This window comes from Streptomyces sp. NPDC050743, assembly GCF_044456925.1.
GTDB lineage: Bacteria > Actinomycetota > Actinomycetes > Streptomycetales > Streptomycetaceae > Streptomyces.
Genome location: NZ_JBITGJ010000001.1, coordinates 395,894 through 452,423 on the forward strand (window position 1 = coordinate 395,894; position 56,530 = coordinate 452,423).

The 56,530-nt window shown below is 72.2% G+C and carries 50 protein-coding genes and 1 pseudogene (1 of these 51 only partly in view); 23 read left to right on the plus strand and 28 right to left on the minus strand.

The window, feature by feature from the left end:
* Window positions 1-152: 152 nt before the first annotated feature.
* The 9 genes from ACIBJF_RS01880 to ACIBJF_RS01920 form a co-directional block, all read right to left on the minus strand.
* Complete coding sequence (locus tag ACIBJF_RS01880) at window positions 153-1,493, minus strand: ABC transporter ATP-binding protein (protein ID WP_399171677.1); 1,341 nt, start codon at window positions 1,491-1,493, stop codon at window positions 153-155.
* 138 nt (window positions 1,494-1,631) lie between these two features.
* On the minus strand, window positions 1,632-2,312 hold the full coding sequence (locus ACIBJF_RS01885) for a class F sortase (RefSeq protein WP_399171678.1): 681 nt from the start codon (window positions 2,310-2,312) through the stop codon (window positions 1,632-1,634).
* Window positions 2,299-2,958 carry a hypothetical protein gene (locus tag ACIBJF_RS01890; protein WP_399171679.1) on the minus strand — a complete coding sequence of 220 codons (660 nt, stop codon included), beginning with the start codon at window positions 2,956-2,958 and terminating at the stop codon, window positions 2,299-2,301. The genes ACIBJF_RS01885 and ACIBJF_RS01890 overlap by 14 nt, the downstream gene beginning before the upstream one ends.
* Before the next feature lie 100 nt (window positions 2,959-3,058).
* The gene (locus tag ACIBJF_RS01895) at window positions 3,059-4,294 is read right to left on the minus strand and encodes an MFS transporter (RefSeq protein WP_399171680.1); all 1,236 of its coding nucleotides are present in this window, start codon (window positions 4,292-4,294) and stop codon (window positions 3,059-3,061) included.
* Between the two features lie 21 nt (window positions 4,295-4,315).
* Entirely contained in the window at window positions 4,316-5,701 is a 1,386-nt protein-coding gene (locus ACIBJF_RS01900) for a CitMHS family transporter (protein WP_399171681.1), read from the minus strand.
* Between the two features lie 126 nt (window positions 5,702-5,827).
* On the minus strand, window positions 5,828-8,059 hold the full coding sequence (locus ACIBJF_RS01905; RefSeq protein ID WP_399171682.1) for a molybdopterin oxidoreductase family protein: 2,232 nt from the start codon (window positions 8,057-8,059) through the stop codon (window positions 5,828-5,830).
* 123 nt (window positions 8,060-8,182) lie between these two features.
* On the minus strand, window positions 8,183-8,800 hold the full coding sequence (locus ACIBJF_RS01910) for a TetR family transcriptional regulator (protein WP_399171683.1): 618 nt from the start codon (window positions 8,798-8,800) through the stop codon (window positions 8,183-8,185).
* Between the two features lie 64 nt (window positions 8,801-8,864).
* Window positions 8,865-9,422 carry a hypothetical protein gene (locus ACIBJF_RS01915; protein WP_399171684.1) on the minus strand — a complete coding sequence of 186 codons (558 nt, stop codon included), beginning with the start codon at window positions 9,420-9,422 and terminating at the stop codon, window positions 8,865-8,867.
* Window positions 9,423-9,553: 131 nt separating this feature from the next.
* On the minus strand, window positions 9,554-10,756 hold the full coding sequence (locus ACIBJF_RS01920) for a PP2C family protein-serine/threonine phosphatase (protein WP_399171685.1): 1,203 nt from the start codon (window positions 10,754-10,756) through the stop codon (window positions 9,554-9,556).
* A gap of 177 nt (window positions 10,757-10,933) precedes the next feature.
* Here ACIBJF_RS01920 and hmgA point away from each other — a divergent pair, with 177 nt between their 5' ends.
* From hmgA to ACIBJF_RS01935, 3 genes are read left to right on the plus strand one after another with little or no spacing between them, the layout of a single operon-like run.
* Window positions 10,934-12,268, plus strand: coding sequence for a homogentisate 1,2-dioxygenase (hmgA, locus tag ACIBJF_RS01925; protein WP_399171686.1), 1,335 nt, complete (start codon window positions 10,934-10,936; stop codon window positions 12,266-12,268).
* A 45-nt stretch (window positions 12,269-12,313) separates the two neighbouring features.
* Complete coding sequence (locus ACIBJF_RS01930) at window positions 12,314-13,063, plus strand: GntR family transcriptional regulator (RefSeq protein WP_399171687.1); 750 nt, start codon at window positions 12,314-12,316, stop codon at window positions 13,061-13,063.
* A gap of 25 nt (window positions 13,064-13,088) precedes the next feature.
* On the plus strand, window positions 13,089-14,243 hold the full coding sequence (locus ACIBJF_RS01935; protein WP_399171688.1) for a type ISP restriction/modification enzyme: 1,155 nt from the start codon (window positions 13,089-13,091) through the stop codon (window positions 14,241-14,243).
* Here ACIBJF_RS01935 and ACIBJF_RS01940 read toward each other — a convergent pair.
* Window positions 14,240-14,767, minus strand: coding sequence for a nucleotidyltransferase domain-containing protein (locus ACIBJF_RS01940; protein ID WP_399171689.1), 528 nt, complete (start codon window positions 14,765-14,767; stop codon window positions 14,240-14,242). The genes ACIBJF_RS01935 and ACIBJF_RS01940 overlap by 4 nt on opposite strands.
* Complete coding sequence (locus tag ACIBJF_RS01945) at window positions 14,764-15,486, minus strand: TetR/AcrR family transcriptional regulator C-terminal domain-containing protein (protein ID WP_399171690.1); 723 nt, start codon at window positions 15,484-15,486, stop codon at window positions 14,764-14,766. The genes ACIBJF_RS01940 and ACIBJF_RS01945 overlap by 4 nt, the downstream gene beginning before the upstream one ends.
* Window positions 15,487-15,549: 63 nt before the next feature.
* Here ACIBJF_RS01945 and ACIBJF_RS01950 point away from each other — a divergent pair, with 63 nt between their 5' ends.
* From ACIBJF_RS01950 to ACIBJF_RS01960, 3 genes are read left to right on the plus strand one after another with little or no spacing between them, the layout of a single operon-like run.
* Window positions 15,550-16,506 (plus strand): ATP-binding cassette domain-containing protein, encoded by a 957-nt coding sequence (locus ACIBJF_RS01950; protein ID WP_399171692.1) that lies wholly within the window; start codon window positions 15,550-15,552, stop codon window positions 16,504-16,506.
* The gene (locus ACIBJF_RS01955; protein WP_399171694.1) at window positions 16,503-17,291 is read left to right on the plus strand and encodes an ABC transporter permease; all 789 of its coding nucleotides are present in this window, start codon (window positions 16,503-16,505) and stop codon (window positions 17,289-17,291) included. Before ACIBJF_RS01950 ends, ACIBJF_RS01955 begins: the two co-directional genes overlap by 4 nt.
* Window positions 17,292-17,345: 54 nt before the next feature.
* Window positions 17,346-18,554 (plus strand): CaiB/BaiF CoA transferase family protein, encoded by a 1,209-nt coding sequence (locus ACIBJF_RS01960; protein WP_399171695.1) that lies wholly within the window; start codon window positions 17,346-17,348, stop codon window positions 18,552-18,554.
* 13 nt (window positions 18,555-18,567) lie between these two features.
* Here the strand turns inward: ACIBJF_RS01960 and ACIBJF_RS01965 are convergent, their stop codons facing one another.
* The 3 genes from ACIBJF_RS01965 to ACIBJF_RS01975 all read right to left on the minus strand — a co-directional run bounded on the left by ACIBJF_RS01965 (window position 18,568) and on the right by ACIBJF_RS01975 (window position 20,321).
* Entirely contained in the window at window positions 18,568-18,843 is a 276-nt protein-coding gene (locus tag ACIBJF_RS01965; protein ID WP_399171696.1) for a hypothetical protein, read from the minus strand.
* Window positions 18,844-18,969: 126 nt separating this feature from the next.
* Window positions 18,970-19,782, minus strand: coding sequence for an anti-sigma factor domain-containing protein (locus ACIBJF_RS01970; protein ID WP_399171699.1), 813 nt, complete (start codon window positions 19,780-19,782; stop codon window positions 18,970-18,972).
* The gene (locus tag ACIBJF_RS01975) at window positions 19,779-20,321 is read right to left on the minus strand and encodes a sigma-70 family RNA polymerase sigma factor (protein ID WP_399171700.1); all 543 of its coding nucleotides are present in this window, start codon (window positions 20,319-20,321) and stop codon (window positions 19,779-19,781) included. Before ACIBJF_RS01975 ends, ACIBJF_RS01970 begins: the two co-directional genes overlap by 4 nt.
* Before the next feature lie 210 nt (window positions 20,322-20,531).
* Between ACIBJF_RS01975 and ACIBJF_RS01980 the strand changes: the two genes are divergently transcribed.
* From ACIBJF_RS01980 to ACIBJF_RS01995, 4 genes are all read left to right on the plus strand, one after another.
* Window positions 20,532-22,091 carry a DUF4331 domain-containing protein gene (locus tag ACIBJF_RS01980; RefSeq protein WP_399171701.1) on the plus strand — a complete coding sequence of 520 codons (1,560 nt, stop codon included), beginning with the start codon at window positions 20,532-20,534 and terminating at the stop codon, window positions 22,089-22,091.
* 92 nt (window positions 22,092-22,183) lie between these two features.
* Window positions 22,184-23,788, plus strand: coding sequence for a hypothetical protein (locus ACIBJF_RS01985; RefSeq protein ID WP_399171702.1), 1,605 nt, complete (start codon window positions 22,184-22,186; stop codon window positions 23,786-23,788).
* Window positions 23,785-25,296 carry a sulfite exporter TauE/SafE family protein gene (locus tag ACIBJF_RS01990; RefSeq protein ID WP_399171703.1) on the plus strand — a complete coding sequence of 504 codons (1,512 nt, stop codon included), beginning with the start codon at window positions 23,785-23,787 and terminating at the stop codon, window positions 25,294-25,296. Before ACIBJF_RS01985 ends, ACIBJF_RS01990 begins: the two co-directional genes overlap by 4 nt.
* 62 nt (window positions 25,297-25,358) lie before the next feature.
* Window positions 25,359-26,987 (plus strand): serine/threonine-protein kinase, encoded by a 1,629-nt coding sequence (locus tag ACIBJF_RS01995; RefSeq protein ID WP_399171704.1) that lies wholly within the window; start codon window positions 25,359-25,361, stop codon window positions 26,985-26,987.
* Window positions 26,988-27,005: 18 nt separating this feature from the next.
* On the opposite strand, the gene ACIBJF_RS02000 is transcribed toward ACIBJF_RS01995, so the two are convergent.
* Entirely contained in the window at window positions 27,006-27,800 is a 795-nt protein-coding gene (locus tag ACIBJF_RS02000) for an SGNH/GDSL hydrolase family protein (protein ID WP_399171705.1), read from the minus strand.
* A gap of 279 nt (window positions 27,801-28,079) precedes the next feature.
* On the opposite strand from ACIBJF_RS02000, the gene ACIBJF_RS02005 reads away from it, so the two are divergent.
* The 5 genes from ACIBJF_RS02005 to ACIBJF_RS02025 all read left to right on the plus strand — a co-directional run bounded on the left by ACIBJF_RS02005 (window position 28,080) and on the right by ACIBJF_RS02025 (window position 35,319).
* On the plus strand, window positions 28,080-28,478 hold the full coding sequence (locus tag ACIBJF_RS02005; protein ID WP_399171706.1) for a hypothetical protein: 399 nt from the start codon (window positions 28,080-28,082) through the stop codon (window positions 28,476-28,478).
* A 368-nt stretch (window positions 28,479-28,846) separates the two neighbouring features.
* Window positions 28,847-29,668 (plus strand): glycosyltransferase family 2 protein, encoded by an 822-nt coding sequence (locus ACIBJF_RS02010; RefSeq protein ID WP_399171707.1) that lies wholly within the window; start codon window positions 28,847-28,849, stop codon window positions 29,666-29,668.
* Window positions 29,665-30,687, plus strand: a complete 1,023-nt coding sequence (locus ACIBJF_RS02015; protein WP_399171708.1) for a glycosyltransferase — start codon at window positions 29,665-29,667, stop codon at window positions 30,685-30,687. The genes ACIBJF_RS02010 and ACIBJF_RS02015 overlap by 4 nt, the downstream gene beginning before the upstream one ends.
* Entirely contained in the window at window positions 30,684-31,484 is an 801-nt protein-coding gene (locus tag ACIBJF_RS02020) for a polysaccharide deacetylase family protein (protein ID WP_399171709.1), read from the plus strand. The genes ACIBJF_RS02015 and ACIBJF_RS02020 overlap by 4 nt, the downstream gene beginning before the upstream one ends.
* Window positions 31,477-35,319, plus strand: coding sequence for a polysaccharide biosynthesis C-terminal domain-containing protein (locus tag ACIBJF_RS02025; protein ID WP_399171710.1), 3,843 nt, complete (start codon window positions 31,477-31,479; stop codon window positions 35,317-35,319). Before ACIBJF_RS02020 ends, ACIBJF_RS02025 begins: the two co-directional genes overlap by 8 nt.
* Before the next feature lie 15 nt (window positions 35,320-35,334).
* On the opposite strand, the gene ACIBJF_RS02030 is transcribed toward ACIBJF_RS02025, so the two are convergent.
* A complete protein-coding gene (locus tag ACIBJF_RS02030) occupies window positions 35,335-36,753 on the minus strand; it encodes a xylan 1,4-beta-xylosidase (RefSeq protein ID WP_399171711.1) in 1,419 nt (472 codons plus the stop codon).
* A gap of 130 nt (window positions 36,754-36,883) precedes the next feature.
* Here ACIBJF_RS02030 and ACIBJF_RS02035 point away from each other — a divergent pair, with 130 nt between their 5' ends.
* Window positions 36,884-37,993: a DUF5925 domain-containing protein gene (locus ACIBJF_RS02035; RefSeq protein WP_399171712.1), complete on the plus strand. Its 1,110-nt coding sequence runs from the start codon at window positions 36,884-36,886 to the stop codon at window positions 37,991-37,993.
* A 15-nt stretch (window positions 37,994-38,008) separates the two neighbouring features.
* Complete coding sequence (locus ACIBJF_RS02040) at window positions 38,009-38,779, plus strand: DUF72 domain-containing protein (protein WP_399171713.1); 771 nt, start codon at window positions 38,009-38,011, stop codon at window positions 38,777-38,779.
* A gap of 31 nt (window positions 38,780-38,810) precedes the next feature.
* On the opposite strand, the gene ACIBJF_RS02045 is transcribed toward ACIBJF_RS02040, so the two are convergent.
* Window positions 38,811-39,182 carry a GntR family transcriptional regulator gene (locus tag ACIBJF_RS02045; protein WP_399171714.1) on the minus strand — a complete coding sequence of 124 codons (372 nt, stop codon included), beginning with the start codon at window positions 39,180-39,182 and terminating at the stop codon, window positions 38,811-38,813.
* Between the two features lie 71 nt (window positions 39,183-39,253).
* Here ACIBJF_RS02045 and ACIBJF_RS02050 point away from each other — a divergent pair, with 71 nt between their 5' ends.
* Together ACIBJF_RS02050 and ACIBJF_RS02055 are read left to right on the plus strand one after the other, a co-directional pair.
* Window positions 39,254-40,183: a GNAT family N-acetyltransferase gene (locus tag ACIBJF_RS02050; protein WP_399171715.1), complete on the plus strand. Its 930-nt coding sequence runs from the start codon at window positions 39,254-39,256 to the stop codon at window positions 40,181-40,183.
* The gene (locus ACIBJF_RS02055) at window positions 40,164-40,664 is read left to right on the plus strand and encodes a DUF402 domain-containing protein (protein ID WP_399171716.1); all 501 of its coding nucleotides are present in this window, start codon (window positions 40,164-40,166) and stop codon (window positions 40,662-40,664) included. The genes ACIBJF_RS02050 and ACIBJF_RS02055 overlap by 20 nt, the downstream gene beginning before the upstream one ends.
* A 28-nt stretch (window positions 40,665-40,692) precedes the next feature.
* On the opposite strand, the gene ACIBJF_RS02060 is transcribed toward ACIBJF_RS02055, so the two are convergent.
* The gene (locus ACIBJF_RS02060; RefSeq protein WP_399171717.1) at window positions 40,693-41,316 is read right to left on the minus strand and encodes a class I SAM-dependent methyltransferase; all 624 of its coding nucleotides are present in this window, start codon (window positions 41,314-41,316) and stop codon (window positions 40,693-40,695) included.
* 112 nt (window positions 41,317-41,428) lie between these two features.
* On the opposite strand from ACIBJF_RS02060, the gene ACIBJF_RS02065 reads away from it, so the two are divergent.
* Window positions 41,429-41,563: a hypothetical protein gene (locus ACIBJF_RS02065; RefSeq protein WP_351803991.1), complete on the plus strand. Its 135-nt coding sequence runs from the start codon at window positions 41,429-41,431 to the stop codon at window positions 41,561-41,563.
* A 16-nt stretch (window positions 41,564-41,579) separates the two neighbouring features.
* On the opposite strand, the gene ACIBJF_RS02070 is transcribed toward ACIBJF_RS02065, so the two are convergent.
* On the minus strand, window positions 41,580-42,038 hold the full coding sequence (locus tag ACIBJF_RS02070; RefSeq protein ID WP_399171718.1) for a GNAT family N-acetyltransferase: 459 nt from the start codon (window positions 42,036-42,038) through the stop codon (window positions 41,580-41,582).
* A 64-nt stretch (window positions 42,039-42,102) separates the two neighbouring features.
* Window positions 42,103-42,438, minus strand: a complete 336-nt coding sequence (locus ACIBJF_RS02075; protein WP_399171719.1) for a hypothetical protein — start codon at window positions 42,436-42,438, stop codon at window positions 42,103-42,105.
* Between the two features lie 299 nt (window positions 42,439-42,737).
* Between ACIBJF_RS02075 and pknB the strand changes: the two are divergent.
* Window positions 42,738-44,084: pseudogene (pknB, locus tag ACIBJF_RS02080) on the plus strand (Stk1 family PASTA domain-containing Ser/Thr kinase); the annotation flags it as partial.
* A 792-nt stretch (window positions 44,085-44,876) separates the two neighbouring features.
* The gene (locus tag ACIBJF_RS02085; protein WP_399171720.1) at window positions 44,877-45,854 is read left to right on the plus strand and encodes a lytic polysaccharide monooxygenase; all 978 of its coding nucleotides are present in this window, start codon (window positions 44,877-44,879) and stop codon (window positions 45,852-45,854) included.
* 50 nt (window positions 45,855-45,904) lie between these two features.
* Here the strand turns inward: ACIBJF_RS02085 and ACIBJF_RS02090 are convergent, their stop codons facing one another.
* Together ACIBJF_RS02090 and ACIBJF_RS02095 are read right to left on the minus strand one after the other, a co-directional pair.
* Window positions 45,905-46,768 (minus strand): esterase/lipase family protein, encoded by an 864-nt coding sequence (locus tag ACIBJF_RS02090; protein WP_399171722.1) that lies wholly within the window; start codon window positions 46,766-46,768, stop codon window positions 45,905-45,907.
* A gap of 167 nt (window positions 46,769-46,935) precedes the next feature.
* Window positions 46,936-47,382: a MarR family winged helix-turn-helix transcriptional regulator gene (locus ACIBJF_RS02095; protein ID WP_399171723.1), complete on the minus strand. Its 447-nt coding sequence runs from the start codon at window positions 47,380-47,382 to the stop codon at window positions 46,936-46,938.
* A gap of 86 nt (window positions 47,383-47,468) precedes the next feature.
* On the opposite strand from ACIBJF_RS02095, the gene ACIBJF_RS02100 reads away from it, so the two are divergent.
* Window positions 47,469-47,843, plus strand: a complete 375-nt coding sequence (locus ACIBJF_RS02100) for a cupin domain-containing protein (protein ID WP_399171724.1) — start codon at window positions 47,469-47,471, stop codon at window positions 47,841-47,843.
* On the opposite strand, the gene ACIBJF_RS02105 is transcribed toward ACIBJF_RS02100, so the two are convergent.
* The 6 genes from ACIBJF_RS02105 to ACIBJF_RS02130 all read right to left on the minus strand — a co-directional run.
* A complete protein-coding gene (locus ACIBJF_RS02105) occupies window positions 47,821-48,834 on the minus strand; it encodes a DNA polymerase thumb domain-containing protein (RefSeq protein WP_399171725.1) in 1,014 nt (337 codons plus the stop codon). The genes ACIBJF_RS02100 and ACIBJF_RS02105 overlap by 23 nt on opposite strands.
* Window positions 48,831-52,301 carry a DNA polymerase III subunit alpha gene (locus tag ACIBJF_RS02110; RefSeq protein WP_399171726.1) on the minus strand — a complete coding sequence of 1,157 codons (3,471 nt, stop codon included), beginning with the start codon at window positions 52,299-52,301 and terminating at the stop codon, window positions 48,831-48,833. Before ACIBJF_RS02110 ends, ACIBJF_RS02105 begins: the two co-directional genes overlap by 4 nt.
* Window positions 52,302-52,513: 212 nt before the next feature.
* Window positions 52,514-53,596 carry a S1 family peptidase gene (locus tag ACIBJF_RS02115; RefSeq protein ID WP_399171727.1) on the minus strand — a complete coding sequence of 361 codons (1,083 nt, stop codon included), beginning with the start codon at window positions 53,594-53,596 and terminating at the stop codon, window positions 52,514-52,516.
* A 330-nt stretch (window positions 53,597-53,926) separates the two neighbouring features.
* Window positions 53,927-54,826 (minus strand): S1 family peptidase, encoded by a 900-nt coding sequence (locus ACIBJF_RS02120; RefSeq protein WP_399171730.1) that lies wholly within the window; start codon window positions 54,824-54,826, stop codon window positions 53,927-53,929.
* Between the two features lie 222 nt (window positions 54,827-55,048).
* A complete protein-coding gene (locus ACIBJF_RS02125) occupies window positions 55,049-55,831 on the minus strand; it encodes a DUF1684 domain-containing protein (RefSeq protein ID WP_399171731.1) in 783 nt (260 codons plus the stop codon).
* Window positions 55,828-56,530, minus strand: the 3' portion of a protein-coding gene (locus ACIBJF_RS02130) for an NtaA/DmoA family FMN-dependent monooxygenase (RefSeq protein ID WP_399171732.1). Its footprint extends 587 nt past the window's final position; 703 of the gene's 1,290 nt are visible here — the last part of the coding sequence; its start codon lies off the right edge, out of view; the stop codon is at window positions 55,828-55,830. Before ACIBJF_RS02130 ends, ACIBJF_RS02125 begins: the two co-directional genes overlap by 4 nt.

Here is a 56,530-nt window from a genome sequence, read left to right on the forward strand (position 1 = left end):
TCCCGCGGCCCGCCAAACCAAACCCCCCCCTTGTTTTTTTGGGGCCCCGCCCCCCCCCCCAAACCCGCCCGGGCCGCCCGGCCCCCCCCCGGCCGCCCCCCCCCGGCGATGATGTCCGGGTGCCGGTGCTCACTCGTCCCGGGTGCGGGTGCTCATTCGTCCAGGTCGGGCAGCCGGTCGGGAGACGGGCAGATGCGGTCGCCCTGCTGGTCGAAGACGAAGAGATGGGCGAGGTCGACCAGGAGCGGGACCTGCATGCCGTGGTGCAGCCGGAGGTCGGGCGTGGTGCGCACCACCAGATCGCCGGGGAGCCGGCCCTCCGCGGGCGCGGGCTCGGGCCCGCCGTCTGCCCCGTGTTCGAGCACGACCACCGGGCCGGCGCGCCGCGCGCCGGCCCGTTCCCGCAGCCGGTCCAGCGCGGTGGGGCCTTCCCTGCGTCGCCGTCGCGCCGGCCGGGCGGCGGGGCGCGGGGCCTCCAGCTCGGGTACGACGGCGGGCCGGGAGCCGGTGCTGAAGTGGACGAGGATCTCGTGCCCCTGGAATTCCACGTGCTCCACCAGCCCGGTGATCGCCACCTCCCCCGGCCGGGCGGAGCTGTGCTTGGCGATGCGCACCGCCTCCGAGCGCAGGCCGACGATCACCTCACGGCCCTGCTGCACGCGCAGCAACTGATGGTCCAGGCAGAGCGGTTCGGGCAGCCGCAGGGCCTGCTTGCCCAGGCTGATCGTCATGGCGCCGTCCAGCGGGGCGCGGACCAGGCCGCGCAGCAGGTTGATGCGCGGGGTGCCGATGAACGCGGCGGTGAAGACGTTGCGGGGCAGGGCGTAGACCTGGCGCGGGGTGCCGACCTGCTGGAGCACGCCGCCGCGCAGTACGGCGACCCGGTCGCCGAGGGACATCGCCTCGGCCTGGTCGTGCGTGACGTACACCGTGGTGACCCCGAGCTCGCGGGTGAGCTGGGATATCTCGGCGCGCAGGTGGTTGCGCAGCTTGGCGTCGAGGTTGGACAGCGGCTCGTCCATCAGAAAGGCGGAGGGGTGGCGCGAGATGGCCCGGCCCATGGCGACCCGCTGCCGCTCGCCGCCGGAGAGCTGGCTCGGGAAGCGGTCGAGCAGGTCCTCGATGCCCAGCATGCGGGCGGTGGCGCAGACACGCGGGCCCGGGTCGGCTCCGGGGTCCTCGATGCGCAGCGGGAAGCCGATGTTGTCGCGGCCGGTCATGTTCGGATAGAGGGCGAAGTTCTGGAAGACCATGGCCATGCCCCGCTCGGAGGGCTGCCAGTGGTTGGCGTACTCGCCGTCGAGCAGCAGCTCGCCCTCGTCGATGTCCTCCAGACCGGCGATCATCCGCAGCACGGTGGACTTGCCGCAGCCGGACGGGCCGAGCAGGACCAGGAACTCGCCGGGCGCGATGTCCAGCGAGAGCCCGTCGACCACGCGCGGGCCGCGTGGGTAGGACTTGCTCACGTCGTGCAGTTCGATGGCGCGTGTCATGCCTGCCGCCCCCGGGGGCTGTCCGGAGCGCCGCTGCTCCGTGGTCCGAAGACCCCGCGCGGGTCGAACGGGGCCTTTGGGTCACGGAAGTTAACGGAATGTACCCGGCCGGGGGAAGACATCGCGCGGCCCTGCCCGTCACTTGGCCGCGGTCAGGTGGGCGAAGACCACCACGTTGCTGGTGTAGCCCGTCCGCCGGCTGAAGAAGCCGCCGCAGGTGAGCACGCGGAGTTCGGGGCGCCGGGTCTGGCCGTAGACCTCCTCGTCCGGGAAGCCCGCCTTGTCGAAGACCTTCACCCGGTCCACGGTGTAGACGGCGGTACGGCCGTCGGCGCGCCTGACCTCGATGGGTTCGCCGGGTTTGACATAGGCGAGCGCGGCGAAGACGGCGGGGCCGGTCCTGGTGTCGCGGTGGCCGACGGCGACCGCGGTGCCGGTCTCGCCCGGTGTGGGCCCGCCCTCGTACCAGCCGACCAGCGTGGGTTTGTCGACTGGCGGCGTCTCCAACTGCCGTTCCCCGTTCAGCCGGACGCCCGCGACCGGGGCGTTGATCCCCAGCGAGGGGATGCGGAAGGACGTCGGCCGGGACCGGGGCAGCGGGCGGGGCGGGGGCGCGGGGCGTCCGTCGGCACGGGAGGGGCCCGGTCCGGCGGCCGCCACCCCGTCCGGGCCGCCCGCCTCGCCGGTCCGGCCGGACCCGCCGTGTGCCCCGCACCGGTTCCCGGCCGTCACCAGGACGGTCACCAGCAGGGCCGTCCTGGTGAGGCGGTAGGCGCGGGTCCGGTACCAGGGCCTGCGTCTGCGCCTACGCGGCGCCATGGGGCCGTCGGCGGTTGCGCCGGAGGTACACGGCACCGCCGACCGCGGTCAGACCCACGACGCCCGCGGCGGCCACCGGGGAGTACGCCGCGGCCGTGTCGATCAGGCCGCCGCCACCCGCGTGCACGCCGCCCCTCGGGTCGTAGTGGTCGCCCCGTCCCCACGCTCCGTCGTCCCGGTGGTCGTCCGAGATCTGACCGCCCGGGTCGTGTCTCTCCTCGTGCCTTCTGCCGTGGCAGTTGACCCGGAAGATCTTCGTCTTGGTGGCACCGGTCACGACCCAGGTGAGCGTGTACCGCCCGTCGGCCAGCCCGATGGTTTCCGTGCGACCGGCACCCCCGCCGAGCTGGAGGGTGCCGGTGGTCGTGGCCGCGGTGGGCAGCGGGGGCAGCGGCGTGATCGTGTAGCCGATGGTGGGCAGGGTGTCGAAGTTGATCGCGTCCAGCGTGAACTTGCAGACCACCGGCGCGTCGTCCGTCTCGTCGGGGTGCATGCCCACTGGCTGGATCCTGATGTCGCCGTTCTCCCCGATGGCCGCCGCCGTCGGCGCCGCCACCCATGACGCGCCCGCGATGCCGAGGGCGGCGAGGAGGACAGTGGCGCCCGCGCGGGAGCCGAAGGCACGTGGTGAGGTCAGGGTGGGCATGCACATTCCTCCGCGTCAGACGATTTTCATATAAATCGCTTGTTCGTCTGGACTGTGCTTGATGAGCATGACATCTGACGACCCGACACCCGGCGCGCCGTCAGAGACCGCTCGTGCGGCGCAATCCCGAGCGCCTCGGCCCCTGAGGCGCGGTCGGCCCCCGGCCCTCCGGGTTCCGCGGCGATCGCAGCGCCACCCCCGAGGACAGCAGCAGCAACGCCCCCAGCATGACGAACGGTGCCGCGACCCCCGCCAGCCCCGCGACGAGGCCCGCCGCGGCCGGCGCGGCCACCTGGCCGAGCCGGTTGCCGGTCAGGCGCAGCGCGAGCGCCGTGGAGCGGGCTTCATCCGGCGCCGCCTGCACCACCGTCGTCATCGACAGCGGCTGGCCGACCCCCAGACAGAAGCCCAGCCCCGTGAGCATCAGACCGAGCGCCCACACCGGCACCGGCACCGCGACTCCCGCGCACAGGACGGCCGCCAGGAAGCAGGTCAGGGTCAGGAGAGCGGGACGGCCGAGCAGCCGGAGCAGCGGGGTGAGGACCAGACGGCAGGCGATCGTGGCGCCCGCTCGCAGGCTCAGCAGGACGCCGATCACCGAGGGGGCGATGGCCCGGTGTTCGCCGACCACCGGGAGATACGCGGTGAGGATGTCCGTCGCGGACAGCACGGAGAGGCTGATCAGCATGCCCGCGGGCACTCCCCGGGCGCGCAGGATGCGGCCCACCGGCACGGGATCGCCCTGCCGCGTACGGGACTTGACGGCCGTACGGTCCTCGATGCGCCACAGCGAGGTGAAGGCGACCGCCGCGCCCGCGCCCGCCACCACGAGGGCGAGCGCGCTGCTGTGCGCCATGTCCGGCCCGCCGATCAGGGCGCCGGCGGCGACGGGGCCGATGAGCTGGCCGAGGGAGGCGCCGATGGTGAAGTGCCCGAAGTTGCGGTCCTGTTCGTGCGGCGCGGACTGGCGGGCGACGAGCGACTGGGCGCCGATGACGAAGCACAGGTGGCCGAGGCCCATCACTCCGCTCCACAGGGCCATCGCCCACAGGGAGTTCACCAGTCCGCTCAGCGCGCAGCCGCCGGAGATCAGGACCACGCCCACCGGCAGCAGGGGGGCGCAGCGGCCGTGGTCGGTGCGCCGGCCGAGCGGCACGGCGGCGAAGAGGGGCAGCAGGGCGTAGACGCCCGCGATGACGCCGACCGCCCGCTCGTCGGCGCCCAGCGCGAGGGCCCGGTAGGAGACGGCGGGCCGGGCCATCGCCACCGCCCCCTGCGCGAAGCCGAAGGCGAGGACGAGGCGGAGCAGCCAGCCGCGGTTCCCACCGGGCGCCATGGAAGATCCCTCCCTGGAGAGTCAGACGATGCCGAAGAGGAGTCCCGCCCCTAGGACCACCAGCGAGGTCAGGGCGGCCCACTTGACCACGAACCGGGTGTGGTCGCCGAACTCCACCTTGGCCATGCCGACCAGGACGTAGACGGCGGGGACGAGCGGGCTGGACATGTGCAGCGGCTGGCCGATGATCGAGGCGCGGGCGATCTCCAGGGAGGAGACGCCGTGCGCGTGGCCCGCCTCGGCGAGCACCGGCAGGATGCCGAAGTAGAAGCCGTCGTTGGACATGAAGTACGTGAGCGGGATGCTCAGCACACCGGTGACGAAGGCCATGTGCGGGCCCATCCCGGCGGGGATGTTGTCGACCAGCCACGTGGCCATGTGGTCGACCATGCCGGTGCCCTGGAGGACGCCGGTGAAAACGGCGGCGGCGAAGACCATGCCGGAGACGTTCAGGACGTTCTCGGCGTGGGCGGCGATCCGGGCCTTCTGGTCGGGCATGTGCGGGAAGTTGACGGTCAGGGCGAGCGCCGCGCCGAGCAGGAACAGCACCGGGATCGGCAGCCACTCCATGATCATGGCGGTGAGCAGGACGACCGTGAGCAGCGCGTTGAACCAGTACAGCCCGGGCCGCAGGGTGGCACGGTTCGGGTCGAGGCCCTGGAAGCCCTCGCCGCCGTCCGGCTCCTCGGGCAGGCCGTGCCCCGGACCGCCGGTACGCGCAGGGGACTTGGCGGAGCCCGCACCGACGAGGGCGGTCTCCTTCTCCTCCACCAGCACCTCGTCCAGCGTGAGCACGCCGAGCCGCTTGCGCTCGCGGCGGCCGAGGACGTAGGCGAGGCAGAACACGAACAGCAGACCGACGCCCAGCGCCGGGATCATCGGCACGAAGATGTCGCTCGCGTCGACCTTCAGCGCCGTCGCGGCACGGGCGGTCGGGCCGCCCCACGGCAGCGTGTTCATCACGCCGTTGGCCATGGCGGCCACGCCGGTCATCACGACCAGGGACATCTTCAGGCGCTTGTACAGCGGGTACATCGCCGAGACGGTGATCATGAAGGTGGTGGAGCCGTCGCCGTCCAGGGAGACGATCGCGGCGAGGACGGCCGTACCGACGACGATGCGCAGCGGGTCGGCCTTGCAGAACCTGAGGATGCCCCGCACGATCGGGTCGAAGAGGCCGACGTCGATCATCACACCGAAGTAGACGATCGCGAACATGAGCATCGCCGCGGTGGGGGCGAGGCCGGTGACGCCGTCGATGACGTAGTCGCCGAGCTTGGCGCCCTTGCCCACGAACACGCAGAACAGCGCGGGTATGAGCACGAGCGCCGCGATCGGCGACATCTTCTTCAGCATGATCAGGACCAGGAAGGTCGCGATCATGGTGAAGCCGAGGATGGTCAGCATATGAGTGGATACCTAACGTTCGCCCTTGAACATCCCACCTGGGGGTCGGCGGTGCGATGACGTTAGGTCGCGTCGACTGGCGTTAACAAGATGTTGACGCGTGAGCAATAAGCGCGAAAGTCCAGGTCACAGGCTTGCGGCGAGCTGGACGGGGACGCCGTTGAGGACCGCGTTGCCGGAGAGCGGGTCGAGCAGGGTGCCGTCGAGGAGCTGGTTGACGTTGACTCCGGGCGCGGTGGCGGCGTGGCCGAGGCGGGTGCCGGGGCGGTCGTGGCCCCAGCCGTGCGGCAGGCTCACCACCCCCGGCCGTACGGCGTCGGTGACCTCGGCCGGCGCCACCACCTCTCCCCCGGCGCCCTTCACGCGGACGTCCGCCCCGTCCCGGACGCCGAGCCGGGCCGCGTCCTCGGGGTGGATGTGCAGGGTGCAGCGGTTGGAGCCGCCGGTGAGGGCGGGCACGTTGTGCATCCAGCTGTTGTTGGAGCGCAGGTGGCGGCGGCCGACGAGGACGAGGCCTTCGGGGCGCTCGCGCAGCGCCTGGTGGAGCCGGGGCAGGTCGGCGGCGATCGGCCCGGGCAGCAGCTCCACCTTGCCGCTGCGGGTCTTCAGCGGCTGCGGCAGCCGCGGGCGCAGCGGGCCGAGGTCGATGCCGTGCGGGTGGGCGAGCAGCCTGGCCAGGGTCAGCCCGTCGGGCCGTACGCCGAAGCCGTCGCCGTACGGGCCGAGGCGGAGCATCAGGTCGAGCCGGCGCTCGGGGCCGGTCTCTCCTGTCAGTTCGGCGGCGAGTTCGCGCGGGTCACGGCCGTGCACCGGGGAGTGCTTCTCCTGGACGGCCTTGCCGAGGGTCTGGTCGATGACCATGGCGTCGACGGCGGCCGGGTCGGCGCCGTGCATGCCGGTGGCCGCGAGGATCAGCCGGGCGAGGATCTCGCTCTCGGCCATGCGGCCGGGCTCCAGCGGGACGGCGGGGCGTGAGTAGCGGACCTGGTTGCGCACGGCGAGGGTGTTGAAGGCGAAGTCGTGGTGCGGGCTCTGGGAGGGCGGGGGCGGGGGCAGTACGACGTCGGCGTGCCGGGAGGTCTCGTTCAGGTACGGGTCGACGCTGACCATGAAGTCCAGCGAGTCCAGCGCCTTGTCGAGGCGGTCGCCGTCGGGCGCGGACAGCACCGGGTTGGCGGCCACGACGATCAGGGCGCGGATCGGCTCGCCTGCGTCCGTCGCGGTGTCGATCTCCTCGGCGAGCGCGGACAGCGGCAACTCGCCCTTGGCCTCGGGCAGTTGCCGGACCCGGGAGCGCCAGCGGCCGAGCGTGAAGCCGCGGCCGGGGCCGGCCGGGCGGGGCGCCTTGTCGGTGGCGGCCTGCGGGAAGAGGGCGCCGCCGGGCCGGTCCAGGTTGCCGGTGAGGATGTTGAGGACGTCCACCAGCCAGCTGGCCAGGGTGCCGTGCGGGACGGTGCAGCTGCCGATGCGGGCGTAGACGGCGGCGGTGGGGGCGGCGGCGAGTTCGCGGGCGAGGGTGCGGATGGTCGGCGCGTCGACGTCACAGGCCTCGGCCACGGCTTCCGGGGTGAAGTCGCCTATGGCTTCCCGGAGTTCGTCGAGGCCCTGGACGTGCGGGGCGAGGTGGGCGAGGTCGGCCAGGCCCTCCGCGAAGAGGGTGTGCGCCATCGCCGCGAGCAGCAGGGCGTCGGTGCCGGGGCGGATCGCCAGGTGCCGGTCGGCGAGCCGCGCGGTGCGGGTGCGGCGCGGGTCCACCACGGTGAGGTGTCCGCCGCGGGCCTTGAGCGCCTTGAGCTTGCCGGGGAAGTCGGGCGCGGTGCACAGACTGCCGTTGGACTCCAGCGGGTTGGCGCCGATGAGGAGCAGGTGGTCGGTGTGGTCCAGGTCCGGTACGGGGATGGCGTTGGCGTCGCCGAAGAGCAGGCCGCTGGAGACGTGCTTGGGCATCTGGTCGACCGTGGAGGCGGTGAACAGGCTGCGGGTGCGCAGGCCGGCGAGGAGGACCGGCGGGTAGAGGGCGCCGGCCACGGTGTGCACGTTGGGGTTGCCGAGGACCACGCCGACGGAGTCCGGGCCGTGGCCGTCCACGACGGGGCGGAGCCCCGCGGCGACCGCGTCGAAGGCCTCCTCCCAAGTGGCCTCGCGCAGCTCGCCGTCCCGGCGCACGAGGGGGCCGCGCAGCCGGTCGGGGTCGGAGTCGACGGCCCCGAAGGAGGCCCCCTTGGGGCAGATGAAGCCCTTGCTGAAGACGTCCTCGCGGTCACCGCGGGCGCCGGTGACACGGGTGCCCTCGATGGTGAGGGTCAGCCCGCAGGTGGCCTCGCACAGGGGGCAGATTCGCAGGGCGGTGCGGGACACGGGTCCTCCCGGGGGTCGGCGGCGATGCCGGGCGAGCGCGGAACGGCTCGGGGCGAGCATACCGACCGGTATGCATGGAGGGGAGGGCTCTTCCCGTGAACGATGAGCGGTGAGCGGTGAGCGTCAGTCGAGCACGCGCCCCAGATACGCCCGCAGCAGCTCACGGGTCTCGGCGATGATCGCCTCGTCGCCGTCGGGGTCGGTGCGGAAGGCCAGGTGGACGAGGGTGTCCGCGCTCTCCACGGCGACCAGGAAGACCCGGCGCAGGTCCTCGTCGGGGGTGCGGCCGAGGTAGCCGGAGAGCAGGTCGGTGAGGCGGTCGGCGACGCGGGTGTTGGGCTCGGTGTGACGGGCGCCGACCGGTATCTGGTTGCCGAAGTCGACCAGGCAGAAGCCGGGTGCTGTGCGCTTCATCGCCAGGTACTCGTCCAGGACCGCGTCCATCGCGGCCCGCCAGTCCCCCCTGCTCGCCTTCTTCAGCCGCTCGGTGACCCGCTCGGTGTACCGCTCCAGGTTCCGCTGGGCCAGGGCGTCGGCCATCTGCCGCTTGTTGCCGAAGAACCGGTAGACGGAGCCGATGGGCACACCGGCGCGCAGGGCGACCGCGCGGGTGCTCAGGGCGTCGTAGCCGACCTCGTCGAGGAGTTCGGCGCAGGCGTCGAGGATCCTTGTCAGCCGTTCGGCGCTGCGCCGCTGTACGGGCGCGCGGCGGAGCGATGTCGCGTGGGGCACGGACTTCATGATGCCTCTCCACCGGGATCGGGTGAACCTCGCCCTCCACTACGCGGGAGAGTGGCCGGTGCACTCATGTCCCGGCGAACGGGGTCGCCGTGCCGGCCGAGGGCTCGGCCGGCGAGGTCTCCGCGCCGGACACCGTGATGTCGGCGGTGCTCTGCACCGGTTTGCCGTGCACGGCCCACACGGTGCCGTCGTCGGCGTACAGGCGGGCGGTGACGTGGTGCGTGCCGTGCGGGACGAGACCGTCGGGCAGGTGGTACGCGGGGGTACGCAGCCGGGTGATCCGGCGGCCGTCGACGAAGAGGTACACGAGCCCGCGCCCGCCGACCGCCGTGGATCCGGCACCGGGTGCGGAGCAGCGGAAGCGGTGGAACGTCAGCCGGACGTCCCAGCCGCCGCCGGAGTCCGGGGTCACCTCGACCCCGACCTCCGGCGCGTTCTTCTTGTCGACCTCGCGCAGATGCCGGCCGCTGTCGTCGGTGTCGTCCAGGACCTTGCCGACCGGCGACGGCGACACCGTGCCGGCGCGGGCGTGCCCGGTCGTGCAGGCCACCGCGCCGAGCGGCAGCAGGGCGCCCGCCGCGAGCGCGGCGAGCGTCCTGCGGGTCCACGACGTCCTCGGCATGCCCCGGAGAGTAGAACAACCCTCCGGTCCCCCGAATCCGCCTGAAGTCTGGTTCCGTCCACCCCGCGAGGTCCCCCTGGCGGAGTACGCGCGGCCGTGTACGGACGCGCGCGATCAGCGTCGGGGCGAAGTCACGGCGGGTGCCATTCGAAGAGCAGGATGCTCGCGTCGTCCCGCAGTCGGTGGCGCTGGTGGTCGAGGAGGTCGTGGATGAGCAACCGCAGCACCTCGGCGGGGCGTTGCCCGGCGGCGGAGGAGCGGATGATGAAGTCGGTGAACCGATCGAGGCCGAACTCCACCCCGTTCGCGTCGCGTGCCTCCACGACCCCGTCGGTGTACAGCAGGATCTGGTCGCCCGGTTCCAGCGTCGTCTCGTGGACCTGCCGGGCTGCCGGAGCGAGCTCGCCGGCCAGGCCGATCGGCGGCTGCGGGGGGCTGTCCAGCGCGCCGTGGACCACCCGCTCGGAACGGATCAGCAGCGGCGCGGGATGACCGCAGTTGACCCAGCGCAGCACCCCGGTGACCGCGTCGAGCCGGCACAGCACCCCGGTGCAGAAGTGGTCGGGCAGCCACTGGGCGAGCGCCTGGTCGACGGAACCGACGACGTCGGGCAGGTCGCCACCGCCGCGGCGGGTGTTCCGCGCCGCCGCCATGGCGACCGACGTGGTCAGACCGGAGGCCAGATCGTGGCCCATGGAGTCGAGGATCATGGTGTGCAGCACGTTCTTGACCACCGAGTGGTCGAAGGCGTCGCCCGCGATGTCGTAGGCCGGTTCCAGGACCGCGGTCGAGACGCACCTCCGGCTGCCGATGGTGCGGGGTGGCAGGAACGCCCGCAGCATCTCGGCGGGCAACCCCATAGTCGCGGTGCGGATGCGGGCGGCGAGCCAGTCGCTGTAGGCGCGCTTGGAGGTGACCAGCATGGCGAACAGATGGGCCAGCATCCTGCTGCGGCGCATGCGCACCTCGTCGGGCGAGGAGGTCCGCACCGCCAGCACGCCCAGCCGCTCCGCGCCGTCGACCAGAGGCACCCAGATGATCACTCCGTCGTCGGCGTCGACCACCCACGGCGAGATGGTGCGGTAGGCCCAGCCGGCCGACGAGCCGGCCACGGGCAGCGGCTCCAAGGCCTCGTCCAGTGGGATGAACAGCCGCTGTTGCAGGTCGACGAGGTAGATCAGCGCACTGTCCAGGCCGAGTGCCGAAGCGCACCGGTCCGCCAGGGCGGCCAGTTCGAACGGCAGGGCCGTCTGCGCCTCGATGATCAGCTCTTCCAGTCGGCCCTCGTCGATGACGGCGTCGGAGCCGGCGGACGCCTGCGGTGGGTCCGACACGCGATCACCCCTTCCGCGCCCAGTCTCACACCGATACCGCTCCCTCTCACGTCAGGCACGGTCGCGCCGGACAGGGTCGCGTCCTCCCGCGCGCCGGCCGAGTACGGCGGCCCTCTTGCGCCCGCCTCCACCTATTCCTACGGTGATGCATAGGAATCAGGGCGCAAGGGAGCGATCATGAGCGGGGACGTGCGGAAGACCGCCGCGGGACTGTCGTATCTGACCGGATTCGGCAACGAACACGCCTCGGAGGCGGTGCCGGGCGCGCTGCCCGAGGGCCGCAACTCACCGCAGCGGGCGCCGCTCGGGCTGTACGCGGAGCAGCTGAGCGGTACGGCGTTCACCGAGCCGCGGGCGCACAACCGCCGCTCCTGGCTCTACCGGATCCGCCCCTCGGCCGCGCACCCGCCGTTCACCCGCACCGACAACGGCGCGATCCGCACGGCCCCCTTCACCGAGACCGTGCCCGACCCCAACCGGCTGCGCTGGAACCCGCTGCCCGAGCCGCCGGCCGGCACCGACTTCCTCGCCGGCCTGTGGACGCTCGGCGGCAACGGCGACGCCACCCAGCGCACCGGCATGGCCGTGCACCTGTACCACGCCAACACCTCGATGGAGCGCGTCTTCTCCGACGCCGACGGCGAGCTGCTGATCGTCCCGGAGCGCGGCGGACTGCTCCTGCACACCGAGTTCGGCCGGCTCGCCGTGGAACCGGCACATGTGGCGCTGATTCCCCGTGGGGTGCGCTTCCGTGTGGAGCTGATGGACACTGCGTCCGATGGCGGGCAGAGCCCGACCGCCCGGGGTTATGTGTGCGAGAACTACGGCGCGCCGTTCCAGCTGCCCGAGCTCGGCCCGATCGGCGCCAACGGCCTCGCGCACGCCCGGGACTTCAGGGCACCGGTCGCGGCGTACGAGGACGTGGCCGGTCCGGTGGAGGTGGTGAACAAGTTCTGCGGCAACCTCTGGACGGCCGCCTACGACCACTCCCCGCTCGACGTGGTCGCCTGGCACGGCACCCATGTGCCGTACGTCTATGACCTGCGCCGGTTCAATGTGATCGGCACCATCTCCTACGACCACCCGGACCCGTCCATCTTCACGGTCCTGACCTCCCCGTCGGACACCCCGGGACTGGCCGGGGTCGACTTCGTCGTCTTCGCCCCGCGCTGGCTGGTGGGCGAGGACACCTTCCGGCCGCCGTACTTCCACCGGAACGTGATGAGCGAGTACATGGGCCTGGTCGAGGGCGCGTACGACGCCAAGGCGGAGGGCTTCGTGCCCGGCGGCGGCTCGCTGCACAACATGATGTCGGCGCACGGCCCGGACCGGGACACCTTCGACAAGGCCAGCGCGGCCGAACTGAAGCCGCAGAAGATCGACGACGGGCTGGCGTTCATGTTCGAGACCCGCTGGCCGGTGACCCTCACCCCGCACGCGGCGGGTGCGGACCACCTCCAGCAGCGCTACGACGACGTGTGGCAGGGACTCGAGCGCCATTTCCGCGCCTGACGCCTCTGTTGCGCCTGACGTTTCCCGACAGGTACGGATAGCCGCGTGACCTCCTTCGCCCCGGATTCGATCGTCCTGAACCGCAAGCTGCCGCTGTGGTACCAGGTGTCGCAGTCGCTGCGCGCCTCGATACTCGGCCGCTCCCCCGAGGACCCGCTCCGGCTGCCCACGGAGGAGCAGCTGGCGGAGCACTACGGCGTGAGCGTGCTGACCATGCGGCAGGCGCTGAAGGAACTGGAGGACGAGGGACTGATCAGCCGCCACCGGCGGCGCGGCACGTTCATCGAGCCCGGCGTCCGGCGGGGCGCGCCCGTCCGGCTGCTGGGCTCGGTGGACGCGATCGTGGCCCAGCAGTCCGGGATGACCACCGAGCTGCTGGACCACGGCAGCACACCGGTGCCGGCCGGTCTCACCGAGTACTTCCCGGACCTCGCCGAGGTGGCGGCGTACCACCGCCTGCGCAGCGACGAGAAGACCGGCGAGCCGACCAACCACGCCGTCAACCACGTCCGCCCCGAACTCGCCGCGCGCATCGACCCGGACGACCTGGTGCGCTGGCCGATGACGAAGGTGCTGCGGGATGTGGTGGGGGCGGACATCAGCCGTATCACGGACACGGTGGAGGCGCGGCTCGCGGACCCGGAGACCGCCCGGCTGCTCCAGGTGCCGCTGCTGAGTCCGATCCTGCACTACACGGGGGTCACGTACGACAGCGGTGGGCGGGTGCTGGATGTGGCGGTGATCCAGTACCGGGGTGACCGGTTCTCGTTCACCGTCACCTTGGACGCGACCTGATACCGGGTCGGGGACAGGCCGTACCATGCCCTGCGTGACGCACGACGACGCTCCGCTGCTGGCGGACCTCATGCCGTGGTCCGTCGCACCGCTGCGGCCCGGCCGCACCTGGCCGACGGCACCCGATCCCGGCTCCCTGAAGGCCCGCTGGGAGGCCCTGCTCAAGGCCGAGGGACCGGACCGTGAGGCCCTCTTCGAGCCGACCCGCGCCCGCACGCCGAACTCCGCGGTGGGCCAACTCCCCGGCTACTCCACCGGTACCGAGCGGCTGGCCCGTGCCGAGGGTCCCTGCGCCGAGCCGGTCCGGGTCCTGGCGGCGCCCTTCGACGAGCAGTGGCTGATCCCGGACCACCGGCTGATCGACGCCGCGCGCCCGGAGTTGTGGCGGGTGGCGGACGCCCGGCAGGTCTTCGCGGTGGAGACGGGGGACGAGCACGGCCCGCTCCTGGTGACCTCGCTGCTGCCGACCCTCCGCACGGGCCGCGTCCGCCCGCTGTACCGCCGCCCCGGCGGCGAGGAACCGAACCTCGCGCCGGGCCTCACGGCCCACCTCGCCGACCGCCTGGGCGCGTCCCCCACTCCGGTCGACGCCCTCTCCTGGATCCTGGCGGCCGCCGCCCCCGGCCTCACCGTCCCGCTCACCGACGACCCCGGCCTCTGGTCGGCCGGCGTCGAGATCGGCCGCCGCATGCTGTGGCTGATGCGCCGCGACGGCGAACGCCCCAAACTGCCGGGCGGCCGCCGCCCCTATGTCCGCGCACCCCTGCCGGCCCGGCCCCTCACCCTGCACTACGACCAGGACGAGGAGACCCTCCACGTCGACGAGGGCCGCATCTCCCCCGTCCCGCCGGAGGCCTGGGAGTACGAGGTGGCCGGGGTCCGCGTCGTGGAGTCCTGGTTCAGCACCCGCACGGCACCGGCCGAGCCGGGCACCCTGGCCGCGATCCGCCCGGCCGGCTGGCCGCAGGCCTGGACGTCGGAACTGCTGGAACTGATCACCGTCCTGACCCTGCTGGCGGAACTGCGGCCGCAGCGGGCCGAGTTGAAGGTGACGACCGCGATCACGGCGACCGACCTCCGGGAGGCGGGCGTCCTTCCGGCGCCGGAGGCGTCCCGTCGCCCGGCCTCGGTCCTGGACCATCACGAGGAGGGCCCGGAGGGCCAGTTCGTCCTGATCTAGCGGCGCTTCAGGGCGGCCTCCAGCCGTGCGATGTCCTCCGCGTCCTTGGCACGCCGAGGCCGGGAGGGGTTCCAGACGGGCATCATGCGCTTGATCTCGATCTGGGCGAGGGGACTGACGATCGGCGCCTCGACGGCACCGATGCGACCCGGCGCGGCGTCCAACAGGCCCTCCGGCCAAGGGGCTCCGGCCCAGGGCCCGCCCGCGACGACCACGCGTCCGGCCGCGTCCCGGTCCACCAGGGTGAAGCTGCTGTCCAGCCCGTCCCTGACGAAGTCGAGCTGGAGACCGGGCGGCGGCCCGGGGACCGGCGTGTGGCCGAGTCGGGTCAGCAGGGCGGCGACGGCCGCCGAGTCCTTGGACCAGGCGAACCAGTCGATGTCCCCGTGATCGCGGGTGACCTCGCCCAGGAAGAAGTCCATGGCCCAGCCGCCGCGCAGCCAGAGCGGGATGCCGTCGTGGCGCGCCGCCGCCAGCGTCTGCTGGACGAGCAGGAGTTGACGCTCGGCGCGTTCGAGGTTCACCGGCTTCCGCGCCCCGGGTCGAAGCCGTCGAGCACCCTGCCCAACGCACGCTCGAAAACGGCCTCCAGATCGATCGGCCCCGCGTCCTCCGCGAACGCCGCCGCCATCCTCGGATACGCACCGGAGGCGACCTGGCCCGCGAGATAGGCGATCCGCGCCGCGTTCTCCTCGTCCTGCGACCACGGCAGCGCCCGCACCCGTTCGGCCGTGTCGAGTTCGTTGCGGACGTACGTCGTCACGACGCCGTTCAGCATCGCGATCAGCTCCAGCTTCGTGCCGTAGGAAGCCTGAAGCGGATCCAGGCAGGCCAGGCAGTGCTCCAGGTACCGAAGAGCATGCGGGCTGAAGCCGTAGACCGGGGACATCAGCCGCGGGATCCACGGGTGCCGGTGCATCAGCGCGCGCGTCTCGCGGGCCACCCGGAGCATGTCGGCCCGCCAGTCCCCGCCCGGCTCCCACAGGACGTGTTCCGCGCTGACGGCGTCCATCATCAGCTCGTACAGGTCCTCCTTGCGGGGGACGTAGTTGTACAGCGACATCGTGCCGCAGCCCAGCTCGGCCGCGACCTGCCGCATCGACACCGCGTCGAGCCCCCGCGCGTCGGCGATCCGGACGGCGGCCGCCGCGATGTCGTCGCGGGTGTACGCCGGCTTCGGACCCCGGCCGGTGCGCTCGGGGCGCGCCCAGATCACCTCGGGGACGGCCCCTCGGACTGACATCGGTCATCACCTCGGCCACCATCCTAGTTACGTACAGCGTACGTAGTGAGATATGGTCGCGGCATGGCTACTACGTACGCTGTACTTAGTGAAGGTCTGGAGAAGCGCTTCGGCGCCGTGCACGCCCTGCGGGGACTGGATCTGGCCGTGGCCGAGGGCACGGTCTGCGGGCTGCTCGGGCCGAACGGGGCCGGCAAGACGACGGCCGTACGGCTGCTGACCACGCTGCTGCGGCCGGACGCCGGCTCGGCTCGGGTCGCCGGGCACGATCTCGTCCGGGAGGCGGACGCCGTGCGCCGCCGCATCGGCGTGACCGGGCAGTACGCCTCGGTCGACGGCGACCTCACCGGCCGGGAGAACCTCCGGCTGTTCGCCCGGCTGCACCGGGTGCGCGAGCCGGCCGCACGGGCGGACGAGCTGCTGGAGCGCTTCGGGCTGACCGAGGCCGCCGGCCGCAAGGCGTCGGCCTACTCCGGCGGCATGCGGCGCCGGCTGGACCTCGCGGCGAGTCTGGTCCGCCGCCCCGACGTGCTCTTCCTCGACGAACCGACCACCGGACTCGACCCGGCCAGCCGCGCCCGCGTCCGGCAGGCGGTGCGCGACCTGAAGGCGGACGGTACGACCGTGCTGCTGACCACCCAGTACCTGGAGGAGGCGGACCAGCTCGCCGACGACATCGCCCTGGTGGACCGGGGCCGGGTCGCGCACACCGGCTCGCCCGCCGAACTCAAGGCGCTCATCGGGTCCTACGCGGAGGCCGTGGTCGCGGACGGCGACGCCCTGCCGAAGGCCGCAGCCGTGCTGGACCGGCTCACGGGCCGCGAGCCGGCGTTCGACCGTGAGCGCAACGCCGTCGGCGCCGTCACCACCGACTCCACCCTGACCCTGCCCCGCCTGGTGCGCGAACTCGACGCGGCGGGCGTGCCGTTGCTCGATGTGAGCCTGCGCCCGCCCACCCTCGACGACGTCTTCCTCCGGCTCACCGGAGAGCCGACGCAGACCAAGGAGCTTGCCGCATGAGCGCGCTTGCGTTGACGCACGACGGACTGGCGATGACCGGCCGGCAGCTGCGCCGGGTCCGCAACAACCCGGGCCTGGCGATCCTCACCCAGATGATGCCGATCAACATGCTGCTGTTCTTCGGCTATGTGTTCGGCAGCGCGCTGGCCATGCCCGGGCGCGAGTACCGGTCGTTCCTGGTGCCGGGGCTGCTGGTCGCGACGGCGGCAGGCGGGCTGATGACCGGCATGTTCCAGGCCGCCGCGGACACCCACCGGGGCGTGATGGACCGGTTCCGCACGATGCCGGTGAGCCGGGCCGCCGTACCGCTCGGGCAGGCGGCCGCGGACCTCCTCGTGACCGGTATCGGGACCGTGCCGCTGCTGCTGGTCGGGCTCGCGGTGGGCTGGCGGATCGAGGGGTCCGCGCTCGACGCGGCCGGTGCGGTGGGTCTGCTGCTGCTCTTCCGGTTCGCCTGCACCTGCGCCGGTGTCTTCCTCGGGCTGCTCACCCGCAGCGAGGACGCGGCCGGGCAGCTCGGGGCCTCCTCCTTCGTGCTGCCGCTGCTGTCCAACGCCTACATCCCCACCGACAACCTGCCGGGCTGGCTGCGCGCCCTCGCCGAGTGGAACCCGATCAGCGCGGTGACGACCGCCCTGCGGGACCTGTTCGGCAACGCGACGGTCCCGCCGGACTCCGCCTGGCCGGTGGCCCACCCGGTCGCCGGGTCGCTGGCCTGGAGCCTGGTGCTGACCGCGGTGTTCCTGCCGCTCGCCGTACGGCGGTACGCACACGCGGAGCGCTGAGGGGCCGCCGCCGCGCTACTGACAAAGCCGCCGGTCACGGGCCATGATCCGGTCATGGAACAGCCCACGGATCAGCAGCCCCTGCCCCTGGACGGCATCACCGTCGTCGCCGTCGAACAAGCCGTGTCCGCGCCCTTCGCCACCCGGCAGCTCGCCGACCTGGGCGCCCGGGTCATCAAGGTGGAGCGGGTCGACGGCGGCGACTTCGCGCGCGGGTACGACACGGCGGCCCGCGGTCTCGCCTCACACTTCGTGTGGTGCAACCGCGGCAAGGAGTCCCTCGCGCTGGACCTGAAGGACCCACGCGGCCTTGCGGCCGTACGGCGGCTGATCGCGGACGCGGACGTGTTCGTGCAGAACCTCGCCCACGGGGCGGCGGCCCGGCTCGGCCTCGACGCGGCCACTCTCTGTGCGGCGCACCCGCGGCTGATCGCCGTGGACATCTCCGGGTACGGCTCCTCGGGCCCGTACGCGGACAAGCGGGCGTACGACATGCTCGTGCAGTGCGAGGCGGGGCTCGTGTCGGTGACCGGGACGCCGGAGCAGCCGGTGAAGGCGGGCGTCCCGGCGGCGGACATCGCGGCGGCCATGTACGCGTTCTCGGGCGTCCTGGCGGCTCTCGTCCGGCGTGGCACGACCGGGCGGGGCGGGCCGGTGGAGGTGTCGATGCTGGAGGCGCTCGCCGAGTGGCTGGGGCATCCGCTGCACCATGCGATGCACGGAGGTGAGCCCCCGGCGCGCACGGGCCTGGCGCACGCCGTCATCGCGCCGTACGACGCCTATGCGACGGCGGACGGCGGGCGCGTGCTGCTGTCGGTGCAGAACGACCGGGAGTGGCGGCGGCTGGCCGAACAGGTCATAGGGAGCCCGGAATTGGCGATGGATCCGGCATACGCGACGAACGCATCACGCGTCGCGAACCGGGAGAAGACGGACGAGCTGGTGGCGCAGGCGCTCGGCGTGCTGGACGCCGACGAGGCGCTGGCCCGGCTGGAGAAGGCCGGCATCGCCTGCGCCCGGCTGCGTGATCTGCACGAACTGGCCGGGCATCCGCAGCTGGCGGCCCGGGAGCGGTGGCGTGAGGTGGGGTCGCCGGTCGGGCCGCTGAAAGCGCTGCTGCCTCCGATCACACTGCCGGGCGGGGACGAGGCGCGGATGGGTGATGTGCCCGCGCTCGGGCAGCACACCGAGGCGCTGCTGCGTGCCGTGGGGATGACGGACGACGAGATCGCAGCGATGCGCCGGGACGGTGTGGCGGCCTGAGCGCGCGGCACCCTCAATGCCGGTGGCCGCCGAACAGCGAACGGCGCAGTCGGCGCAGCGGGGCGAAGAGCGAGAGCCGCCTCACCCGGGCACCCCGGCCCGTACGCTCGTGCGTGGTGTCACGCGACGTCAGCTCGCGCATCAGGGACGTCGCCTCGACCGTCTCCCGCTGCGGTATGGCGGGACCCGCCAGCACCGACAGATGGCGGTCGAGGCGCGAACTCGTCGCGCTGCTCCCGCAGGTGATCGCAGGGACCCTGGCCCTGCTGCGCACTGTTATCTGCTCCATGTCACTCCCCACCCGTACGAGTCCACCCGGCCCGGGCAGAGTAACCCTATCGCCCCAGGGGGGCACGCGTGTATCGCGTCCACAGGATTCACCTTCCCCGCAAGGGTGTTGACCATCCCACTTTGACTACTCTCCGAATCCGACCGATTTCAGGGTGAGTTGGACAATGGGCTGGCCAGTGGGTTGCGCTGAGCCGCCGTCAGGCTCGACGGTTACGGCGAGTGACGTCGAGGACGTGTCGAGACCCTTCGCGACCAAGGGCGTGTCGCCCGCGAAGAGCCCGAGGGAGCGCGGCTGCGCGCGGGGGCGCATGAGCCAGAGCTGCCGGACGCGGCCGGCGGGCGGGCTGCCGTACCCGCTGAGGGTGACGACGGCCTCTCCCTCCGAGGCGGAAGCGATCACTCCGACAGCGCGGCCCCGGGCGTCCTTGCTGGTGATGGCGCGGGCGTCGGGCGCGGCCAGAACGTGGGCGATCTCACGTCCCCGGGCCCGCTCCGCGTCCAGCCGGTCCTGGGTGTGCCGGGCCTGCACGGCGAAGAGCGAGGCGACGACGAGGGCCGCCGCCGCGGTGGCCGTGGCGAACGGCACGAACAGGGGGCGCCTGCGGGGCGCACGGGTGCGTCCCGGCGGGGGCTGGGCGCCCCAGACGTGCGGCGGCAGCTGGGGCGTGCGCTCCCGGGCCGGGCCGTGCTCCTGCGGGGTGGACTGCACGGCTGCCAGGACCCGCTCGCGCAGCGCGGGCGGCGCGTGGGCCGCCGTGGACCAGGCGAGGCGCACCGCGTCCTCGGCCAGCTCCCGCACCTCGGCGGCGCAGCGGTCGCAGCCCTGCAGGTGTTTCTCGAACCGGCGCCGCTCGCCCGGTTCGAGGGCGTCGAGTGCGTAGGGCGCGGCGAGGGAGTGCAGGTCCTCACGGCGCAGCAGCTTGCCGAGGATGCTCATGCGGCGCCTCCCAGGCACTCGCGGAGCCGGGTGAGCCCGTCGCGCATCCGCGTCTTGACCGTGCCGAGCGGCAGCGAGAGCCGCTCGGCCACCTCACGGTAGGTGTAGCCGTCGTAGTAGGCGAGGGTCACGGACTGGCGTTGCAGGTCCGTGAGCCGCCGTAGACAGCGGCGCACCCATTCGCGTTCCAGCCCCGCCTCGACCTCCTCGGCGACCTGGTCGAAGGCGGGCTCCCCGGCCCGCAGGGCCTCCCGCTGCTCGCGTTCGCCGGCCGCGCGGGCGCTGCGCACCCGGTCGACGGCGCGGCGATGGGCGAGGGTGAGGATCCAGGACAGCGCGCTGCCCCGGCCGGGGTCGTACCGGGCGGCCGCGCGCCATGTCTCCAACAGCACCTCCTGGGCGACCTCCTCGGACTGGGCGGGGTCGCGCACCACCCGTCGTACCAGTCCGTACACCGGCCCGGACACCAGTGCGTACAGATCCTCGAACGCCCGCTGGTCGCCGCCCGCGACGAGTACCAGCAGCTCGTCCGCCCGCATGCGGGCCCCCTCTCCGTGGCCACAGCCGGCCCTACCGCGCAATCCACGCATCCGCACGACCGCACACCTCCCGCGGGAGATACGGATCGGCGGGCGGAAAACGCGGGTCGGGAGGTGCCCAAAAGTTTTTCCCCGGCCGACCAATCCGATCGGCGGGCCCGCTCCGAAGACCCGTCCGTCAAAGGCAAGTCGGCACTGAGGACGGACGGCATGACACCTCTCTTCTCCAGGGGGCCCTTCTCAAGGAGCGGCACGGGACGCGCGGGCCTGGCCGCGCTCCTTTGCGGTGCGCTGGCGGCCGGAGGGCTCGCGGCCGCCGGCGTCGCCGTGCTGGAACCCGGGGCGGCCTCCGCCTCCTCCCACCGCGAGGCCCCGCTGATCTCGGGGACCCCGCAGTACGACAACACCGACCTGTACGCGTTCGTCAGCCCGGACAAGCCCGACACGACGACCATCGTGGCGAACTGGATCCCGTTCGAGGAGCCCGCGGGCGGACCGAACTTCTATACGTTCGCCGACGACGCGCAGTACGACATCCACGTCGACAACAACGGTGACGCACAGGGCGAGTTGCTGTTCCGCTACACCTTCAAGACTCACACGAAGAACGGCAACACGTTCCTCTACAACACCGGTCCGGTCACCAGCCTGGCCGACCCCGACCTCAACATCACGCAGACGTACGACATCGATCTGATCCGGCTGAAGAACCAGCACGTGATGTCGGACACCAAGCTCGCGGACGACGTGCCGGTGGCGCCGTCGAACGTCGGCAAGGCGTCCATGCCGGACTACGCCAAACTGCGTGCGCAGGCCGTGTACAAGACGGCGGGCGGCGCCGCGACCTTCGCCGGGCAGGCGGACGACCCGTTCTTCGCGGACCTGCGCGTCTTCGACCTGCTGTACGGCGGCAACCTCAGCGAGGTCGGCCGGGACACCCTGAAGGGCTACAACGTCAACACCATCGCCCTGCAGGTGCCGAACGACCTGATCCGCGAGTCGGCCGGGCAGCCGGTCGTCGGTATCTGGTCCACCACCCAGCGCCGCAACGCCCAGGGCTACTACAGCCAGGTCTCCCGCCTGGGCAACCCGCTGGTCAACGAAGTCGTCAACCCGCAGAAGGACAAGGACAGGTTCAACGCCTCGCAGCCCTGGTACGACGCCCAGTTCCTGAAGAACGTCACCAACCCCGAACTGCCCAGGCTCATCGAGTCGATCTACAAGATCAAGGCGCCCGGTGAGCCGCGCAACGACCTGGTCGACGTCTTCCTGAAGGGCGTGAAGGGCCTCAACCAGCCGCCGAACGTGCGCCCCGCGGAGGAACTGCGCCTGAACACCTCCATCAAGCCGGCCATGCATCCCAAGCGACTCGGCGTCCTCGACGGCGACAACGCCGGTTTCCCCAACGGGCGCCGGCTCACGGACGACGTGATCGACGAGGCGTTGCAGGTCGTCGAGGGTGAACTGGTCGGCTCGAAGAACGACTTGGGCGACGCGGTGGACAAGAACGACAAGGGCTTCGAGAAGTACTTCCCGTACGTCGCCGAGCCCACCTCGGGTTCGCGTGGCCGGCTCGCCAAGGGCACGACGGCGGGAACGGACGTCCGCAGCCAGCTGGGCGACGCCCTGCAGCCGGCCGGGTCCTCCGGCGGCTCCGGTTCCGGCAGCACGGTGCTGATCGCCGCGTCGGCGGCCTCGGGCGCGGCCGGGATCCTGCTCCTCGGCACGGCCGTCGGCTGGTGGCGCCGGCGCATCCGGCGCCCGTACTGACCCCGCCCCACCCCAGACCGGCGCGGCCCGTACCTTCCCCTCCCCCACGACGGGCCGCGCCTTCCACACGACCGACGCACGCAGGAGACGGCATGGGCCCGCGCAGACAGGACGACGACATGGACGGGCGGAAGGGCGACGCCGGGCAGGAGGCGAGCGGTGGGCGTCAGGACAGCGCCGGGCCGTTGGTGAGCGCCGCCGACAGTGATGTGCCGGACGCTGCCGGCCCGGGCTGCTCCGAGGCCGACCGCGCGCAGGCCGGTTCCCGCGAGTCCCGGGACGCGGGCCGCCAGGGGCCTCCGCCCGGCGCCGACGGGTCCCCGGCCCCCGGGGCCGACCGGCGCGTGGCCGCCGTTCGGCGGTTCGCCGCGGCGGGACGGCGCTGGCGGCCCGCCCGACTCATCGGGTGCGCGGCCCTGTTGGCCATGGCGCTGACCGGCGGGGCCATCGCCCTCGGGGCCGATCGGGGGCCCGTCACCGTGCCGGCCGCCTCCACCGCCGTGGATCCCGGTGTGCTCGGCGGCAGCGACCTGGATGCGGGCATCACGGCGCTGCAGACGCATCTGCGGACCCAGCCCAAGGACTCCGGCAGCTGGGCCACGCTGGGCCTGGCCTACGTCGAGCAGGCGCGGACCAAGGGCGATCCCTCCCGGTACCCGCAGGCGGACAAGGCGCTGCGGCGGTCCCTCGCGCTGGTCCCGGACAACGACCAGGCGCTGGCCGGCCGCGCCGCCCTCGCCGCCGCCCGGCACGACTTCGAGCACGCCCTGACCTACGCGGAGAAGGCACTGCGGCAGAACCCGTACAGCGAGCGCGCGCTGTCCTCCCGTATCGACGCCCTGGTCGAACTCGGCCGGTACGCCGAGGCCTCGAAGGCCGCCGAGACCGCCGACGCACGCAAGCCGGGCGTGCCGGTCTTCACCCGGTACGCGTATGTGCGTGAGCTGCGGGGTGACGTGGCGACCGCACGCCGGGTCCTCGAACAGGCGCTGGCGGGCGCGACCTCCCCGGGTGACATCGCGTACGTGTCCGCCCAGCTCGGCCAACTCGCCTGGAGCCAGGGCGACTACAGGACGGCGCTCACCTGCTACGCCCACGCCCTCGCCGCCGACGACACCTACCTTCCGGCGCTGGAGGGCCGGGCGCGGGCGCAAGCGGCGAGCGGGGACCGCGCGGCGGCGATCAAGGGGATGGAGACCGTGGTGGCCCGGTATCCGCTGCCCGGTCCACTGGTCGAACTGGGCGAGCTGTACGAGGCGCGGGGCGCGGCCGGCGACCGGGCCAGGGCGCGGCGGCAGTACGCCCTCGTGGACGCGTGGATCGCGCTGGCCCGGGCCAACGGCGTCAACGCCGACCTCGACACCGCGCTGGCCGCCGCCGACCACGGCGACAGGGCGGCCGCCCTGCGCGCGGCCCGCGCCGAATGGGCCCGCCGGCACACCGTGCACACCGCGGACGCGCTGGCCTGGGCGCTGCATGTGAACGGCCGGGACGCCGAGGCCCTGCCGTACGCCCGCCGGGCCACCGCCACCGGTTACCGCAACGCCGCCTTCCTGTACCACCGCGGCACGATCGAGCTGGCCACCGGCCACCGCACGGCCGGCCGCGCCTGCCTCACCTCGGCCCTCCGCCTGAACCCCGGCTTCTCCCCGCTCGGCGCGGCCGAGGCCCGCAAAGCCCTGGAGGCCACGCAGTGAAGCTCCGCCTGCCCTTCCTGCTCCTCGCCGGGTGCGCGCTCGCGCTGCTGCCGGCCGGCCCGGCGAGCGCGCACCCGCTCGGGAACTTCACCGTCAACCGCTACGACGGCCTGGTCGCCGCCCCCGGCCTGCTCCGCGTCGACCACGTGGAGGACCTCGCCGAGATCCCGGCGACCCAGGCCGGGCCCGACCTCAGGCGGCTCGGCATGGGCGAGTGGGCCCGGCAGCGGTGTGCGCGGGCCGCCGAGGACAGCAGGCTCACGGTCGACGGCCGTACGGCCGCGCTGACCGCCGTCGGCGCCACGGCGCGGCTGCGCCCCGGTCAGGCCGGGCTGCACACTCTGCGCGTGGAGTGCCGGCTGACCGCCCCGCTCCCCCGCCGCGCCACCGTGGCCCTCGGCTTCCACAGCGCGGACGCCACCGGCGGCCCCGGCTGGCGGGAGATCACCGCGCGCGGCGACCGTATGACGCTGACCGCGACGGACGTGCCGAAGACATCCGTCTCGCACGAACTGACCACGTACCCGAAGGACTTGCTGTCCTCGCCGGCCGACACCACCGCCGCCTCCGTGCGCCTGCGCCCCGGCGGCCCGGCCCTCGCCGAGGAGCGGCGGACGGAACCGGGGGCCGCGATCCTGCCGCGGGGCGCCGACCGCTGGACCCGCGCGCTGGACGACCTCGTGGCCCGCCACGACCTCACTGTCGGCTTCGCCGCGCTCGCGCTGCTCGTCGCGGTCGTCCTGGGCGCGATGCACGCGCTCGCGCCGGGCCACGGCAAGACCCTGATGGCCGCCGCGGCGGCGGCCCGTGGGGGCCGGGCGAGGCTTCGGGACGTGCTGCCGCTGGCCGCCTCGGTCACCGTGACCCACACCCTCGGCGTGGTCGCCCTGGGCCTGCTCGTCACGGCCGGATCAGCCGCCACACCCTCGGTGATCGCCTGGCTGGGCATCGCGGGCGGGGCGCTGGTCCTGACGGCCGGCGCGGGCCTCGTACGGAGGGTGTGGACCGCCCGCCACCATCACCCCCCGCAGCATGTGGAGCACACCCATGGGGACCACTCCCCTGGGGAACACGCCCACAGCCACGGCCACTCCGGTCACACGCACACCCATGGAGGGCACACCCACACCCACGGCGGGCACACCCACACCCGCCCCACCGCCCCCACCCTCCGCGGCACCCTCCTGCTCGGCTTTGCCGGTGGGCTGGTGCCCAGCCCCTCCGCCGTGGTGGTCCTCGTCGGTGCCGCCGCGCTCGGAAAGGCCTGGTTCGGGCTGCTGCTCGTCGTGGCCTACGGCGCCGGGCTCGCGCTGACGCTCACCGCGGCCGGGTTCGCCGTGGTGCGGCTGGGTTCGGGGGTGAGCCGGGTGCTGGAGCGGCGTCCGCGCTGGACCGCCCACCCGGTGGCCGCGCTGGTGCGCCGCTCGGTGCCGCTCGCGTCCGCGCTGGTCGTCATGGCTCTGGGCGCCGGATTGGTGCTCAGGGGGGCCGCATCCGCGCTCGGCTGAGCTAACTTGGGATGAAATCACGCGACAGGGAGAAATCACACACCTTGCCTTGGGGGGCGCCCGTGTCCGAAGAGCCGGGCCGCGAACGTGTGATCGCGGGCCGCTACCGTCTGCTGTCCCCGCTCGGCGAGGGCGGCATGGGCACCGTGTGGCGCGCCCGGGACGAGGTGCTGCACCGCGAGGTGGCCGTCAAGGAGGTGCGGGCCCCGGCCGGGCTGCCGGCCTCCGACGTGGAGCGGATGTACGCGCGTCTGGAGCGCGAGGCGTGGGCGGCGGCCCGGGTCGCCAACCGCAATGTGGTCACGGTGTACGACGTGGCCATGGAGGGCGGCCGGCCGTGGATCGTGATGGAGCTGGTGCGCGGGCTGTCGCTCGCCGACCAGTTGGAGGCGGAGGGGCCGCTGTCACCGCAGCGGGCGGCGCACATCGGTGCCGAGGTGCTGTCCGCGCTGCGCGCCGCGCACGCCGCCGGGGTGCTGCACCGGGACGTGAAGCCGGCCAACGTACTGCTGGCCAACGACGGCCGGGTGGTGCTGACCGACTTCGGGATCGCCTCCGTCGAGGGCAGCTCGGCGCTGACCATGACCGGCGAGGTGATCGGCTCGCCCGAATTCCTGGCCCCGGAGCGGGCGTTGGGGCGGACGCCGGGTCCGGAGTCGGACCTGTGGTCGCTGGGGGTGCTGCTGTACGCGGCGGTGGAGGGCGTCTCGCCGTTCCGGTACGACACCCCCATCAGCACCCTGCGCGCCGTGGTGGACGAGGAGTTGCCGCCGGCGCACCGGGCCGGCCCGCTCGCCCCGGTCATCGAGGGGCTGCTGCGCAAGGACCCCGCCGAGCGGCCGGCCGCCGAGCGGGCGGAGCACGAGTTGCGGATCGTCGCTGCCGGCGGTGCCCCCTCCGGCGGAGGTACGCCCCGCGCGGCCACGCTGCCGGTGCCGCCGTACACCGCTCCGACGGTCGCGGCCCCGCACCGACAGTCCTCCCCCACCCCGCCCCTGCCCGGCACCACGGCACCCACGACGTCCACGGCGTCCGACGAGCCGCGGCGCGACCGGCGGGCGGGCGCGGTGCTGGTGGCGGGCCTGCTCCTGGTCGCGCTGGCGCTGGCGGGACTGACGTACGCGCTGCTGAACCGTGAGAACGGCGGTGGCGAGCAGAACGCGGGCGGCGGCACTGGGACCAGCGGCGCTGTGCGGACGCCGAGCACGCACGGCACCACGCACTCGGGCACGACCTCGCCGCCGTCGGCGAGCGGCAGCACCTCGGCGAGCACCCAGCCGGCGCAGTCCGTGCAGGTCACCGTGGTCGGCGCGAACACGACGTACTCCGGAAGCTGTCCGCCGCCGGACGCGCAGACGCCCTCGTTCACGGCGACGTTCACGGTGGGACGGCTGCCCGCGCAGGTGGAGTACCGGTGGGTGACGACCCGCGGATCGGTGTCCGACCCGGGATGGCACACGCTGTCGTTCCCCGACGGCGGCGGGAGGACCCGGCAGGTGCGGGTGACCCTGACGGTGTACCGGGGCGGCGGGACGACCGAGGACCGGATCAGTGTGAAGGTGCGCGCCCCCGTGCAGACCACGTCGAACGCGGTCCCGTTCTCGGTGAGTTGCACGACCGCCACGGCGACGGAGACCCCGTCGGGCGGGGCCTCCGCTTCGGCGTCGGGCTCGCCGGAGAGTTCACCCTGAGGGGCGAGCCCGTTCGGGTCACGCGTTGTTCGTGAAGACCGGCAGATAGCCGCCGGAGTGGCCGGCCGCGGTGGGGTGGTACGACTCGCCGATGTCGAGCCAGTTGACGCTGTGCAGCCAGGAGTTGCCGGAGCAGATCTCGTGGGTGGAGAACGCGGAGCGGACGTCGCCGAGGACGAAGCCGTGGGCCTGGGCGCGCTTCTGGATGGCGGCGTCCATGTAGTCGGCCGCGCTGTTGATGGCGGACCGCTTGGTGTCGGAGAGCCCGAGGCAGGTCTGGCCGAGCAGGTAGAAGCGGGGGTAGCTGAGCACGACCACCCGGGCGCCCGGGGCCTTGGCGCTGATCGCGTTGTAGACGGTGTCGAGCTTGCCGGGGAGCGTGGAGTCGACGTATGCCTCGGCGGTGGCGATCCTGGACAGGCAGGCGCTGTCGGACTGGATCACACAGGTCGTCATGACGTCGGAGAATCCGGCGTCGTTGCCGCCGATGGTGATGGACACCAGTGAGGTGGAGGAGTTCAGGGAGCCGAGCTGGTTCGCCATCACGTCGTCCGTCGTGGCGCCCGAGCAGGCGTTGAAGGCGAACGAGGACGGGCTGTGGGCGGCGTTCCACAGGTACGGGTATGCCTTGGTGCTGCGGTCGCAGGAACCGCTGGAGCTGATGTAGCTGCCCGCGCCGACTCCGGAGGAGTAGGAGTCGCCGAGAGCCACGTAGCCACCGGTGGCGGCGGTCGCGTGGCCGGCTCCCGTGAGACCGAGGCCGGCGGCGAGGAGGAGCGAAGTAACGAATCCGGTAAGTCGGGAACGTCTCATGGAACCTCCTTTAGCAGGATCTCTGCCACAACTGTCGTAGCAACTACGCGTGTTGACGGGAAGTGTCCATGCCAAGACTTTTTCCGGCCTCAACAGGATCAACGCGAGACGTTGACCGCTCATCTGGTGCGCATGTATGCGAGGGTCGTTGACACCGCGTCAGTGACCGGCAAAGGGGGGGAATGAATGTTTAAAGACGGATCGTCCGTCTTGACGCCCTCCCCCGGGCTGGGCCACATTGAAGCCCGGCATCAGGCGCGTCGGGGGGCAAAGTCGCCAATGCAGACCATACGCATCAAGACATCTTCATTGCCGCTGCTCGCGGGGGGCGCGACCGCCGTGGCACTGACCGGCGCGCTGCTCGCTCTCATCGATTCCGCTTCTCCGCTGCGCGGCCCGTGCACCCTGCTCTTCCTGTTCGCGGCGCCGGCCGTGGCGCTCGCCGCGGCACTGCGGGGGCTGGATCCCTTCGGCCGTGTGCTCTGCGCGCTTGCGGGCTCGGTCGTCGTCAACATGCTGGTTGCCCAGGGCATGCTCGCGGTCCACCGCTGGTCGGTCCGGGGCGGGGTGGTCGCGGTGACCGTGCTGAGTCTGCTGCTTCTGCTCCCGGTCCTGATCCGGGAACGAATTTCCGGAAAACGCACACAAGACCGAGCAACTCCGGCCAAAGTTGCGTAACGGTCAAACCAACAAAACCGTGAGGCAGCCCCCAGGGGTTGCCTTTAGGGTGCAATCGTCAATACCGTCGTACATCTCACCCGCACCGGCACGTCGGCACTCGGCACCAGGGGAGGGCTCAGGGGCCGCGACGTCCACCGGCGCGGGGCGCGGTAGGGGGGTGCCGTGCTCGGTGACCGCAACTGTGACCGAGTCGTGCCGCGCGACCGGCTGCCGTCTTTCTCCGGCGGACCGGCCAGCTTTGCCAGCTCATCGGCGTGCACGGAGACCAGTTCACCGCGCCGAAGATGAGAACCCCCCTTTCGAACCGGACACAGAGCCGGGCCGCCCGGGGGTGGGCGGTCCACCGGACGAGAGGGAAAAGACCAATGAGTTCCGTCCTGCGCCCGCCGAGTTCGGGGCAAGATCCTTTAATCGCCGCGCACTACCGGCCGATCTCCTCCCACCTGGCGATCACTCCGCCGGTGAGCGTGGTCATTCCCGCCATGAACGAGGCGGAGAACCTGCCCTACGTCTTCAAGACGCTCCCGGACTGGATACACGAAGTCGTGCTGGTGGACGGCAATTCCACGGACGACACCGTCGAAGTGGCCCGGTCCCTGTGGCCGGAGGTCAAGGTCGTCGAACAGCGCGGCAGGGGCAAGGGGGACGCCCTGATCACCGGCTTCGAGGCCTGCAGCGGCGACATCATCGTGATGGTCGACGCGGACGGCTCGGCCGACGGCGGCGAGATCGTGAGCTATGTCTCCGCCCTGGTCTCCGGCGCCGACTTCGCCAAGGGCTCGCGCTTCGCCAACGGCGGCGGCACCGACGACATGACCTTCATCCGCAAACTCGGCAACTGGGCGCTGTGCACCGTCGTCAACCGCAAGTTCGGCGCCCGCTACACCGATCTCTGCTACGGCTACAACGCGTTCTGGCGGCACTGCCTGGACAAGATCGACCTCGACTGCACCGGCTTCGAGGTCGAGACGCTGATGAACATCAGAGTGGTCAAGGCCGGCCTGAAGGTCCAGGAGATCCCGAGCCACGAGTACCTCCGCATCCACGGCACCAGCAATCTGCGGGCCGTGCGCGACGGGTTCCGGGTGCTCAAGGTCATCCTCAAGGAACGCTCCAACCGGCGCGAACTGCGCCGCCAGGAACACCACTCGCCGATGCTCGACACGGTCCGGGGAGAGGTGTCTTGACAGATCCCGGCATCTCCGTCGTGATCTGCGTGTACACCGAGGACCGCTGGGAGGACATCCTCGCGGCGGTCTCCTCGGTGCGCGCGCAGTCGTACCCGGCGCTGGAGACGCTCCTGGTCGTGGACCACAACCCGGCCCTGAAGGACCGGCTGGAGCGCGAGTACAAGGAGGCCGGCGGCGTCCGGGTGCTGGCCAACGCCGGCCCGCGCGGCCTGTCCGCCGGCCGCAACACCGGCATCGCCGCCTCCCACGGCGAGGTCATCGCCTTCCTGGACGACGACGCCGTGGCCGAACGCGACTGGCTGCGCCGCTTCGCCGAGGGCTACGCCGACCCGCGTGTGATGGCGGTCGGCGGCCGTACGGTGCCCGCCTGGGCCTCGGGCCGCCGGCCGGCCTGGTTCCCGGAGGAGTTCGACTGGGTGGTGGGCTGCACCTACAAGGGGCTGCCGCCGGGCCGGGTCCGGGTGCGCAACGTGCTCGGCGGAAACGCCTCCTTCCGGCGTACGGCCTTCGAGGCGGCGGGCGGCTTCGCGACCGGCATCGGCCGCGACGGCGACCGCCGCCCGCTGGGCTGCGAGGAGACGGAGCTGTGCATCCGGCTCACCCGGGCCCGCCCCGACGCCGTCCTGCTCATCGACGACCGCGCGGTGATCCACCACCGGGTGCCCGAACCCCGCGAGCACTTCGCCTACTTCCGCACCCGCACCTACGCCGAGGGCCTGTCCAAGGCGCTGGTCGCGAAGAGCGTCGGCGCGGACAAGGGCCTGGAGTCCGAACGCCGCTACACCACCAGGGTGCTGCCCGCGGGGGTCGCTCGTGGCCTGCGGGACGCGCTGCTGGCCCGGCCGGGCGGCGCCGGACGCGCGGGCGCGATCCTCGCCGGGGTGCTGAGCGCCGCCGGCGGCTACGCGCTCGGCAGCCTGCGGGCGCGGCGGGGCGGTACGACGTTCTCGGTGGCGCCGATCGAAGGGGGCACAGGTGAGCGGACCGAGGGGGACGACCGAGGGGGGCACAGGTGAATGACACTCCCGTACCGATCCTGATGTACCACTCCGTCGCCACCGCACCCAACGACGCCACCCGTGCCCTGTCGGTCGCGCCGGAGGCGTTCGCGGAGCAGATGGCGCTCATCGGCGACCTGGGCCTGACCCCGGTCGGCACCGCCGACCTCGCGGCACGCTGGCGCGCCGGCCGCCCGCTGCCGGCCCGGCCGGTACTGATCACCTTCGACGACGGCTACGAGGGGGTGCACCGGCACGCCCTGCCCGTCCTCGCCAAGCACGGCTTCCCGGCCACCCTGTTCGTCTCCACCGGCTGGATCAGGGGCGCGTACGACACCGGGGGCGGCCTCGACACCATGCTCGACTGGCGGCAGGTGCGCGAACTGGCCGCCGCCGGCGTCGAGATCGGCGGGCACAGCCACACCCACCCCCAGCTCGACCAGCTGGACGACGGCGCGCTGCGCACGGAACTGATCCGCTGCACGGAGATCGTCACGGACGAACTCGGCGCGCGGCCGGTGTCCTTCGCCTACCCCTACGGTCACTCCGACCGCAGGGTCCGCCGGGCCGTGCGCGAGCACGGGTACGGCCAGGCCCTCGCCGTCGGCAACGGCCTCGCCCGCCGCCGCCAGGGGCCGTACGCGCTGCAGCGGGTCACGGTCCGGCGCTCCACCGGCGTGGAGGAGTTCGAGCGGCTGCTCCACGGCCGGGCCATCGCCCGCACCTTCGCCAGGGACCGCGCCCTCACCAAGGGCTACGCCCTCGTCCGCAGAGCCCGTCAGGTCCGCCGGAAGGCCATCCGTTCCCGTGTCTGACACGACCACCACGACCGAGTCCACGACGACCGGCGCCGAGACGCCCCGGAAGTCCGGGCGCCGCCTCCGGCTGCCCGGAACCGGCCGGTCCTCCGGCGGCAACCCGCTGTTCCGCAACGCCTACGCGCTGATGCTCAACACCGGCATCTCCGCCGTCCTCGGACTCGGCTTCTGGCTGGCCGCGGCACGCTACTACTCCGATTCGGCGGTCGGGCAGGGCTCGGCCGCCATCGCCGCGATGAAGTTCCTCGCCGGGCTGACCGCGGTGACCCTGACCGGTGCCCTGGCCCGCTTCATCCCGGTCGCCGGGGACCGCACCGGCAAACTCATCTTCCGTACCTACGCGGGCAGTTCGCTGCTGGTGGCGCTCGCGGCGGGGGTCTTCCTGCTGACCCTGGACACCTGGGGGCCGTCGTACCGCTTCCTGCACGGGACGGTCAACGGGCTCGGGTTCATCGCGGCCGTCATCGCCTGGAACGTGCTCACCCTGCAGGACGGGGTGCTGACCGGGCTGCGCAGCGCGACCTGGGTGCCGGTCGGCAACACCGTGTTCTCGGCGGTGAAGCTGGCCCTGCTCGTCGCGTTCGCCGTCGCCATCCCGACCACCGGTGTCTTCGTGTCCTGGGTGGCCGCGATCGCCACCTCGGTGGTGCCGCTGGGCTGGCTGGTGTTCCGGCGGCTGGTGCCCCGGCACGTCAGGACGACCGAGGGACGCGCCGAGCCACCGACGCTGAAGCAGGTCGGCAGGTTCCTGGCCGGGGACTACACCGGTTCGCTGTTCTCGCTCGCCGTGATCTACCTGGTCCCGGTGATCGTCGCCGCGCAGGTCAGCTCCGCCGAGAACGCCTACTTCTACATCGCCACCACCATCGGCGGCACGACCGACCTGCTCGCCATCAACATGGGCGCGTCCCTCACGGTCGAGGGCTCGCACGACCCGGGACGGCTGGCCGCCAACACCCGGGCCGCGCTGAAGCGGATGGCCCGGATCATGCTGCCGATCGCGACCCTGTGGATCACCGGCGCGCCCTGGATCCTCGGCGTGTTCGGCTCGGGCTACGCGCACGCGGCGACCCCGCTGCTGCGCTGGCTCGCGGTCGGCTCGGTGCTGCGGGTCGTGATCGAGACGTACTTCGCGGTGCTGCGGGCGCGCAGCCGCACCGCCGGACTCGCCTGGCTGCAGGGCCTGCTGTGCGTGCTGACCCTCGGCCTGACCCTGCTGCTCCTGCCCCGGATGGGGCTGACCGGCGCGGGTCTCGCCGAGGCCGTCAGCCTGGCGGTGATCGCCGCGATCGCCGCGCCGAGGCTCTTCAGGACGATCCGTACCGCGGCCGACGCCGTGCCCGACACGGCGGCACCCGACGGGGACCTCGCCGACCTCGGGGCCCGCGAGCTCCCGCCCGCCTCCCCGGCGCGCCGGCACAGCCCGGCCTGGGCGCTGGACTCCGACACCCTCGCGCTCGGCGTGCACGTCGACTTCGACCACGTGGAACGCCGTCCGGACGTCCGCCCGGGCCCCGGCACCCCGCCCGCCGGTGCGCCGATACTCCCGCCCGCGCGTCCGGTGGGGCTCCCGGTGGAGGAGCGGGAGCCCGGCAGCGAGGCCTCGCTGGGGCCCGCCGAGGCCGAACTGCTGCGGGAGGCGGAGGCGGCGGAGGTCGACGCGCCGTTCACCGAGGAGGAACTGGAGGCGTCCGTCGGCAGGATCGACCCCATGGCGGAGATCGACGCGCCTCTCGCGCAGGAGCCGGCGGACCCCGCCGTACCGGACGAGCCCATGCCCGGCGAACCGCCGGCCCCGGCGTCACTCCGGCAGCGGCTGCTGCCCACCCGCACCGGTGTGGTGCTCGGCTGCCTGCTGATCGCCGCGCTGCTGCTGTATTGGGTGCCCGCGCTCCGGCTCGGCGAGGCCGACCTCGACCGGATGGGCGGACTCGGACTGGTCTCGGTGCTGCCGCTGCCGACGCTGGTCGGGGCGGCCCTGCTGGTGACCGTCTTCGCCGCGCTGCTCTGGCTGCGCCGTGAGCACCGGGCGCTGCTGCTGCTCACCCTGCTGGCGACCGTCGTGTCGCTGCACGCGCTGCCCGCGGTGATCGAGACCGAGCCGCGCTTCCCGACGGCCTGGCAGCACCTCGGGTTCATCGACTACATCGACCGCACCGGGTCCGCCGTACCGGACCTGGACGCCCGCTGGAGCTGGCCGGGCTTCTTCGCGGTGGCCGCGTTCGTCGGCCGGGCCTGCGGGGTCACCGACTTCACCGAGGTCATCCGCTGGTGGCCGACGGCCGTCCAACTCGCCTATCTGGCACCGATGTTCCTGCTCACCCGGTCCCTGCGGGCGAGCTGGCGGGCGAAGTGGACCGGCGTGTGGCTGTTCGTGCTGTGCGGCTGGGTGGGCCAGGACTACTTCTCCCCGCAGGGCTTCACCTACCTCCTGTACCTGATGTTCGTGGCGATCCTGCTGGTCTGGTTCCGCCCGCCGCGCGTGATCTGGACGAAGTTCCGCCCGGGCGAGGCCGAGGTGGAACCGGCCGACCGCCGCCAGCGGGCGGTGCTGCTGCTGGTGCTGATCGGCCTGTACGCGGCGAGCGTGCCCGCGCACCAGCTCACCCCGTTCGTCATGCTCGGCGTGCTCGCCGCCCTGGTCCTGCTCGGCCGCTCCGAACCGCGCGGGCTGCCGCTGCTGTTCGCGGTGCTGGTCGCGGCGTGGGTGGGCTTCATGGCCGAGCCGTACTGGTCCGGACACTTCGACGACCTGTTCGGCGGGGTCGGCGGCGTCGGCAGCAATGTCTCCACGTCCGTCTCCGGCCGGATCCAGGGCGGCAGTTCGACGCACAAGCTGGTGCTGTACACCCGGGTGCTGCTGGCCGGCTCCGTGCTGGCCTTCGCCTGCTGGGGCTGGTGGCGCCGGCGTTTCCACCGCTACCGCGAACGCTCGCTGCTGGTGCTCACCTTCGTGCCGTTCCTGGGCTTCGGCATGCAGTCGTACGGCGGTGAGATGGCGCTGCGCGTCTTCATGTTCGCGGTGCCCGGCGCGGCCCTGCTCGGCGCCCTCGCCCTCTTCCCGCGCACCGGCGTCACCGCGAAGGAGCGCGAGAAGGACCGGATCAGCCTCGCCCCGCTGGCCGCGCTGCTGGCCGGACTGCTGCTGATGGGCGGCTTCCTGGTGGCCCGCTGGGGCAACGAGCCCTTCGAGCGCACCCGGCCCGGCGAGATCGCGGCCATGAACTGGGTGTACGCCCATGACAAGCCGACACTGCGGCTGCTGTGGCTGACCCAGGACACGGTCAACGACGTGACCCCGGCCATGCCCTGGGGCGCGAAGGACATGGAGCGGGTGAACTACGTGCCCACTCTGGCCCCGACCGACCCGGTGCTGGTGTCCGGCCTGGTCAAGGCGCTCAAGGACGCCGGCCCGAACTCGTATCTGATGATCAACCGCAGCCAGGTGACCTATCTGCAGCTGGACGCGGGCTACTCCGCGACCTGGGAGCCCCGGCTGATCGAGAACCTGGACAACCGGCAGGAGCTGACGAAGGTCCTGGTCAACGACGACGTCACCCTGTTCGCGCTGCGCGAGCGGCCGGCCGGCGCGGTGCCCGGGCCGCATCCGGGGCCGATCGGACCCCAGGTGACCTGGACCCCGTGGTCGGTGGTCGGCGCGCTGGCCGCCGTCGTGCTGATCCTGCTGCTGGCCGGGCGGGAGGTCGTACGGGTCGCGGTCCGGCCCGGGGTACGTCAGCTGCGGCTGCTGCAGGGCTCGTTCTGGTTCTCGCTGCCGCTGCTGGCGGTGGTGCTGGCCTCGCTGGTGCAGCGGTTCCTGACCATGAAGTGAGGGCGGCTCGGCCGGTCAGCGGTCGAGCCACTTCAGTTCGTACGCACGCAGGTCGAACCGCTTACCGTCGACCTGTGCGCTGATGGTCCGGTCGAGGGTGTTGACCACCAGGACGGTCCTGCTGTCGGCCAGGACCCGGACATTGGGCACGTCGTCCGCCGCGACCCGGACCGTCTCGTACCTGGTGCCGGGCGGGAACGCCTCGGCGAACCGGGACACCAGGTCGTACATGGGCAGGGCCCTGCCCCCGTCGGAGCCGTCGGTGGGCGTCCACAGGCAGCCGGCGCAGCCGGTGCCCGTCTTCTCCTCCGGGTTCCAGTAGAAGCCGGACTCGGCGCCGCCCTTGACCATGGCGATCATCCCGGTGGCCTGTACGGCGACGCGGTGCTGCTCGGACCAGCCCTTGCGGTCGTCGTTGCCGTCGCCGGGCTCCACGTAGTACTCGGCCCACCACAGCGGCAGCCCGTGGGTCTGCCGCCGTACCCAGGCGCTGACCGCCGTCAGCTTGTCGGTGGCCGCGAACTCGTCGGGCAGCATCTCGTCGTCGCGGGTGTAGCTGGAGCCGTCGACCACGGTGAAGTCGGCGCCCGCCTTGTGCGTGTTCCAGTAGGAGAAGGCGTCGAGCACCCGCTGGTCCATGGCGCCCCAGGGCCCCTTCAGCGCGGTGGAGGCGTCCTGGTCCCGCGGGTCGACGCTGTCCATCACCAGGTAGGGGCCGCCGACCATGATGTCCTGGTCGACCTTCTTCAGCGCCCGGTACACGAGGTTGTACAGCTTCGTGTACCCCTCGTAGTCCCAGCGGGAATCGGCGTCGTTCCAGAAGCCCTTGAACTCGTTCCAGACGATGAAGTGCTTCACGTCCGGGTAGCGCCGGGCCACGGTCGCGGCGAGGTCGGCGAAGTCCTGGTAGTGGTCGGGGGTGGGCGCCGTCTCCAGGGCGGCCTTGCTCCAGTCCGTGTTGTCGACCCCGGCCTTGCCGCCCTTCATCCAGTCCGGGGAGCAGCACAGGGTGATCACCGGGGTGCCGCCGGAGGCGCGCACGAAGTCGACACGGCGGTCGAGGGCGCCGAAGTCGTAGTGCCCCTTCACCGGTTCGGGATTGTCGGCGCCCCAGCCCATGATGTGCTGGTTCTGCGCCAGCCCGGCGTCCTGTCCGAGCAGTTGCCTCACCCGCGCGGTGGCCGCGCCGGCGCCCTCGTCGGCGCTGTACTGGGTGTGCGTGAACCCCCAGCCGACGTACGGCTCCGGCTTGGCGCCGGGAGGGGCGGGGGTGCCGTGCACCTTCTCGCCGTCACGTGTGGTGCCGGCCGTACCGGGTCCGCCGGACAGCGTGCCGAACAGGGTCACCGCGAGGGCCAGCGCGGCGACGCCCACACCGAGCAGGGCGGTGAGCCGCCACCGCCGAGTATCCGAATCCCACCCATGACGCCCCATCGGGGACAACAGTAACGGCGGAGGCAACGCCTCCGGCAGGTCTTGGGAACACCCGGAACAGTCTTGGAACACCCGGAACAAGGGGAGGAAATGCCGTGCGCCGAGCGCATCCGTGCCGGATCATGGCCGCATGTCTGCGAACCCACACGACGCTCTGCCGATCCGGCTCCACGTCGACGACTCCGACTCGCCGTCCGACGTCGTCGACGCGCTGTTCCTCGGCCGCTTCGCGACGGGCGAGCAGCCGTTCTCGCACGCGGCGAACATCGACCGGGTCCGCTCCGGCGCGACCCTGGTGCCCGACGGCGCCCGGGTGCTGCGCGTCGCCCGGGACGACGACCGCAGCGCCACCCTCGCCGAGGGCGACGGCTGGACCCTGCTGGTCTCCCGCTGGAACCGCGGCGCGGACGTCACGGTGACCGCGACCAGCGCCGAACTGGCCAAGAAGGTCCTCGACCAGGCCACGGACGGCGCGGCCGACGAGCCCGAGCCCCAGCCCGAGAACGTCACGATGGGCTTCTGGTACGTCTCCCCCAGGCGCGGCCCGCACCGCACCACCCGGCAGATCTCCGCGGGCACCTGGGAGGAGGTCCGGCCCAACTACACGGCACCCGTGGCGGAGGCCATGGACCGCCTGATGAAGACGACCCCGGAGGACATCGCGGGCCGTCTGCTCCTCCTCCACGGCCCTCCGGGCACCGGCAAGACCTCCGCCCTGCGCACCCTGGCCCGCTCCTGGCGCGACTGGTGCCAGGTGGACTGCGTCCTGGACCCCGAGCGCCTCTTCTCCGACGTCGGCTACCTGATGGACATCGCGATCGGCGAGGAGGACGGCCCCGGCAAGGGCCGCTGGCGGCTGCTGCTGCTGGAGGACTGCGACGAGCTGATCCGCGGCGAGGCCAAGCACACCGCGGGCCAGGCCCTGTCCCGGCTGCTGAACCTCACCGACGGCCTGCTCGGCCAGGGCCGCAACGTCCTGGTCGGCGTCACCACCAACGAGGACCTGGAGCGCCTGCACCCGGCCGTGGTCCGCCCCGGCCGCTGCCTGGCCCGTATCGAGGTGGGCAAGCTGACCCATCGGGAGGCGGTGAACTGGCTCGGCGGCGACGCCGACGGCCGGGAGGACGCCATCGGGCGGGAGGGGGCGACGCTGGCGGAGCTGTTCGCGCTGCGCCGGGGCACGGCGCCGACCTCGGTGCCGGGGGCGCGGGACGGCGCGGACGCGGGCCTGTACCTGTAGTGCTTTGATGGTGCTGTGACCTTGTTCGTCGGCACCTCCGGGTGGCAGTACAAGGACTGGCGGGACCTCGTCTATCCGGCCGGGGTCCCGGCGCGGCTGTGGCTGGAGGAGTACACGCGCCTGTTCGCGACGGTGGAGATCAACAACGCGTTCTACCGTCTCCCCTCCCGCGAGAACTTCGAGGCGTGGCGGGACCGGGTCCCGGAGGACTTCGTGGTCGCGGTCAAGGCCAGCCGCTATCTGACCCACATCAAGCGCCTGAAGGACCCCGAGGAACCGGTCCACCGCCTGATGAGCCACGCGGCGGGCCTCGGCGACCGCCTGGGCCCGGTCCTGCTCCAGCTCCCCCCGACCCTGCGCGCGGACCCGGAACTGCTGGACGCCTGCCTGGCCCGCTTCCCGTCCGGTACGCGGGTCGCGGTCGAGCCTCGTCACGACTCCTGGTGGACACGGGAGGTACGGGACGTCCTGTCGGCCCGGGGCGCGGCCCTGTGCTGGGCGGACGTCCTGGCCCGCCCGGTCACCCCGCTGTGGCGCACCACCGACTGGGGTTACGTCCGCTTCCACCAGGGCCGCGCCCACCCCTGGCCGCGCTACGGCAGGCGGTCCCTGGAGACGTGGGTGGACCGCATCGCGACGACCTGGGAGCGGGCGGAGGACGTGTACGCGTACTTCAACAACGACCCGGGGGGTGCGGCCGTACGGGACGCGGTGACGTTCGGGAGGGCGGCGGACCGGGCGGGGCTGCGTGTGACGCGCGTCCCGGAGCCGGCGAGCCTGCGCTGACCCATGCCCTGGGGAAGGTGCCGGACTCTCCTCAGCCCTCTCCGTAGGCCGCCCGAAGGGCATCGCGCACGGCGGCCGACGCCGCGTCCTCGGTCAGCCCGAGCCGCCGGGCACGCTCGGCGTACGCCTGAGCCGCCAGGGAGGCCTCACGTTCCGCGGCCGAGCCGGCGGCGGCCACGAACGTGCCGTTGCGCCCCCGCGTCTCGATCACCCCGTCGCCCTCCAGCGCCCGGTACGCCTTGGCCACCGTGTTCACCGCGAGGCCCAGGGACTCGGCCAGCCCCCGCACGGTCGGCAGCCGGTACCCCACCGGCAGCGCCCCGGACCGCGCCTGCTCGGAAATCTGCGCCCGCACCTGCTCGTACGGGGGCGCGCTGTCGTCGATGCGGATCTTCAGGCTCACGGGGCGATTGTCGCGCACCCGCCGGAAAATGAGAGGCATCCCCGGCGCGTATCGCCGTACGGTGCATCCCCATGACTGTGATCGTGCGCGACCTCCGCCCCGGCGTCCCGGCCGACACCGAAGGCTTCGTCCGGGTCCGCCATCTCGCCCTTCCGTACATCCTGTTCACCTCGGACTCGATCCGTCACGACGCCCTCCACATGCCGCCCGAGGCGCGCTACCGCCCGCTGGTGGCGGAGGAGGACGGCGAGGTGATCGGCACCGCCCAGGTCCACCTGGCGCACGACAGCGCCGAGCCGGGCCAGGGCCTGGTGAACATCTACGTCCGGCCGGACCGGACCGGTCGCGGCGCCGGCGGGCTCCTGCTGCGGGCGGCCGAGGAGCACCTCGCCGCCCAGGGAGCGACCAGGCTGCTCAGCTGGGTCCTCGACGAACCGGCCAACCGCGCCTTCGCGGAACGCCACGGTTACCGGGGCAGCCGGTCCGCCCACTTCCTGCGCCTCGGCCTGGCGAGCGCCTCCCTCCCGCCCGTCCCGCAGACCCCGCCGGGCGTCGAGCTGCGCACGGCCGCGGACTTCACGGCCGACCCGCGCCCGCTGTTCGAGCTGGACGCGGAGACGATGCTGGACGAACCGGGGGACGTCGACCACGAGTTGAGCGACTATGAGGCCTGGGTCGAGCAGTACTGGAAGCATCCGCTGCTGGACCGCGACCTGACGGTGGCCGCGTGTGTCGAGGGCCGGCCGGTCGCCTTCAGCGTGGCCTACACCGACGGCGGCACTCGCTACGTCTCCGCGATGACCGGCACCGCCCAGTCGCATCGCGGGCGCGGCCTGGCCAAGCTCGCCAAGATCCACTCCCTGCACCGGGCCCGGGCGGCCGGCATCACCGAGGCCTACACGGGCAACGACACCGGCAACGGCCCCATGATCGCGATCAACAAGTGGCTCGGATACGAGATCTGCGCCACGGAGGTGCGTTATGTCCGCGAACTCGGCTGAACCGACGGCCCGGCTGGACGTCGTCCTGGTCAAGGCGGGCCGGACGAAGATCCGTTACCCGGCCGAGCTGCTCGATGACGACGGCACCCGCATCGCCGTACGCGCGCCCTGGGCGGGCTCCGGCGTCCGCGACTTCGGCTTCGTGCGCTTCGAGGCGGGCGACGTCTTCACCGAGTACTACTGGCGGGACCGCTGGTACTCGGTGAAGGAGGTGCGCGCCGCCGACGGCACCGTGAAGGGCTGGTACTGCGACATCACCAGACCGGCGGTCCGTACCGGCGGTGAACTGGTCGTGGAGGACCTCGACCTGGACCTGTGGCGCTCCGCCGACGGCGGGGACGTACGGCGGCTGGACGAGGACGAGTTCGCGCAGAGCGGCCTGACGGAGACGGACCCCGGGGCCGCGTCCGCCGCCGTGGCCGCACTCGACGAACTGGAGGCACTGGCCCGCACCGGCGACTTCCACCGGTTGCTGACCTGACACCCCGGTCGGGAAGGCGCCCCCTGCCTCACACCGCCGCCACCACCGCGTACCGCTCGTCCTCCACCGGCTTCCCCCACAACAGCGAGTCGTCGGACAGTCGCTCCACGCGCACGTCCGGGCTCAGCGGTGCCAGGAGTGCGGTGAGGCGGTCGGCGGGGATGCCTGTGGGGTGCGGGGTTCCCCACACGCCCTCGATCAGCACGAAACGGCCTCCGGGGCGCAGAAGGTCCCGCCAGTGCCGCAGGGCGCGGCCGGGCTGCGGCAGGGTCCACACGACGTGTCGCACCAGGATGACGTCGAAGCGCTGCTCCCCCACCGGTGGAGCGGCCGCCTCTCCGCGCAGGACCACCGCGTCGCGCCCGGCGAGCTTGGCGCGGGCCCGCTCGACCATGGCCGGGGACGAGTCGACGCCCGTCACCCGGTGTCCCTGTTCGGCGGCGAGGAGCGACAGGCTGCCGGTGCCGCAGCCGAGGTCGAGGACGTCGGCGGGGCGCTCGGGCAGCCAGGAGCGGAGCCGGTCCGCCCAGGCCGCGCGGGTCTCGGGGTCGCGCAGGCCGTGGTCCGGCTCGTCGTCGAAGGCGCCGGCCTCGGCGTCCCAGTCGACTTCCGGGGTACCCGTCGCACCTGTGTCGTCATTCACGTTCGTCATACCCGAAGAGTGACAGCCGCCACTGACAACCCGGCTCCGATGAGGAACTCTCGCCAAAAGCGTCTACCACCGTGACAACACGGAAACACGGTAGGCACTGAAGGAGGCAGCCATGCGCCGCGTAACCGTGCAGAAGCCCCTGAAGAAGACGGACGGCCGCCGAATCCGCGAAGAGGCCGACGATAACCCCGCGAAACGTCCCGAGGTGCGCAAGGACATCGCGCGCACCTGGTGGCCCGACGGCTGACCCCGCCAGGGCCGTTTCAGTCCAGCCGCTTGCGGTAGTGGATCCGGTCGTAGGGGCCGTCGACACGGCGTTCCACGACCTCGTATCCGTACTTCGGATAGATCTCCTGGTTCTCCCACATCAACGCGTTCGTGTAGAGCCTGATCTCGCCGAGGCCCAGCTCACGCGCGCGTGCCTCGACGAAACGCAGCAGCCGCCGTCCGACGCCGGTGCCGTGGGCGTCGGGATGGACGGCGATGCTGTCCAGGAAGAGGTGGCCGGCGAACGCCTCGATCACGGCCAGTCCGTGGACGGGCTCCCCGGTGACGAACACCTTCCCGGCGGCCACGTTCGCGGCGTGGTCCGCCTCCATGGGCTGCGGCACCACTCCGATGCGTTCGATGTAGGGGTGGTAGGCCGCGTCCGTCACGGCGGCGACGGCCGGCACGTCCTGGGCGCCGGCCGGCCGCACACGCTCCGGGTTCTCCTCGATCATGGACGCACGCTATCCGCCCGAGCCCGGTACGGGCACCCCTCGGTCAGCGGGGCGGCCCGCGCCGTCAGGAGCCGGCGGCGGACAGGTGGCGAGCCGATTCGGCGGCCAGGCGCCGCATGACCGTGCGGTTGGCGCGCCGCATGGTGGTCCGTACGACGGCGGCCGGCAGCCGGTCGGCCGGCGGGGCGCGCACCCAGGCGTACGTGAACGGGACACGGCTCCCGCCGGCGGGCAGCGGGTCGATGACGTAGGTCCCGCGGGCCCGGCGCCGGCCAGCAGCGCTGACGTTGTGTTCGACGATGCGCCGCGACGCCTCGGCCTCGACGACCTCGATGGTGACGTCGGTCCACAGCACCAAGTCCCCGCCGGAGAGTACCCAGCCAGGGGTGCCAGGAGACACGGCCGATGGGGATGTCCGGGGTTCATCGCCTCCCAGCTCGACCAATAGGCCAGAAGCCTGCCGAGCGGTAAGCGGAAGGCTTCTGAGATGCCCCGCCTCGCCCATGCGCTGCGCCGGAGGCTCTGCCTGATCACCGGGGCGAGCCGAACGGTGGAGGCCGGGCTAAGATCGCGCCATCGCCGTTGCGGTCACCGCACGTCGAAGCGATTAGCGAGGGCTTCATCGCCTCCCCGAATCCAGTTGGCCGAAGGTTCGGGCTCCGGGAGGCTCCGTAAAGGGGAGAGGCAGGGGGGCTCACCATGGAAGAGCCGCGTCGCCATGGCGGCCGGTACGAGCTGGGCGCGATACTCGGCCGTGGTGGCATGGCCGAGGTCCATCTCGCCCATGACATCCGCCTGGGCCGCACTGTCGCGGTGAAGACGCTGCGGGCGGAGCTCGCCCGCGATCCGTCGTCCCAAGCCCGGTTCCGCAGGGAGGCCCAGTCAGCCGCCTCGCTCAATCACCCCGCGATCTGCGCGGTCCACGACACCGGCGAAGACTTCGTCGACGGCGTCTTGATCCCGTACATCGTCATGGAGCACGTGGACGGCTCGACCCTGCGCGAGTTGCTGCACAGCGGTCGCAAGCTGCTGCCCGAGCGTGCCATGGAGATGACCGTCGGCATCCTCCAGGCGCTGGATTACTCCCACCGCAACGGCATCGTCCACCGGGACATCAAGCCCGCCAACGTGATGCTCACCCGCACCGGCCAGGTGAAGGTGATGGACTTCGGCATCGCGCGCGCGATGGGTGGCTCCGGCATGACGATGACGCAGACTGCCGCGGTGATCGGCACCGCCCAGTACCTCTCGCCGGAACAGGCGATGGGCCAGACCGTTGACGCCCGCTCCGACCTGTACTCCACCGGCTGCCTGCTCTACGAACTGCTCACCGTTCGGCCGCCCTTCATCGGCGACTCCCCGGTCGCCGTCGCCTACCAGCACGTACGCGAGGCCCCGCAACCGCCGAGCTTCTTCCACCCTGAGATCCCCCCCGAGGTGGACGCGATCGTCCTGAAGGCGCTGACCAAGGATCCTGGCTACCGCTACCAGTCCGCCGACGAGATGCGCGCGGACATCGAGGCGCACCTCGACGGCCGGCCGGTCGCCGCCATGGCCGCGCTCGGCACCGTCGGATACGGGTACGGCGGCTACACGGACAGCGCACCGACCACCGCACTGCCGACGCTGCAGCAGCCGCGTCCCGCGTTCGTCCAGCAGCCCCCGCAACCATCTGGCTACAGCGACGACGACGGCCGCCCGGATGGGGCCGGCTTCGACGCCGGGTACGCCGATCCGGCTCCCGCCGGAGACCGGCGTCTGTCGCGGGCCGCGCTCATGGGCATCGGCGTGGCCGGCCTCGCCCTGATCGGCATTGTCGTGGGCAACACGCTGGACGTCGGCGGCAACGACCAGCAGCCGACCGCCGACACCTCCGCCACCTCGGGCAGCGGCCAGTCCGGGACGGACACCGCGCAGGCCCAGGCGAAGTCGCTCGACGCGCTACTGCGGTCGAGCAAGAGCAGCCGCACGGCGGTGATCGGCGCGGTCGCCTCCATCAAACAGTGCAGCGACCTCGCTGGTTCGGCGACCGACCTGCGCACCGCCGCGAGCCGGCGCGACGACCTGGTCACCAAGCTCTCCCGGCTCACCTTCGACAAACTACCCGATCACGGCGACTTGGTGGCCCAGCTCACCACGGCCTGGAAGGCGTCCGCCGCCGCCGACAACCACTACGCCGCCTGGGCCGACCAGGCGGCCGGCGCCAGCGGCTGCCATAACGGCCACGCGACGAAAACCGACCAGACCGACCAGGGCAACGCGGCCAGCGACCAGGCGACCCTCGCCAAGAAGAAGGCTGCCGCCCTGTGGAACCCCATAGCGCAGCAGTACGGACTCCCGCAGCGCCAGTTCAACGAGCTCTGAGCCGCCGGCCGCGGCACTGAGTAGACCGTATGAACCGGGCCGGTCGCCGAGACGACAGGACAGGTTCGGGCCGCTGTGGTGAGGCTCGGCGCAAGGGCGCATGGTGGGCGCTTCTGGCGCATGTCATCGGTGGCAGCACGCTTGAGACATCGTCTGGACGGTTCCCCGGTGCACGCGCTGCCGCGAGCCAATCGGGGAGCCGTCCGGGGCGTCCGACTGCGAACGAACCTGAACGGGCGCGGACAGTCGCGCTGCTTGGGCACAGGTGGGCCACCGGGTTCCTCCCCCTCTTCCTGAGCCCCCGGTTAGTCCGGCCTTAACGGCACCATAAGGATCTCCTCCGTCCGTCTCCGGCAGGCGATTCCGCGGTTTCTTGGGGCTAGTTTCGGATCACCCCCCACGGGTTCCACCCGAGTTCCCCCGGTTCCCCCGGGTTCCGCCCCCACCGATGGACCGTTCGCCGAGGAGTTCCGCATGCCCGCTCGTGCCCGTCGTACGGCCGCCGTCGTCGCCGTGCTCGGTCTGCCGCCCCTCGCCCTGACCGCGCTCGCCACCTCTCCGGCGTCCGCGCACGGTTCGATGGGCGACCCGGTCAGCCGTGTCTCGCAGTGCTACGCGGAGGGTCCGGAGAGCCCGAAGTCGGCCGCGTGCAAGGCGGCCGGCGGCACGCAGGCGCTGTACGACTGGAACGGCATCCGGATCGGCGACGCCGCCGGGCAGCACCGGAAGCTGATCCCGGACGGCAAGCTGTGCAGCGCGAACAACAAGGAGTTCAAGGGCCTCGACCTGCCCCGCGCCGACTGGCCGGCGACGAGCGTGCACAGCGGGCCGTACACCTTCAAGTACCGGGTGACGGCGCCGCACAAGGGCACCTTCAAGGTCTATCTCACCAAGCCCGGTTACGACCCCGCCAAGCCGCCGGCCTGGTCCGAGCTGGACCTGGAGCACCCGGTGGCGACGGTCACGGACCCGGTCGCCGCGGGCGGTTTCTACACGTTCCCCGGCACGCTTCCCGAACGGACCGGCCGGCAGCTGCTGTATGCGATCTGGCAGCGCTCGGACAGCCCGGAGGCGTTCTACTCCTGCTCGGACGTGGACTTCGGCGGCGCTGGCGCGGGAAGCGCGGGCGGCGGCCCCGCTCCGACGGCTTCCGCGCCCTCCGACCGGCAGATAGCGGCCGGTGCCGACAAGTCGACGATGCGGCACCACGGTCACGGCGGCGACACCGCGAGCGCGCCGGCCCGGCAGCCCTCGCAACAGCCCTCGCAGCAGTCCTCGACCCCGCCCAACGAGCCCAAGGCGGCGGGCCCTTCACACGACCTCGCCGAGACCGGCACCTCCGCCCAAACCGGCTACGCCGCGATCGGCGGCGCTGCGGCGCTGGCGCTCGGTTCGGCGGCGCTGTTCCTGTCGGTGCGGCGGCGCTCGGCGGACGGCGCCCACCGCCGCTGAGGTTCCGGGGCCTGTCCGGCGGCTCAGGTCGGACAGGCCCCGGCGGCGCGTCAGCTGAAGACGGACGCGCAGGTGGTGGCGGTGGCGTGGGGCGGGTCGAGCGCGTTGGTCACCTCGTGGAAGGCGATCCGGTCGAACAGGCCGATGGCGACGTGCTCGGAGAGGTCGAGCGGGCACAGGTCCTGGAGCAGGACGTTGTGGACGTCGGAGCCGCTCAGGTACTGGCTCTGCCAAGGGGTGGCCACCTCGTCGTACTTGGTGGCGATGACCGTGTAGTGCACTCCGGGGACGGTGTCGCCGCCCGCGTTGAGCTTGGCGAGGAAGTCGGAGCCGGGGATCTGGTCGGCGAGGCCGGGGGTGGTGGCCTTGACCAGGTCCGAGGCGCCGGGGAAGTACGGCAGCAGGTTGGTGAGGCCGCTCAGCGTGGCGCCGTGGTTGTCGGGGGCCAGGCCAACGAGGGCGTTCACCTTGCCGGCTCCGCCGAGGAACTTCAGGTAGTAGCGGGGCATCATGCCGCCCTGGGAGTGACCGACCAGGTCGGCCTTGGCGGCTCCGGTCGCGGCGAGCACCTTGTCCACGAAGGCCGACAACTGCTCGGCCGACTTGTCGATGGGACCGAGGCCGTAGAAGAGGGGGACGCCGGTCAGCTGGCCGTAGTCGAGGGAGTAGACGCAGTATCCGCGGTCCTTCAGATACGGGGCGAGGGAGAGCCAGTTGTCGACCGAGTTGCCCAGGGTGCCGTGGACCAGGACGACCGGGCGGGGATGGGCGGCGGAGGGCTTGCAGGAGAAGTCGTTCCATCCACTGGAGGGGGCCGTGTCGGCGGCAGCGGCAATGGCGGCGGGAACGGTGGCTACGGCGGCGGTGAGGAGCAGCGCGGCGAGCGGTCTGAGCGCTCGTTTCCAAGGCAGCATCGTGTGATCTCCTTGCGGCTCAAGGGAGGTGGAGGCCTTACCCTGTGATCCGGATCACGAGGATGCTGTTCATTCGTCAAGTTACGGTCGAGTAGCGCACGTGTGAAGTTACGCGTCAGTAAAAACTTCCAGTGATAACCGGAGCACCACCGGACCCTGACGGATCATCACCAGGCCGGCCTCACCGGACCATAGGGAGCGATCCGCGCCAAACGCTCCCCCAACACGCGCACTTCACCCTCACCCAGCAGTTCGGCCCATCGCCCCACGACCTCGGCCGCCGCCGCCTCCGCCGCCCGGGTACAGGCCCAGCCGCGCTCGGTCAGCACCACCAGCCGCGCCCGCGCGTCCCGCGGATGCGGCCGCCGCTCGGCGTATCCCTTGCGCACGATCTCGTCCACCAGCTGGCTCGCGGCCTGCTTGGTCACCCTGAGGTGCGCCGCGAGGTCGGTGACGGTGGCCCCGTCCGGGGCGAGCCGCGCGAAGGCGAAGCCGTGCGCCGGCCGCACATCGGCGAACCCGCGTGCCACCACCCCGTCATGGATGCGTTGCGTGAGGTCGCCGGCGGCGGCGAGCAGGGCGGCGGACAGGGCCATGGCTTCGGAGTTCTGCACGGAGGCATTGAAACACCGTTGACAAGTTGGTCAAGTAGATTGACCATATAGTCAAGCCGCTTGACCAGTTGAACGGAGAACCCGGCATGCCCGTCGTCCGCTCTTCCGAGGCCACGACCCATGAGATCCACGGCGCCCGCTTCGTCTCGTACGCCACCCCGCTCACCGGCAGCAAGGAGCTGTGCGCCTGGCGCGGGGAGATCCCGGCCGGCACCAAGGCGCCCGCCCACACCGTCAACCGCGAGGAGATCTTCCATCTACTCGTGGGCGAACTGCTGATCACCCTCGACGGCCGCACCGAGCGCATCGGCGTGGGCGACACGGTGATCGTCAACCCCGGTACGACCTTCGCCCTGGAGAACCCGACCGATCACACCGCGCTGTCCTGGGTCACCACCTCCGTCGGCCTGCAGGCGGAGCTGGCCGACGGCACCCGCATCACGCCGCCCTGGGCCAACTGACCGACGTGGAGCCGCCGCCACGCCCCAGCGCCCCCGGCATCACCGCCCTGGGCCCGAACTTCGCCCGCGCGCGGTCCGCGACCTCCTCGATACGGCGGACCTTGTCGTCCACGGGGTCGAAGGCGAGCTGGTAGGAGGCCTGGTCGGCGGGGGCCAGGCCCTCCGCGCGCAGGGCGAACGCGCGGACCCGGGCGCGCTGCAGGCCGAGCGCCTCGTACATGCCGTAGGCCGCCCTGGTCAGGGCCGCCGAGTGCGCGGTCGGCTCCTTCAGGGTGCGGCTGCGGGTGGTGGAGGACCGGTCGGCGTAGCGCACGGTGAGGGTCAGGGTGCGGCAGACCTTCCGCACCGCGCGCAGCCGGGCGCCCAGCTCCTCGGCTGCGGACAGCAGCGCCCTGCGGTGCCGGTCCGGGTCCAGCTCGTCGAGGTCGAAGGCGCGTTCCGTGACCAGTGACCGCGATACGGAGTTCGGCACGACCCGCCCCCGGTCGATGCCGCTCGCCTTCTCGTGCAGCTCGCGGCCGGCCTTCGCGCCGATCAGCCGCTGGAGCGTGGACAGCGGCGCACCGGCGACCCGGCCCAGGGTGTCCAGGCCGTACTCGCTCAGGGTGCGGGCGGTCGCCGTGCCGACGCCGGGCAGCGCGGACACGGGCCGCTCGGCGAGGAACTCCGCGATGCCGTCCGGGTCCTCGGGCACGGCACACGTCACGCCGGGCCGGGCGTCGCGCTGTGCCACGCGGGCCAGCACCGGGCCGGGACCGGCGCCGATCACACAGTCGACGCCGTACAACGCGAGGGCCCGCACCCGGATCACCGAGGCCAGCTCCACCGCGCCGCGCCCGAAGTACCGCTCGGCACCGCGCAGATCGGCCAGCGCCCCGTCCGGCGGCAGCGCCTGGACGACCGGGGTGAAGTCCTCCAGCAGTCCGAGCAGTCCCGGCAGGGCCGCCTCGTGCGTCGGCGGCGGCTGGAAACGTACGCAGAGAATGGTCATCCCGCACTCCCCGGACTCTGGTGCCACAACTTCCGTACGGCAGCAGGCCCTTGCGCCGCCTCCTGCCCCGCGGGCCGCAGGTCGGCCCACGGATGCATCTGGTATCCGGTCGGCAGCTGGATCCGCCGCCCACCGGTCGGATCGCCCCCCGCTCCCTCGGCCACGGGCTCCGCGAGCCGCGCCGCCACCTCGTCGAGACCGCCCTCGGCACGCAGTTCCACCAGCTCGGCGAGGTTCCAGGCGGCGGAGCCCACCACACTCAGGCTGCGCGGACCGCGCCGCTGCACCACCCCGCGCACCAGCAGCAGCCACGAGTGGAAGACGGTGTGGGCGCACGCGTCGTGCGAGTCGTCGAAGAACGCCAGGTCGACCAGCCCCGTGCCGTCGTCCAGCGTGGAGAAGATGACCCGCTTGCCGGAGCGGATCGGCGGGGTCTGGGTGGCCGCCTTGGCGCCCGCGACCAGCACGGTCTCACCGTGCCGCGCCTCGCGCAGCCGGCGCGCGAAGACCACGCCCAGCTCCTTCAGGAACTCCCGGTGGTCGTCCATCAGATTGCGCGAGGCGTCCATGGACAGCACACCCAGCTCGGCGCCGAGCCGTTCCGCCGACGTCAGGTCCGGCAGCCCCGCCGGCGCGGTCTTCCGCCCGCCCGCCAACGGCAGCTGGCCGCCGCCACCGCTCCGGGCACCCCGGTGCAGCTCGGTCAGATGCAGTTGCAGGTCCCGTCGGTTGGCGCCGAAGGCGTCCAACGCCCCCACCTGGGCGAGCCTCTGTGCCAGCGGCCGGCTCGGCCGCGCCCGCTCCCAGAAGTCCACCAGGGAGGAGTACGGCTGCCCGTCCGCGATCCTCTTCGCCTCGGCCTCGCCGATGCCGTGCACATCGGAGAGGGCGAGCCGCAGTCCCCACTCACCCGATTCAGACACCAGTTCGATCCGATGGGCGACCCCCGACACGTTCACGTCCAACGGCAGGATCGGCACCCCGCGCCGCCGCGCGTCCGCCAGCAGCAGCCGCTTCGGATACATCCCGGGGTCGTGCGTCAGCAGCCCGGCGTAGAAGGCGGCCGGGTGATGGGCCTTCAGCCAGGCCGACTGGTAGGTCGGTACGGCGAAGGCGACGGCGTGCGCCTTGCAGAACCCGTACGACCCGAAGGCCTCCACGATCTCCCAGGTCCGCCCAATCGTTTCCGCGCTGTACCCCCGAGCCGCCGCCTGCTGTGCGAACCACACCTTGATCCGCCCCTGCGACTCCGGGTCGGACAGCCCCCGCCGCACCCGGTCGGCCTCGCCCCGCCCGCACCCGGTCATGATGGCGACGATGTCGATGACCTGCTCGTGGAAGACGACGACGCCGTACGTCCCGCGCAACGGCTCTTCCAGATCCGGATGCGGATAGCGCACCGGCGCACGCCCGTGCCGCGCCTCGATGAACGGCCGCACCATGTCGGCGGCGACGGGTCCGGGCCGGAACAGCGAGATGTCGACGACCAGATCATGAAAGGTGCTCGGCTGCAGCCGCCCCACCAGATCCCGCTGCCCCGGCGACTCGATCTGGAAGCAGCCCAGCGTCTCGGTGGACCGGATCAGCCGGTACGTCTCCGGATCCCCGGCCGGCAGCGCGTCCAGGTCGACCGGCTCGCCCGTCACCCGCTCCACCTCGGCGACCGCGTGCGCCATGGCCGACTGCATCCGCACGCCCAGCACATCGAGCTTGAGCAGCCCGAGGTCCTCCACGTCCTCCTTGTCGAACTGCGACATCGGCAGCCCCTCACCGCTGGTGGGCACCACCGGCGTACGGGCGAGAAGCGAGGCGTCGGACAGCAGCACCCCGCACGGATGCATGGCGATGCCGCGCGGCAGGGCATCGAGCGCCTCGACGAGCTCCCACAGCCTGCCGTACCGCTCCCCTTCCCGCTGAACCTCCCTCGCGAGCCGCTTCAGCTCGGGCAGCTCCTCCAGCGCGGCGCGCGCGTCCCGGGCCCGGATGTGCGGAAAGGACTTGGCCACCCGATCGATCTCACCCGGATCCATGGACAGGGCGGCACCCACATCCCGGATGGCATGGCGCACCCGATAGGTCTCCGGCATGGAGACGGTCGCCACCCGCTCCTCGCCGAACCGGCCGATGATCGCCCGGTAGACCTCCAGCCGCCGGGCGGACTCCACATCGATGTCGACATCGGGCAGCACCACACGCTCCTTGGACAGGAAGCGTTCCATCAGCAACCCGTGCTCGACCGGATCGGCGTGCGCGATACCCAGCAGATGATTGACGAGGGAGCCCGCCCCGGAACCACGAGCGGCCACCCGGACCCCCATCCTCCGCACGTCGTCGACGACCTGAGCGACCGTCAAGAAGTAAGAGGCGAAGCCATGATGGGCGATGATGTCCAGCTCGTGGTGCATCCGCTCCCAGTACGCGCGCCGGCCGCCGTACCCGAGCCGCACCATCCCGGCCGCCGCCCGCGAGGCGAGGGCCCGCTGGGCGGTGCGCCGCCCGGCACCCACCAGACGCGCCTCGGGAAAGTGAACGGTCCCGATACCGAGATCCCCCTCGGGGTCGACCCGGCACTCGGCGGCCGTGGCCAGGGTCTGCTCCAGCAGCCGACGGGCGGTGTCCCGCCGGTACCCGGCAGCCTCCACGACCCGCTCGGCGACCTGCAGCATGGCCTGCGCGTCCTTCAGCCAGGCCTCGCCGGAGTCCAGCTCCTCGCGCGGGTCGATCGGGACCAGCCGCCGCGCGGCGTCCAGCACATCGGCGACGGGCCCCGCCCCCGGATCGGCATACCGGACGGCGTTGCCGAGCACCGGCCGGATCCCCTGCTCGGCGGCGAACCCGACGGTACGGGCGGCCAGCCGCAGCGAGCCGGGCCCCGTACCCTCACGGCCCTGCCAGACGGCCTCCAGACGCAGCGCGTCGCCGTAGACCTCGCGCCAGGGGCCGAGCAGCCGCGCGGCCCGGTCGGGACGCCCCGCGGCAAGGGCGCGACCCACGTCCGACTCCGGACCGAGCAGCACGGTCAGGCCGTCGCCGTGATCGTCCGGCCAGGGCAGCAGGGGCACACCCGCTCCCGCGTGCGCCGCCGTGACGATCCGGCACAGGTCGGCCCATCCCCGGGCGCCGTCCCGGGCGAGAAAGATCACACGAGGAGCCGACTCGTCCACGAAGGCCCCACCACGCACCGGCGCCTTCCGCCTCTCCCCCCGGCTCCGCTCGAGCGGGGGGACCCCCGTCCGGGGCACGGCCTCGGCCGCGCCGACCGCCAGATCCACCCCGAAGACCGGCCGCACCCCCACCCGGGCACAGGCCTTGGCGAAGCGCACCGCCCCCGCGACGGTGTCCCGATCGGTGAGGGCGAGCACGTCCATCCCCCGCTCCGAGGCACGCTCCGCCAGCCGCTCCGGATGGGATGCCCCGTACCTCAGGGAGAACCCGGAGACGGTGTGCAGATGCGCGAAGCCCGGCACGCGCACCTCCCGCAGTCGTGAGCCCCGAACAGCTGTCGAACATCAGTTCCCTATTTCCACCCCCACCATACCCTTCATTCTCGAACACGTGTACGACATCCGCTCGACCGCCTCCCACCGCGCAAACACCGCCCACCAGGGATACGACGGAGCCCCGCCCCCGCGCACCCGGGGGACGGGACTCCTCGAAACGCACGCACACCCAAAAGGCGTCAGCCGATCTGCGCCCCCGTGGCGGACAGCGCAGCGGTCACCGGCTGGAAGAACGTCTCCCCGCCGGAGGTGCAGTCACCGCTGCCCCCGGAGGTCAGCCCGATGGCGTTGCTCCCCGAGAACAGCGACCCGCCGCTGTCACCCGGCTCGGCGCACACATCGGTCTGGATGAGACCGCTGACGGTGCCCTCTTGATAGTTCACCGTGGCGTTCAGCCCGGTGACCGTGCCGTCGTGCACATGGGTCGTCGACCCACTGCGCGTCACCTTCATGCCCACCGTCGCCTCGGCGGCACCGGTGATCTTCTGCGTGGACCCGTCGTAGAGGTCGACCTCGCTCGGATGGTCCACCTGCGCCGTGTACTTCACGAGCCCGAAGTCGGTCCCCGGGAAGTGGGACTCCGCGTTCTGCCCGATCTCCTGGCCGCTGGAGTCCGACCAGGTGGAGATCGCCTCGGTGCAGTGCCCGGCGGTCAGGAAGTACGGCTGCCCGTCCTTGACCACGTTGAACCCGAGCGAGCAGCGCCCGCCGGACCCGCTGATCGCGTCACCACCGGCGATGAAGGGCTTGAACTCCCCCTTCGACCTCCTCAGCTCCGCCTTGCCGCCGAGCCCGTCGACCACCTTGCTCAGCTTGGTCCACTGCGCGCCGGAGACCGTCTTGTCGGCGGTGACGACGACCTTGTTGCTCACCGGGTCGGTCGCCCAGGACGTCCCGGGTATGGTCGCGTCCTTCTTCAGCGTGGTCCGCGCGCCGTCGAGCGCGGCCGGCGAGTTGGTGACGAGTCTCGCCTTGGCTCCGGCCGCCTCGACCTCGCTCACCGCGCCCTGGTCGAGCACGTTGACGACGAGACTCCTGGCCCGGGCGTCGTAGTAGCTCCCGGCGGCGTCGGAGCCGAGGTTCTTCAGCAGCGTCGAGGCGAGGTTTCCGGCCGCCGGAGCGGACAGGACCTTCGGTTCCGGAGCCGACTTCGCGGGCTCGCTGGCGTTCGCATTCTGCAAGGTGACACCCGCGGCGACCAGTGCGGCGATTCCCGCACCGGCCACGGCGATCCGCCGCCTGGGTATGCGTCGGTGCTTCAACTCACGTCCTCCTGTGGGGGGATGGCAGGCCAGGCCGTGGGGGACCTGACAGGCCGGAAGGCTGGTTGACGAGCGCCCACTCTTCCGAACGACACAGGGAGCACACAAGGTTGACTTCAGGACGCGCGTAGAGAGGGCTTGCACACCCCTCTCTACGTGACCGTGGATGGTCACGCCAGGGACGTTCGCACAGCAAACACGACACACACGCAACCCACACCGAACGGCAACGACACCGCCTGGCCGAAACCAGACATCCCCGCACCGACGAGAAAGCCCCCGCACACCACAAGGCATGCGGGGGCTCCGAGGAAGCCGGAGTCGGACTCGCTACGGCAGCGTGACCCCGTAGTAGCTCAACGCCTCGGTCACCGGCTGGAAGAACGTCGTACCGCCGGAGGTGCAGTCACCGCTGCCCCCGGAGGTCAGACCGTAGGCCACGGTCCCCGCGTACAGCGGACCACCGCTGTCGCCGCCCTCGGCGCACACCGTGGTCTGGATCAGCCCGTAGACGATGTCACCGCCGCCGTAGTTGACGGTCGCGTTCAGCGCGGTGACCCGGCCACTGTGCGTACCGGTGGTGGAACCACGCCGGTACACGGTCGTGCCCACGGACGGCGTGGCCGCCCTCGTGATGGACTGGCTGCCCACGGAACTCGGGTGCGAGATCGAGGAGTTGGTGTACCGCACCAGGGCGAAGTCGTTGCCCGGGAAGCTGTAGCCGACGTTGGTGCCGAGCACCGTGGTGTGGCTGGAGTTGCTGTACCAGGTGGAGGCCACCTCGCCGCAGTGACCGGCGGTGAGGAAGTAGTACGTGCTGCCGCTGTGCACGTTGAAGCCGAGCGAGCAGCGGTACTGGCCGCCGTAGATGGCGTCACCGCCGGTGATCAGCTTGTTGAACTTGCCGGGGGCGTGCTTGATGGTGAGCGCGCCCGCGTCGGTGCCGGCCTGCCGCTTGATCTTGGCGATCTCGGCCTTGGACACCGTGCTGTCGACGGTGACGACGACGCGGTTGGTCTTGCTGTCCACAGCCCAGGCCGTACCGGGTATGTCGGCCTTGAGAACGGCGGAGTCGGCCTTGCTGAGCTGGGCGGCGCTGAACGTGTGGGCGTCACTCGCGTTCGCCGTGGGGGCGGCGAAGGCGGCCGCGGCCAGGAAGCCGGTGGCCACGGCGATCAGCCGGGTCCGTCTGGCGGTGCCGCTGCCGGAAGTGGTGCGCTTGATCCTCACTTTTCGTTCCCTCCCAAGGGAAGTCGGGGGCCCGCGTGGGGTCGGGGCCCGTGAGGCGCAGCCAGGAGGGGTGACCGGGTTCCGCACACGCATGCCCCCTGACCAGCGCTGGGGGGAGTATTCGGCCGAACGACCGGTCGGCACAAGAGTGCCTTTCGGCCGTTGGCTTTTAAACCACCTTTGCCCGGTGCTCCCCTGACGTCCGGTCAGCGCACGCCGATGTCAGCTCACCGCGCGCTCCCCCGCCTCGATCGCCACGTCCAGTCGGTTGCCGGGCGGCGGGAACGGGCAGATGAAGTGGTCGGCGAAGGCGCACGGCGGGAGTTGGGCGCGGTTGAAGTCGACGGTCGTGCGCCCCTCGGCGTCCGGCGGGGCCGGGTGGAGGAAACGGAACCGGAAGCTGGTGTCGCCGCTGGTGGCGTCGGCGAACACCGCCCACAGCTGCCCGTCGCCCTGCTGTGCGACCCGCAGCGTCAGCTCCCGCCCGTCCAGGGTGAAGGCGAGCTCACCGGCGAGGGCGAGCCCCCGCTCGCGCCCGTCCGCGTTGCCGACCCGCACGGTGCGGGTGTCGTCGTACGGCGTGAACCGCCCCGGCACCGACCAGCGAGGGTCGTACGCGGTGACCTCGATGCCCTCGAAGGCGCGGCGGGCAGCGGACCCGGGGTCGTACACCCGCACCCCCCACACGCCCTCGCGCACCAGTACGACCAGCCGCTTCTCCCCCAGCGCGACGCGCGCCTCGGCCGCCGGCCCGCGGTCGGCGGCGAGCCGGACCGCACCCGCGAACGGCCGCCCGTCCACGCTCAGGCCGTCGGCCTCGGTGGCGGTGAGCACCACGCCCTCCCCATCGGCCACCCAGGTCCCGGGAATGGCCGGAATTCGCCCGTCCGGAAAGTCCTCGACCCAGTGCGTGGCGGTCAGCGCGAGCGGACCGTAGGGCTCCGAGACCCTCTCGACCCGCTGCTCGTGCCACTGCTTCCACGCATCGGCCGCGTCCGTCGTCATGCCATCTTTCCCTTCTTCTGCGTCATCTGCGGTCGGGCTTCCCGTACCGGGTGATCCAGCCCGAGATGGGAGCGGAGAGTGGCGCCCTGGTATTCCGTACGGAACACGCCACGTTCCTGGAGCAGCGGCACCACCCGGTCCACGAACTCCTCCAGTCCGTCGGCCGCGAGAGCGAAACCGTCGGCCGCTCCCTCGCGGACATGGGCGTCGAGGTCGGCGGCGACCGAGTCGGGCGTGCCGACGAAGGACGGGCCGCCGCTCGCCTCGATCACGGTCTCCCGGCTGGAGAGTCCCTTCGCCTCCGCCAGCGCCCGCCATCTCCCGACGCGTGCCAGGGTTTCGCCGTCCCCGCTCCGAGGAGCGATCCCGGGCAGCGGGCCGTCGGGGTCGTGGCCGGAGAGGTCCACGCCCCAGAGCCGCTCCAGCACGTACCGCGCGTACTGCGGGGTGACCAGTCGCCGTCTGATTCCGGCGGCCCGCTCGTGCGCCTCGGCGGCGGTGTCCCCGAGGACGACGGTGACAGCGGGCATGATCTTCAGGTCCTGCGGCGCACGGCCGTGCGCCGCGAGCCGCCGCCGGACCTCGGCACGGCGGGCGCGGGCCGTCTCCCATGAGCCGTGCCGGGTGAGGAGCACATCGGCCGTGGCCGCGGCCAGTTCCCGTGCCTCCTCGGACTCGTCGCCCTGGATCACCACGGGC

Coding starts and splice junctions, on each gene's coding strand:
- ACIBJF_RS01895 (WP_399171680.1), bottom strand. CDS start 4,294: ATGGCGCCCGGTGGGAACCGCGGCTGGCTGCTCCGCCTCGTCCTCGCC.
- ACIBJF_RS02060 (WP_399171717.1), bottom strand. CDS start 41,316: ATGACGAACGTGAATGACGACACAGGTGCGACGGGTACCCCGGAAGTC.
- ACIBJF_RS02105 (WP_399171725.1), bottom strand. CDS start 48,834: ATGACCATTCTCTGCGTACGTTTCCAGCCGCCGCCGACGCACGAGGCG.
- ACIBJF_RS02125 (WP_399171731.1), bottom strand. CDS start 55,831: ATGACGACGGACGCGGCCGATGCGTGGAAGCAGTGGCACGAGCAGCGG.
- ACIBJF_RS01885 (WP_399171678.1), bottom strand. CDS start 2,312: ATGGCGCCGCGTAGGCGCAGACGCAGGCCCTGGTACCGGACCCGCGCC.
- ACIBJF_RS02070 (WP_399171718.1), bottom strand. CDS start 42,038: ATGATCGAGGAGAACCCGGAGCGTGTGCGGCCGGCCGGCGCCCAGGAC.
- ACIBJF_RS01880 (WP_399171677.1), bottom strand. CDS start 1,493: ATGACACGCGCCATCGAACTGCACGACGTGAGCAAGTCCTACCCACGC.
- ACIBJF_RS02000 (WP_399171705.1), bottom strand. CDS start 27,800: ATGAGACGTTCCCGACTTACCGGATTCGTTACTTCGCTCCTCCTCGCC.
- ACIBJF_RS01965 (WP_399171696.1), bottom strand. CDS start 18,843: ATGGAGCAGATAACAGTGCGCAGCAGGGCCAGGGTCCCTGCGATCACC.
- ACIBJF_RS02010 (WP_399171707.1), top strand. CDS start 28,847: ATGAGTTCCGTCCTGCGCCCGCCGAGTTCGGGGCAAGATCCTTTAATC.
- ACIBJF_RS01985 (WP_399171702.1), top strand. CDS start 22,184: ATGGGCCCGCGCAGACAGGACGACGACATGGACGGGCGGAAGGGCGAC.
- ACIBJF_RS01980 (WP_399171701.1), top strand. CDS start 20,532: ATGACACCTCTCTTCTCCAGGGGGCCCTTCTCAAGGAGCGGCACGGGA.
- ACIBJF_RS01960 (WP_399171695.1), top strand. CDS start 17,346: ATGGAACAGCCCACGGATCAGCAGCCCCTGCCCCTGGACGGCATCACC.
- ACIBJF_RS01915 (WP_399171684.1), bottom strand. CDS start 9,422: ATGCCGAGGACGTCGTGGACCCGCAGGACGCTCGCCGCGCTCGCGGCG.
- ACIBJF_RS01935 (WP_399171688.1), top strand. CDS start 13,089: ATGCCCTGCGTGACGCACGACGACGCTCCGCTGCTGGCGGACCTCATG.
- ACIBJF_RS01910 (WP_399171683.1), bottom strand. CDS start 8,800: ATGAAGTCCGTGCCCCACGCGACATCGCTCCGCCGCGCGCCCGTACAG.
- ACIBJF_RS02055 (WP_399171716.1), top strand. CDS start 40,164: ATGTCCGCGAACTCGGCTGAACCGACGGCCCGGCTGGACGTCGTCCTG.
- ACIBJF_RS02035 (WP_399171712.1), top strand. CDS start 36,884: ATGTCTGCGAACCCACACGACGCTCTGCCGATCCGGCTCCACGTCGAC.
- ACIBJF_RS02050 (WP_399171715.1), top strand. CDS start 39,254: ATGACTGTGATCGTGCGCGACCTCCGCCCCGGCGTCCCGGCCGACACC.
- ACIBJF_RS01955 (WP_399171694.1), top strand. CDS start 16,503: ATGAGCGCGCTTGCGTTGACGCACGACGGACTGGCGATGACCGGCCGG.
- ACIBJF_RS01890 (WP_399171679.1), bottom strand. CDS start 2,958: ATGCCCACCCTGACCTCACCACGTGCCTTCGGCTCCCGCGCGGGCGCC.
- ACIBJF_RS02005 (WP_399171706.1), top strand. CDS start 28,080: ATGCAGACCATACGCATCAAGACATCTTCATTGCCGCTGCTCGCGGGG.
- ACIBJF_RS01900 (WP_399171681.1), bottom strand. CDS start 5,701: ATGCTGACCATCCTCGGCTTCACCATGATCGCGACCTTCCTGGTCCTG.
- ACIBJF_RS01945 (WP_399171690.1), bottom strand. CDS start 15,486: ATGTCAGTCCGAGGGGCCGTCCCCGAGGTGATCTGGGCGCGCCCCGAG.
- ACIBJF_RS02065 (WP_351803991.1), top strand. CDS start 41,429: ATGCGCCGCGTAACCGTGCAGAAGCCCCTGAAGAAGACGGACGGCCGC.
- ACIBJF_RS02085 (WP_399171720.1), top strand. CDS start 44,877: ATGCCCGCTCGTGCCCGTCGTACGGCCGCCGTCGTCGCCGTGCTCGGT.
- ACIBJF_RS02090 (WP_399171722.1), bottom strand. CDS start 46,768: ATGCTGCCTTGGAAACGAGCGCTCAGACCGCTCGCCGCGCTGCTCCTC.
- ACIBJF_RS01950 (WP_399171692.1), top strand. CDS start 15,550: ATGGCTACTACGTACGCTGTACTTAGTGAAGGTCTGGAGAAGCGCTTC.
- hmgA (WP_399171686.1), top strand. CDS start 10,934: ATGAGCGGGGACGTGCGGAAGACCGCCGCGGGACTGTCGTATCTGACC.
- ACIBJF_RS02100 (WP_399171724.1), top strand. CDS start 47,469: ATGCCCGTCGTCCGCTCTTCCGAGGCCACGACCCATGAGATCCACGGC.
- ACIBJF_RS02030 (WP_399171711.1), bottom strand. CDS start 36,753: ATGGGGCGTCATGGGTGGGATTCGGATACTCGGCGGTGGCGGCTCACC.
- ACIBJF_RS01975 (WP_399171700.1), bottom strand. CDS start 20,321: ATGCGGGCGGACGAGCTGCTGGTACTCGTCGCGGGCGGCGACCAGCGG.
- ACIBJF_RS01970 (WP_399171699.1), bottom strand. CDS start 19,782: ATGAGCATCCTCGGCAAGCTGCTGCGCCGTGAGGACCTGCACTCCCTC.